This is a genomic window from Roseobacter sp. CCS2 (assembly GCF_000169435.1).
GTDB lineage: Bacteria > Pseudomonadota > Alphaproteobacteria > Rhodobacterales > Rhodobacteraceae > Yoonia.
Map to the genome: position 1 here is coordinate 111,248 of NZ_AAYB01000004.1, position 57,200 is coordinate 168,447.

Sequence of the window (57,200 nt, forward strand, 5' to 3'; positions counted from 1 at the left end):
GCTCACGCATAAGCCACGAAAGGGAACGCCATGACGATCACAGTCGGCAAAGATACCGCAAAAACCCGCAAGACCCTGACAGTCGGTGACCAATCGGTCGCCTACTACTCAATCCCGGCAGCCGAGGCTGCGGGTTTGGGCGACTTTTCAAAACTGCCTGCGGCGCTGAAGGTGGTTCTTGAAAACCTGCTGCGGTTTGAGGATGATGGGTTTTCCGTATCGGTCGATGATATCAAAGCCTTTTCGAAATGGGCAGATAATGGCGGCAAGAATCCGATTGAGATCGCCTACCGCCCTGCCCGCGTGCTGATGCAGGATTTCACCGGCGTCCCTGCCGTGGTTGACCTTGCCGCGATGCGCGACGGCATCGTCGCCTTGGGTGGTGACGCCCAGCAGATCAACCCGCTGAACCCGGTTGATCTGGTCATCGACCATTCGGTCATGATTGATGAATTCGGTAACCCCCGTGCCTTCCAGATGAACGTGGACCGCGAATATGAACGGAACATGGAGCGTTACCAGTTCCTTAAATGGGGCCAAGGTGCGTTCAACAACTTCCGCGTGGTGCCGCCGGGCACAGGTATTTGCCACCAGGTGAACCTTGAATATCTGGCCCAAACCGTCTGGACTGACAAAGACCAAAACGGTGAAGAAGTGGCCTATCCCGACACACTGGTTGGCACGGACAGCCACACCACAATGGTCAACGGCCTCGCCGTTCTGGGCTGGGGTGTTGGCGGGATCGAGGCGGAAGCGGCGATGCTGGGCCAACCCGTGTCCATGCTGATCCCCGAAGTTGTGGGTTTTGAGCTGACAGGCGAAATGATGGAAGGCACCACAGGCACCGATCTGGTGTTGAAAGTCGTGGAAATGCTGCGCGAACTGGGCGTTGTCGGCAAATTTGTCGAATTCTACGGCGCTGGTTTGGACGTGCTGCCACTGGCCGACCGCGCAACAATTGCCAATATGGCGCCTGAATATGGCGCGACTTGCGGCTTCTTCCCGATTGATGATGAAACCCTGCGCTACCTGCGCAACACAGGCCGCGACGAAGACCGCATCGCCCTGGTTGAAGCCTACGCCAAGGAAAACGGATTTTGGCGCGGTGCGGATTATGCGCCCGTCTACACCGACACCCTGCACCTTGACATGGGTACAATTGTCCCTGCAATTTCCGGGCCTAAGCGTCCGCAGGACTATATCGCGCTGACAGATGCCGCCAGCGCATTTGGCAAGTATATCGAAGGGCAGCGGCACGAAAAATCCGCACCTCAAACAGAAAAAGCAGAGATGACAGCCGAAGGCGGCGCACCTGCACCGCATCACATCCCCGGCGACGAAGGGCACCACAAGTCCCAACACGTAGAGGGTGAAGATTACAAACTACACGATGGTTCCATCGTGATCGCCTCGATCACGTCCTGCACCAATACATCAAACCCCTATGTCATGATCGGCGCGGGTCTGGTGGCACGCAAGGCTGCGGCCTTGGGTCTGAACCGCAAACCTTGGGTCAAGACATCGCTCGCCCCCGGTTCGCAGGTCGTCAGCGAATATTTGGAGGCCGCGGGCCTGCAAGAAGACCTTGATAAGATCGGGTTCAACCTTGTCGGTTACGGCTGCACCACCTGCATCGGTAACTCTGGCCCGATCCAGAAAGAATTGTCGGACGCCATCGCCGAAGGTGACCTGATTGCGACTTCGGTCCTGTCAGGCAACCGCAACTTTGAAGGGCGTATTTCGCCCGATGTGCGCGCCAATTATCTGGCCTCACCACCGCTGGTCGTGGCCTACGCGCTGGCCGGTGATATGAATATCGACATCACTAAAGACCCACTGGGTCAGGATAAAGACGGCAATGACGTCTACCTCAAAGACATTTGGCCGACCTCTGCCGAGATTAACGAGTTGGTTGAAAAGACTGTCACCCGCGAGGCGTTCATCAGCAAATACGCTGACGTCTTCAAAGGCGACGAAAAATGGCAAGCGGTCGAAACATCGACAGGCGAAACCTACGATTGGCCTGCCACCTCAACCTACGTGCAGAACCCACCCTACTTCAAAGGCATGTCCAAGGACGCAGGTGAAATCGCAGATGTGGTCGATGCCAAAGTCCTTGCTGTGCTGGGCGACATGGTCACTACAGACCACATCAGCCCGGCTGGTTCGTTCAAAGACACCACACCAGCGGGCCAATACCTGCTGGAACGTCAGGTGCCTGTGCGCGAATTCAACAGCTACGGGTCACGCCGCGGCAACCACGAGGTTATGATGCGCGGCACATTCGCCAACATCCGCATCAAAAACGAAATGCTGGACGGGGTCGAAGGCGGCTACACCAAAGGGCCCGATGGCGCACAGACCTCAATCTTCGACGCAGCCATGGCGCACCAAGAGGCGGGAACACCGCTGGTCGTCTTTGCGGGCGAACAATACGGTGCTGGATCATCCCGCGACTGGGCGGCGAAAGGGACCGCACTTTTGGGTGTAAAAGCTGTGATTGCGGAAAACTTCGAACGTATTCACCGCAGCAACCTTGTGGGCATGGGCGTGGTGCCGTTCGAATTCACCGGCGGCGACAACCGCAACAGCCTTGGTTTGACCGGTGAGGAAACGGTGACAATCGAAGGTCTGTCAGAGGTCAAACCACTGCAAGAGCTGACAGCCAAAATCAAAATGGCCGATGGTACGGTGAAAGAGATCACCGTGAAATGCCGCATCGATACAGCGGTCGAGATCGACTACATCAAAAGCGGCGGCGTGCTGCACTATGTGCTGCAGAATTTGGCGAAAGCTGCTTAAGCACTTTGTTACATAAACTAAAAAGCCCAGTCATCTGACTGGGCTTTTTTGAGTTCTTAGGTCGGTGTCTACCCCGACAACTACTCTACCGCCTTCGCCAGTTCCGGTAAGAACCGCTGCTCATAATCCGACCCCACCAACGGCCCGACAAACCGGTACAAAACCGTTCCGTCCCCATCCACGATGAACGTCTCTGGCGGCGCTGTCACGCCCCAGTCAATCGCGGTCCGCCCGCGCAAGTCAAAGGCTGTTGCAAAGAACGGATCGTCGTAATTTTCCAGATATTCCGACGCCATCGACTGCTGATCGCGAAAATTAATCCCGGCAATACGATACCCCTGCGCCTCTAAATCCAGTAGGTTCGGGTGCTCTGCCCGGCATGGCGGGCACCAGCTAGCCCAGAAATTCACCAAGGTGATGTCGCCCGACCGCAGGTCTGCGTCGGTCAGTTGCACCGTACCTTGCACCGCCTCTTGCGGCACGGGTGGGGCTTGGTTGCCGATAAATGTGGATCGCAGCTCATCTGGATTATCCCGCAGCATCCCGGCCAACGCCAGCCCTGCAAAAGCCGCGAAAATCACTGGCGGCATGATCATCAGAGGCGAGATTTTAGCCATTCTTTTCAACCTCGTCCAAAGCCGCGCGGACCTTGACATAGCGCCGCCAACTCAGCCAGACGATGGCGGCGAGCAATAGGATGCTGACGGCATAAGCAGACAACACTTCAATTCTGTAATCACCCAAATCAGGCACGGCGCGCCCTCGCTTCCAGTGCGCGGATACGGCGGGCGCGAATTTCGGTACGGGTGCGCATCAGCACCAATGCGACGAACAACAGCACGAACCCCGCGATACAAACCAAAAGCGGGAACCAGAACACGTCAGAGATATTTTCTTCCTTGTCCAGCGACAGCGTCGCGCCTTGGTGCAACCCTTGGTTCCAGAACAGCACCGCATAGCGTGACAGGATCGCAAAGACCGACCCGACCAAGCACAAGACGGACGTCAAATCCGCTGCTGTATCGGGGTCTTCGATGGCTTCCCACAAGGCGATATAGCCAAGATAGAACAAAAACAGGATCAGGAACGACGTCAAACGCGGATCCCACGCCCAATAGGTGCCCCACATCGGCTGCCCCCAGATCCCACCTGTGAACAGCGCGATTAGCGTGAAAACGACGCCTACAGGTGCCGCGGCCCTTGCTGCTAAGGCGGACACATGGTGCCGCCGGATCACCCAGATCAAAGACGCGACCAGCATCATGATCCACGCGTTAATCGCCATCAGCGCTGAAGGCACGTGCAAATAGATGATCTTGACGGTCGATCCTTGGCGAAAATCATCAGGCGTAAAGAAAAACCCCCAAACAAGGCCCACGACCAGGCAGACCCCGGCCAGCGCAAAGCTCCAGGGCAGGACTGGTTTGGTCCAGCCCATGAACAGCTTTGGATTGGCATATTCCCACATCGACATAGGCGCTATCTATCCTTCCTCATCCATCCCAACAATCCCCGATCACCGCAGATTGATGCGTAACACAGCCGCAGTGGCGAACGGCAATAAGGCAAATGATCCTGCCGTAATCCCCGCCATCAACATCAGCGCGCCGGTCGGGTCCAACCCTTCGGCACCACGGCGCACGGCCTCAGCCCCAAAGATCAAGGTCGGCACATAAAGCGGCAGCACCAAAAGCGACAGCAACAGCCCACCCCGGCGCAGGCCAACGGTCAGCGCGGCACCAAATGTTCCGATCATCGACAACGCCGGCGTGCCGATCAGAAGCGAGATCAGAAGGTAGGCGTAAGCCTCTGGCGCGAGGCTTAGCAGAAAACCCAAGGCTGGCGCGGCAAGCGTAAGCGGCAGGCCCGTCGTGATCCAATGCGCGCAGGCTTTGACCATAGCCGCGCCTTCCAGTGGCAGCGGTGAGGTCGCCAAAAGCGCGAGCGATCCATCTTCATAGTCCAGCGCAAAGATACGGTCGAGCGAAAGCAGGGCTGCCAACAAGGACGCGACCCACAAAATACCCGGTGCGATGCGCGACAACAATTCCGTTTCAGGCCCCACGCCAAAGGGCACCAGCACCACGACAATCAAAAAGAATGCAAGGCCCAGACCAAAGCCCCCCCCTGCCCGGATCGCCAGCCGCAGGTCGCGAAAAAGCAGCGCGATCACAAGAACGCCTCGTCTGATCCACCACTGGCATCATCGGCAGCTTTGAATGGCGTCAGGTCCAGTTCGGGTGCATTCAGCCCCAAATCAATATGTGTGGCAATCACGGCGACGCCACCCGCCGCTAGGTGCGTGTTTTGTAACCAATCGGCAAAAAGCTTGACCGAAAACCCATCAAGCGACACGGTTGGTTCATCCAAAAACAAAACCTTGCGCCCGATCACAGCAAGCCGCGCCAACCCAAGGCGGCGCTTTTGGCCTGCCGACAGCGTGCCGCCTAAACGGTCCCGCAAATCAGCCAAATCAAATATCTCAAGAATACTGTCAGGTAAGGGTGTGCCATGCACATCTGCCCAAAACTTGAGGTTCTCGGTTACGGTCAGCGCTGTTTTTATCCCATCCGCGTGACTGGCATATGCGCCTTCATCCTCTGGAAACGCAACTGCGCCTGCGACGGCAGGCTGCAACCCCGCCAATGTGCGCAACAGGGTCGTTTTACCAATCCCATTCGGGCCACGCAAAATCAGTGCTGTTCCCGCATCAACCACAAAACTGACGTCCGCCAGCACCGGCATGCCACCACGCGCACAGGTCAGATTTTTGACGTTAAGCATTTAGATCGGCAACAGGGCCACCGCGACGCGCCGCCCTTCTGACAATAAAACATTGTAGGTGCGGCAAGCAGCAGGAGAGGCCATCGTTTCAACCCCGATCCCTGCGTCTTCCAGCGTTGTGCGAAAACCATGCGGGGGATGCGCGATTTCGGCTCCGGTGCCCACGAACAGCACATCTATATCGGCGACATGCTCTAACACGGTGGCGGTATCGTCAAATCCGCCCCAACTGCTGACCCCGGTCGGCAAAACCAGCAACGCACCATCGTATTTTTTGCCACCAACCCGGAAAAACCCCGGGCCGTAGCCGTCAATCGGCACCGCATCGTTATAGGTAATTTCATTCAGGCGCATGGGTTCCCCCCCCGCTCAGGTCTCGATATGACCGTATTTGGTGCCCGCACTTGGGTCTTTCTTCGACCAGTCACGCTTGACCCCCAGAACCAGCAAGATAGCAGAGGCGACAAAGATCGACGAATAGGTCCCGATCAAAACGCCCCACATCATCGCAAAGACAAAACCGCGGATCACATCGCCACCAAGTGTGAACAAGGCCAGCAAGGCCAGCATTGTGGTAACCGAGGTCATCAAGGTCCGGCTAAGCGTTTCATTGATCGAAACGTTCAAAACCTCTTTGAGGTCCTTTTTCTTGTACTTGCGCAGGTTTTCCCGCACGCGGTCAAACACAATCACCGTATCGTTGATCGAATACCCCACAATGGTCAGCAACGCCGCGATAATCGCCAGATCAAACTTGATCTGCAATTCCGAGAATATCCCAATCGTGAGGATCACATCGTGCGACAGCGCCAGCACAGCGCCGACAGCAAACTGCCATTCAAAGCGCAGCCAGATATACAGCAAGATCGCAATAACCGCCAAAGCCACGGCAATAATTGATGTCTGAATCAATTCGCCCGACACTTTTGGACCCACACTTTCGACCGACGGAAAGGCCATATCAGGATCAATGGTGCGCAAGGCGGATTGAATAGCTTCGATTGTTTCAGATGCGATCCGCTCATCGCCCTCTTGCGCCTGAACACGCACAAGCGCCACATGCTGATCTTCGTCAAAAAGCACGTCGTTCACCTCGGCGATCGAAATATCGCCCAATTCCAGCGTTTCCAGCGCAGCACGATAAGCCCCCACATCAACAGGGATCGCACTATCAGTCCGGATGCTTGTCCCGCCTGTGAAATCAATACCAAAGTTCAGGCCTTGGATCAGGAAAGACGCAAAAGCGATGACCATCGCCACCATAGAAATGCCCAGCCAGATCCGCGCCCGGCTAAAGAAATCTATCGATGTATTTTCGCGAACCAGTCTTAGACGCATATCAAACCTCGATTGTCTTAGGGCGGGTGCGCGAGAACCAGATCACGATCAGTGACCGGGTAACAAAGATCGCGGTGAAAACAGATGTCATGATCCCAAACATCAGCGTCCAGGCAAAGCCCTGCACGGGGCCAGACCCCATAACAAGCAAGATCACAGCCGTGATAAACGTGGTGATGTTGGCGTCGATGATGGACGACAGCGCCTTTTCATAGCCCAGCTCAATCGCGCGCGCGGGGCCTTTGGCGGTTTTCAACTCTTCACGGATCCGTTCAAACACGATCACATTGGCGTCCACCGCCATACCGATGGTCAGCACGATCCCCGCAATACCGGGCAAAGTCAGCGTGGCACCCACAATACTAAGCAAGCCAAAGATCAGTGCCACGTTGATCACCAATGCGATATTGGCAAACACACCAAACAAACCGTAGCTCAGGATCATATACACAAGGATCGCAATACCCGCGACGATACAGGCAATCTGCCCGGCCGCGATACTATCTGCACCCAATTCCGGGCCAACGGTCCGTTCTTCAAGGAACTCCAGTTCGGCAGGCAAAGCACCCGCACGTAGCAAAACAGCAAGGTTCGTGGCTTCCTCGACTGTAAAGTTACCGGTGATAATGCCGGACCCACCCGGAATATGGCTTTGGATTGTCGGGGCGGAAATGACTTCGCTATCCAGCACAATCGCAAAGGGGCGGCCAATGTTTTCCAGCGTGTAATCACCAAACTCGCGCGCGGCTGATGTATTGAACCGGAAAGCAACCGCAGGGCGCCCGTTCTGGTCAAAATCAAGCTGGGCATTCTCAAGATCTTCGCCCGTCACAACGGGACGGCGTTGCACAATGTAATACTGCCCCGGCGTATCCAGCGACGGCAGAATGATGTTGCCCGTTCCGGGGCGTGCGTCAGGATCGGATGTCGGACTGATAACAGGATTGAACGTCAACTGCGCGGTTGTCCCCAGCAGTTCAATAATCTCGTTCGCCGATCCCACGCCGGGAACCTGCACCAGAATACGCTCTGACCCCTGCCGTTGGATAGTTGGTTCGCGCGTGCCGACTTCATCAATACGGCGGCGGATGATCTCAAGCGTTTGCATGATCGTGCGCTCGTTCATCGCGGCAATCTCTGCTTCGCTTAAGGTGATGGTCAGGACGGCACCATTCAGGCGGACATCAATATTGGTCGAAGCTGCACCAGTGAAGGATGCAACAGGCGTTGCCAGCCCGCGTACAATCTCAAACGCGCGGGCCGCACCTGCCGGTTCTGAAATACGGATACGCAATTCTGTGGGCGGGCTGTCGAGTTGCTCAAAAAAGCCGATCGTCTGGGTTTCAAGCCGCAGCGCATCGCGCACGGTCGGCCAGAAGCCGTCTATGAATGACACATGCACATCCTCAACCTGCACTTCGACCAGCAGGTGCGCACCACCGCGCAGATCAAGGCCAAGGTTCACAAGGTTGGAAGGCAAAAAGCTGGGCCACTGGGCCGCATCGGCCTCAAGCTCTGCGTTGGTGACGCCAGTTTCAATCTCTGCCATCGCATCATTATGCGTTTCGACCCGGCCATAAAAACCGTTGGGCATCGCAAAGGTCAAACCAACGATAACCGTCAGCCAGATCATCACAAGCTTGGGGAACGAAATGTTAAGCATAGAGCCTGCCTCGCCGGCGAAATGTTTAGGTTTTTGCCGGTTCGGTCTTATTGATCACGGTTGCAATCGTGGATTTGACCACGCGCACTTTCACGTCCTTGGCAATTTCGACTTCAACTTCGTTGCTGTCGTCCTCTTTGACCTTCACGATCTTACCGACAACACCGCCTTGGGTGATAATCTGATCACCGCGGCGCAGACCTTCCAGCATTGTGGCGTGTTGTTTCAGCTTTTTCTGCTGCGGGCGGATCAACAGGAAGTACATGATCGCAAAGATCAGTAGCAGCATGATTAGGTCTTCGGCTCTCATATTCCATCCCTTTTGGTCGTGCGGCGTTTGCGCCTTGGAAACTTGCGGCACATTATGTCCGGCACCCATGATTGGCAACCGCGATTGGCGCGGTTTTGATCAGGCTTTCATGCGATATGGGGGCAGCACAAAGGGAAAGCAATCGCCAACCGCGATATCAGCGCATTTCCCAGTTCACTTGGGCCCCGCAATCGGGCATATGACGCGCACCACACAACGCAAAAGGACCGATGCCATGCATGACATTCGCACAATCCGTGACAACCCCGCCGCTTTTGATGCGGCTTTGTCACGTCGTGGGAACGCACCGGTATCATCCCAAATTCTGGCACTGGACGAGGCGCGGCGCGCCAAGATTTTGGCGGCTGAAACAGCACAGGCCGAAGCCAACAAAGCCGCAAAAGAGGTCGGTGCCGCCAAAGGCCGCGGTGATGAGGACGAATTTGCACGCCTGCGCGCATTGGTGGGTGAAAAGAAAGCCGAAATCGCCGCTCTGAATGATGAGGCAAAGGCCCAAGACGCCGCCCTGACCGATATGTTGATGGGTATTCCAAACCTGCCCGATGCCAGCATTCCCGATGGCGATGATGAGGACGATAACGTCGAAATCCATCGCCATGGCACGCCCCGCACCCTTGATTTTGATCCGCTTGAGCATTTTGACATTCCCGCCATCCGCCCCGGCATGGATTTTGAAACCGCTGCCAAACTTTCTGGCAGCCGCTTTGTTTTGTTGTCCGGCGCTGTCGCCCGCCTGCACCGCGCGCTGGCGCAATTCATGTTGGATGTGCACGTCGAAGAACACGGGCTGCTTGAGACGATCACGCCCGTGCTGGTGCGCGAAGAAATGATGTATGGCACAGGCCAGCTGCCAAAGTTTGGCGAAGACAGCTATCAGACCACCAACGGATGGTGGCTGATCCCAACGGCAGAGGTCACGTTGACCAATATCGTCAATGGCTTGACCGTTGACGAAAGCTATCTGCCCCGCCGCTATGTCGCCCACACGCAATGTTTCCGGTCAGAGGCCGGGTCAGCAGGCCGCGACACATCGGGCATGCTGCGCCAACACCAGTTTGAAAAAGTCGAAATGGTCAGCGTGACAAAGCCTGAGGACAGTGCCGCGGAACACGACCGCATGACCGGCTGCGCCCAAGCGATCCTTGAAAAGCTGGAATTGCCCTACCGCACGGTTGTGCTGTGCACCGGTGATCTGGGCTTCGGCATGACAAAAACCCACGATATCGAAGTCTGGCTGCCCGGGCAGAACACCTACCGCGAGATTAGTTCCGTGTCGGTCGCGGGCGATTATCAGGCGCGCCGGATGAACGCGCGGTTCAAACCCGAAGCCGGGGGTAAACCGCAGTTTGTGCACACGCTGAACGGGTCAGGTCTGGCCGTTGGCCGCGCACTGATTGCGGTGGTGGAAAACGGGCAGCAGGCAGATGGGTCCGTCGATCTGCCAGCGGCACTGCATCCTTATTTACGTGGCAAAACCCGGATCGACGCCGACGGTCAACTGGTCTGATCATCTGACGGAAGTGCCGCATTGCGCGGCGCTTCCCACCCGCGCGGGCGCAAGGTGCTGTCAACCTCATGGGTGGGGCCTGCGTCACGCGCAATCAAGAAATCGCGCAATGCCGCAAGCTCTGACGCGGCGCGCCCTTCCAGATCATCTTTCACAAAATTCAATGATGCCGGGCGATAACCGGGGTCAGCGTTAAGCCGATCCAGTGTTGCGACCGCGATATCTTCGACCTCTTTGGGGCCATCACGATCGGTCTGCAGTCCATTCAACAGCAATCCAGACAGTCCGACAGGGCCAAATTTGTTATCCAGCGCCTCTTTGACCGGATCAAAGCGGATCGCGACACGGTCAAATTCACCCCAATCAATGCGCAAGCCAGCGTTCTCGGCGCCCTTTGTGACCCAAATCAAAGGAACCGACGACAGCCCGACCCGTGATCCACCGCCACCCACTGATCCATGGTTTCCCGGAAACCACTGCTGCATATATAATGGCGTCTCGCGGGTCTCATCCCCGTCGTTCAGCCGATCCAAATTGGCCCAGGGTGCTGCCGGAAACGTTTTGCGCCGCTCATCAATGGCAATTGCATGACGGGCCGCACTTACAGACCGGCTGAGGTCGGCATCATGGAACTGATATTGCGCATTGAACCTTTTGGCACCCGGTAAAAATGCGGGAATACCAAGCGCTTTGACCGTATCCCAAATACCAAGATAGGCAATCTTAAGATTGACCGCCCCGGTATCACCGCGATCTATGCGCCATTTGAACTCAGCATCGCTGGTCGCCGTGTAAGGCGCAAAATCCTCGCGGAACAGGTAACTTGATGGGTCATCAGGCTTGGTGTCTTTATCACGGCTAACATAGCGGGCAATCGCCTGCGGTATGCGCCCGATATGGCGACGTGGTGGGATGCCGCACGATCTGATCAAACCCGCCAAAGACCGGGCGGCAAAACCACCCCGCGAGAACCCGAAGATATAAATCTCATCCCCCGGCTCATAGGCGAACACAAGGTCGCGATACACGTCCTCGATCAGGTTCAGCACGCCCCAGCCAAGCGCGCCGCCAAAAATTGTATCCATCTTCCGGCCCAGCCAGTTATTGCCAGTACCTGACCCAACGCCGGGCGAATAAATGACTTGCTGTGTGTTACCGTCTGCATCGCTGCCAAAGATACAACGCGACATGCGCACCACATTCGTGGGGTGTTCGGCATCGGGCCTATTCCACGTTCCATCAATGAAAATCGCTATCCGTTTCATACTAATACCTTTCCGTTGAATGCCACGATGCTGACCCAAGGTCAGTCACCGGACAAGTCCGCTTTTCCCGACCTTGCGATGGAACCGGATCAAACTGCACTATGTTGATAGATATGAAACAGATTTACGCCCTCCTCACCCTTATCTTTACCGCGACTTTTGTAATCTCGCCGTTTTTGACCGCACCCTTCAGCGGCTTTCAGGCCGATCAATTGCCGATCCCGCAGGTTGATCCACCAATCCAGCCCGCAGGATATGCATTCGCGATCTGGGGTCTGATCTATGGCTGGCTGGCGGTGTCGGCGGTTTATGGTATCGTAAAACGCGCTGAAGATACCGCGTGGGACTTTGCCCGCAAGCCGCTGATCCTTAGCCTGGCAGTTGGCACAACGTGGCTTTCGGTCGCGAACGCCAGCGCTGTCTGGGCGACAGTCCTGATTTTCGTGATGGCCATCACCGCGATCATCGCTTTGCTGCGCGCGCCTGCTACTGATCTATGGTGGTTCGCAGTGTCGGTTGGCATTTACGCAGGCTGGTTGACGGCGGCTTCATTTGTGTCGCTGGGCAGCACTGCGGCAGGATACGGCATACTGACCGATGCGATGGGCTGGGCCTATATCGGGATCACCGGTGCGTTGGTTGTCACTGGCATCGTTATGATGCGGCGCGCGGCGGCACCTTATGGGCTAACTGTGATCTGGGCGCTTGTCGGTATCATCGTGGGCAACGGTCTGACCACATGGACGGTATCGGCGCTAGCAGGTATTGGCATCGTCATCCTGCTGGGTCTGATTGCGGCGACACGCGCTAGCGGTCGGTCGGTCCCTTCTTAAGGTGCTTTGACAGGCGCGACGGTTGCGAGGACTTCTTGTCCTTGTAAGGATTCTTGTCGCCTTGATCGCGCAGAAACAGACGGATTGGCGTGCCGGGCATATCAAAATCAACGCGTAAGCCGTTGACAAGATACCGCTTATAGCTTTCGGGCATCATATCAGGGTGCGAGGTCATCACCACAAACGCAGGCGGCCGCGTTTTCACTTGGGTCATATAGCGCATCTTGATGCGTTTCCCGCCCGGTGCGGGTGGCGGGTGCTGTTCCAGCATCCCCGTCAACCACCGGTTCAGATTGGCAGTGGACACACGACGGTTCCACACATCATGCGCGCGCATGATTGCTTGCTGCAAACGATCAAGGCCCTTGCCTGTCTTGGCCGACACAGTGACCAAAGGCGCGCCGCGCAATTGCGGAAGCAGGCGTTCAAAGTCCTGCCGCAACTCTTTCAGTTTGCTTTGCTTTTCAACTTCGACATCCCATTTGTTCACGGCCACAACAACGGCACGGCCTTCACGTTCAGCCAGATCAGCGATCCGCAGATCTTGCTGCTCAAACGGGATTTCAACGTCCAGCAAAACAACGACAACTTCGGCAAATTTCACGGCGCGCAGACCATCGGACACCGATAGCTTTTCCAGCTTTTCCTGCACCTTGGCCTTTTTGCGCATACCGGCGGTGTCAAAGATGCGCATCGGCACACCGCCCCAGTCCTGCTGAACCGAAATCGCATCACGGGTAATCCCGGCCTCTGGACCAGTGAGCAAACGCTCTTCGCCAATGATCTTGTTGATCAGGGTGGATTTGCCCGCATTCGGGCGGCCCACAACGGCGATTTGCAAAGGCTTGGCGCGGGTCGGAACACGCGCTGCATCTTCATCATCCTCGCCGACATCCACATCGACCTCAGGCGCGTCAGCCGCAGCCTGTTCCGCGTGCGCATCAGCGATGGGGCGCAAGACATCCATCAATTCGCCCATGCCTTCGCCATGTTCAGCAGACATGCGGATCGGTTCGCCCAGACCCAGCGCATAAGCTTCCAGGATTGATGCATCGGCGGCTTTGCCTTCGCCCTTATTGGCAGCCAAAATTACATTGGCGTTTTTCTTGCGCAGGATATCTGCAAACACCTCATCCGCTGGCAGCACCCCGGCGCGCGCGTCGATCATGAACAAGCACACATCGGCCATCTCAACCGCGCGTTCAGTCAAACGGCGCATGCGGCCTTGCAGGCTGTCGTCGGTTGCTTCTTCCAAACCGGCACTATCAATCACGGTGAAACGTAAATCGGCAATCCGCCCTTCGCCTTCGCGCAAATCACGCGTCACCCCCGGCTGGTCATCGACCAAGGCCAGTTTCTTGCCAACCAAACGGTTGAACAAGGTGGATTTGCCCACATTGGGACGACCCACAATCGCAAGGGTAAAGCTCATGTCTATGGCTCCTGACGGCGTTCGCCTGCGCAGCTACACCACTTGCAGCTTAACGGAAAGCGTGCAATTGCCCGTTTTTGCTCAGGACGTAAAGGGTCTCACCGGCCACAACAGGACCTGACGCAGCGCCACCGGGCAGATCAATCTGACCAATAAGCGCACCAGAGGCCGGGTCAAACTGACGGATCAGACCATCAGAGGATGTCACTATCAAACGACCACCCGCCAGAACGGGACCATAATGGGCGAAGACACGCTTTTGACGTTGCGTGCGTTGTTCATCGTTAAACGTGGGCATCGCGGTGCGCCAGATCGGGTCACCTGTATTGGCATCAAGCCGGACCAGTTCATTCAGATCATTGATCAAAAACACAGCGTTTCCCACAGGCCATACCGGGCTGACTGATCCTTCGGTTGCGGTCCACAGTCGTTCGCCATCATCCAGATTGATCGCAACAGTGCGACCACCAAAGTTGCCGATATAAACGCGGTTACCGACAATTACCGGATCACCTGAAATGTCGCTGATCACACCAGCCGCATTTCCCACACGGTCACCGGATATGACCGTTGACCACCGGGTCAGACCACCGCGCGGATAGGTCGTCAGCACCTCACCAGAAGGAAACGGAAAGACGACAAATTCGCCACTGACCGCAGGCGATGCGCCCCCCGCGAAATTCGCCGTTGACGGCGCGCCAGAGCGTTGCCACCGGATGCGACCGTTCGCTGTATCAAGCGCCCAAGCCGTGCTGTCACGCCCGACAACATACACCAGATCGCCACGCAGTGTTGGTGCGGCGTGGGCCGGCGCATCAAGGTCCTGTGTCCAAACTTCAGCGCCGGTCGACGCATCAAGCGCCGTGATCTCACCAAAGCCTGTCGTGACATAGACCTGACCGCCACCAACCGAAATGCCACCGCCGGATGCATCATCTGCGTTATCGCGGGTTGGGGTCAGGTCGCGCGTCCAGACATTGGCCCCGCTGACCGACGTCGCCGTCACACGCGCACGTGCATCGACGGTATAAACGATCCCATTGGCAACAACCGGATGTGACGTGATGCGCGCGCGTTTGCTATCGCCTTCGCCAATCTCGGCTACAAATACGGGGCTTAGAACAGCATCAAGTGCTGGATGCGTGATGCTATGACTTGGATTGCCATTACGGTGGCCCCAGTCCGCATTTGCACGTGCTGCGGGCAACGCCACTGGCAAGGTCTGGTTTTCAAAGACCGTTTGCGCGCGGATGTCGAACCGATCGCCTGGCAGGATCACGTCATCATCACCACAAGCCGCTAACGCAACAAGGCTCAGGGCGGCGGTGATGCTTACTCTTAAGGTCAAGGGGTCGGATCCAATCTGCGCTTTACTGGTTCACAGGATCGGGCAAAGGCTCACCCAATGCCACCATGAGTGTCTGGACACGTTCGCGCAACCCGCGCGTCACGCCTGCGTCTTCCACGATTTCGCGCATAACCGCGATCGCGCCATCAGCGTCCCCTTCGCCAAGCGTCATATAGGCAATCTGTTCTAACGCAAGCAAGCGAAAGGGCTGGCCGGGCTGGGACAACGCCTCAAGGTTCGCGCGGCGGGCCGCCACATCATCAGAAGGAAGCATCGCCGCCTTCAGCGCTGCAACATCGCGGTACATTTCAGGCACGTCAGGGTTTGTTGTCACATCATTCAAGGTCTGCGCAGCAGCGGCATTATCACCTGCCTCCTGCTCTGTCGCGGCACGCAACAACAAGGTCACAGCCGCCGCAGCACCATCCCCTTCGACCTGCGCCATGGCAGCGGCACGCACTGTCGGATCATTTTCTTCCAATGCGGACATCAATGCGTCACCGGTCGCTTCGGCGGCACTGCGCGCCTGCGCATTGCTGTATTCGTTCCATGCTGCCCCACCGACCAGCAACAGAACCGCGGCCACACCGATCCAGCCATAACGACGCAAGTAGCCATACAGCTTTTCGCGGCGCACCTCTTCGGTGACTTCATTGATAAAACTGTCGGTGTCGCTCACCTTGGTCCCCAATTTCGTATCGGTTTAAAAACGTCTTTGCGGGTACATATCGTGAAGCCAGCGCAATGAACAAGAGGTCAGCGGCAATTGCCCTCTTTAATCCTGCAATCCACACGTAAATGTGCGCTTGCCGTTAGGGCATCTTCTGTATAATCTGAACTGAATGGTTTAGTACAATTCAGTACTCTGTACTGGAAGATTACGTATAAAAAAGAAGATTGCGACAAGGGCTGCCAAAACAAAGATGCGGCCAAAAGGGACGACGATATGAAAATCATTCCAATAATCACAGCCGTTATCGTACTGGCTGGCCTTTATATGGTGGTGTTTGAACGTGACACGCTTGTGGGGTTTGCGGGCGGGACCTCTGGGAAAGGGGTCATTGCGACGGCTGAGGATACAACGACCGAAGACGTCGCAGGCGCGGACGAATCCCTTGTTGGTGTGGTTGCCATGCATTCCGTTGCCCAGACGATCGACAGCGCGGTTATTCTGCGCGGCCGGACAGAAGCGGCCCGGCAGGTCACTGTTGCCGCGGAAACCTCTGGTCTTGTGATTTCCGAACCACGCCGCAAAGGCGCGTTCATCAACGAAGATGAGTTGCTTTGCAGCCTTGACCCCGGCACACGCGAAGCCTCACTCGCCGAGGCCCGCGCCCGCTTGGCCGAAGCGCAGGGGCGTGTCCCAGAAGCGCAGGCCGGTGTGATTGAGGCGGACGCCCGTGTGCGCGAGGCGGAAATCAACCTTAACGCGGCCCAGCGCCTGTCCGAAGATGGCTTTGCCTCGGAAACACGCCTTGTCAGCGCCCAAGCTGCCATGGAAGCCGCCACCGCAGGCGTGCAGCGCGCGCAATCCGCTGTGGCATCGGCGCAGGCCGGTATTGAATCCGCGCAAGCCGGTGTTGCGATTGCCGAGCGCGAGATTGACAAGCTTGCGATCATGGCCCCTTTTTCGGGCTTGCTAGAGACAGACACCGCAGAGCTTGGATCGCTCATGCAACCCGGCACACCTTGTGCCACGATCATTCAGCTCAATGAAATCAAGCTGGTTGGCTTTGTCCCCGAGGCTGATGTGTCCAAAGTCAACGTCGGCGCAATGGCTGGCGCCCGCTTGACCAGTGGTGAACAGGTGCAAGGCCGCGTGACCTTTCTGTCGCGCAGTGCCGATGAGCTGACGCGCACCTTCCGCGTCGAAGTCACGGTCGCAAACGAAGATTTGGCAATCAGCGACGGGCAGACCGCCGAAATCCTCATTGCCTCTGACGGGCGCACAGCGCACCTGATCGCACAATCTTCGCTGACGCTTGACGATAATGGTGTATTGGGCGTGCGCACCGTGGCCGAAGACAACATCGCACAATTCATGCCTGTGACCTTGCTGCGCGATACCGCAGAAGGCGTTTGGGTGACCGATCTACCCGAAACCATCGCAATCATTACCGTTGGTCAGGAATTTGTCGTGGACGGTGTCAAAGTCGCACCGACATTTACGGAGGCCAAAGGATGACCGGTCTTGTTGATTGGGCTGCATCGCGCGCCCGGATGGTTCTGGCCTTTATTGCCCTGTCGCTTTTGGCGGGCGGCATGGCTTACGTTGGTTTGCCCAAAGAGGGCGAGCCGGACATCGAAATTCCGGCGATCTTTGTCTCTGTCCCCTTCCCCGGCATTTCCGCCGAAGACAGTGAAACGTTGCTGGTACAACCGATGGAAGCAGAACTGTCAGATCTGGACGGGCTGAAAACCATGTCTGCGACAGCGGCTGAAAACTATGCCGGTGTCGCACTCGAGTTTGAGTTTGGTTGGGACAAGACGAAAATCCTTGCCGACATCCGTTCTGCCATGAACAACGCCGAAGCGCAGTTTCCGGCCGGTGCGGATCAGTATTCGATCAATGAGATTAACTTTTCCGAGTTCCCGATTGTCATTGTGAACCTGACAGGCCAAGTGCCCGAACGCACGCTTTTGCGCGTTGCCAAAGACCTGCAAGACCGCATCGAAGGCCTTGATGCCGTGCTGGAAGCAGGGCTTGCCGGGCAACGCGACGAAATGCTTGAGGTGGTGATCGACCCGCTGCGGTTGGAAGCCTATAACGTCACCGCTGGCGAATTGATCGGCGTTGTCACCAACAACAACCTGCTGATTGCAGCAGGTGAGGTGGAAACTGCCCAAGGTACATTCGCGGTCAAAATCCCATCGTCATTCGACGAACCCCAAGACGTCTATAACCTGCCCGTCAAAACAAACGGTGACCGGGTGATCACGCTTGGCGATCTGGCCACGATCCGCCTGACGTTTGAAGACCGCCTTGGCACTGCCCGTTTCAATGGCGTCAACACGGTTGCCTTGCAGGTCGTCAAACGCAAAGGGTTTAACCTGATCGACACCGCCGCCCTGGTGAAAGAGGTGGTCGCGGACGAACGCGCCAGCTGGTCGCCTGAACTGCAATCGGCCATTCAGGTCGGAACTTCGAACGACCAATCCCGCAACGTGGCCTCAATGGTCAGCCAGTTGGAAGGGTCTGTCCTGACCGCTATCGCGCTGGTGATGATCGTCGTATTGGCCGCCCTTGGCACACGGCCCGCACTATTGGTCGGTTTCGCGATCCCCACCTCATTCTTGTTATGTTTTGCACTGCTCGCAGTCATGGAAATCACGATCTCGAACATCGTGATGTTCGGCCTGATCCTTGCGGTCGGTATGCTGGTCGATGGGGCCATCGTGGTGGTCGAATACGCCGACAAACGCATCCGCGAAGGCAGCGGCCCGATGCACGCCTACGTCGACGCCGCCAAGCGGATGTTCTGGCCCATCATCTCGTCCACTGCGACAACACTTTGCGCCTTTCTGCCAATGCTGTTCTGGCCCGGTGTGCCGGGGCAATTCATGGGCATGTTGCCGGTGACGCTGATCTTCGTTCTGTCTGCGTCACTGGTTGTTGCGTTGGTCTATCTGCCCGTCATGGGCGGTGTGACCGGTCGGATGAGCCGTTTGTTCGGCAACGCTTCTGACGCTTTGCGCGCGCGCCTGCCGTGGTTTGTCCGTGCGTTGCTGGTGTTTCCCGCCGTTATGGTGGTCTTCACGGGTGCCATGCTGACGTTAAACCCGGGCTATCTGACCGGCGAAGCGGTGCAAACCAGCGGCCTCAGCGACAGTTTGCCCGGTATGATGCTATTCCTTCTGGGCGCATTCTTGTTGTCCATCACCATCGGTGCGGCCAAGATCGAACGCGAAGCCAAAACCATCAAGGCAGGCTATAACCGCACGCCTTTTGGCCACTTCATGCATTTCATTGCAGGCAACCCGGTCATGCCATTGGTGACCGTTGGTGCAGTTGTGTTCACCGTCTTTTCGATCTTTGGCTTTTACGGGGCCAACAACAACGGCGTCGAATTCTTCGTCGAATCCGAGCCTGAGCAAGCCATCGTTTATGTCCGCGCTCGCGGCAACCTGTCTTTGCAGGAAAAAGACGATCTGGTCCGCCAGGCAGAAGAGATCGTTTTGGCCCATCCCGGTGTCATCACAGCATTCTCTTTCGCGGGTGACGGCGGGCTAAATACAGATGCCAGCGGTGCCAGCACGCCAGGCGATTCAATCGGTCAAGTGCAGCTTGAAACCATACCATGGGAAGATCGTGCCGGGATTGCCGAACTTGACGGTGACGTGGTGCTGGCAGAGCTTCAGGCACAATTGAACACGATTCCCGGCATTGAGACAGAAATCCTCGCCCAATCGCGCGGTCCTGCATCAGGCAAGCCTGTACATCTGCGGCTGAAAAGTGATGATTTCGAAGAACTGCGCGCAGCAACCAATACTGCACGTGCCCAGTTTGACCAGACCCCCGGCCTGATCACGATTGAAGACTCACTCCCCCTGCCCGGCATCGACTGGCAGATTGATGTGGATGTGGAAAAAGCGGGCCGCTACGGCGCGGACGTCGCCACCGTGGGGGCCATGGTGCAGATGGTCACGCGTGGTATTCTGCTGGACACAATGCGCGTCGAAAGCTCTGACGAAGAGATTGAGATCCGCGTGCGTCTGCCTGCACAAGACCGTGTGCTATCAACCCTCGACAGCCTTAAGGTGCGGACCAATCAGGGGCTTATCCCACTGTCAAACTTCATCAGCCGCACGCCTGTGCAAAAGCTGGCCCAGATCGACCGGATCGACCAAAAGCGGTACTTTGATGTAAAAGCGGGTGTTGAGGCCGGGCTGACGAACCTGACCGTCGACGGTGACAGCGTCGCCGTTGTGCGTGTCGTCAGCGAAGAGGCAATCGGCATGGATCGCTATGAAGTTGTCACGCTGTTGGGGGATATGACCTCTGCCAACTTGGCGGAACTTGTGAATGACTATGAAACCTCAGAGGCACCGCTGAACGCGAACGAGCGGATTGCAGTGCTGACCCAATGGCTTGACACCAACCCCCTGCCCGCGTCAATCGATTGGGAATGGACAGGCGATCAGGAAGAACAAGCCGAATCCGGTGCCTTCCTGCAAACCGCTTTTATGGGGGCCTTGGGCCTGATGTTCATCATCCTGCTGGCGCAGTTCAACAGTATCTATAACTCCATCCTTGTGCTGATGGCCGTTGTCATGTCCACCGCTGGTTCGCTGGTGGGGATGCTGGTGATGGATCAACCGTTTTCGATCATCATGACCGGCACAGGCATTGTGGCCTTGGCCGGGATTGTGGTGAACAATAACATCATCCTGATCGACACCTATCAGGAATACAGCAAATACATGCCCCGGACCGAAGCGATCACCCGCACGGCCGAGGCCCGTATCCGCCCTGTGCTGCTGACGACGATCACAACGATGGCGGGGCTCGCGCCGATGATGTTCGGCCTCAGTCTTGATTTCATGAACGGCGGCTATTCCATCGACAGCCCAACAGCGCTGTGGTGGAAACAACTGGCGACCGCGGTGGTCTTTGGCCTTGGGATCGCGACGATGCTGACCTTGGTGTTCACGCCGTCCATGCTGGCGGTCCGCGTTTGGTTTGTGACCTATGTGCAATGGTTCGCGCAACTGCTGGCCAAACTGTCGATGGGCCGCAGCAGCCGTGCAGCACGCGACTGGGCGCTGGCAAGGCAGGCCAAGCGGATCAAAGCACCAGAGTTCATCTGGGATGATGGCGCGGCAGACAAACTGCCACCGCTGGAATTGAAAACCGCGGCGCAAGCGGCAGAGTAAACCAAAAGGCCCGCAGCGATGCGGGCCTTTTTCGCATATAGGCAAACTTTTTATTTTACTATTTTTTTAATTAACGAATTGGTTTAATAATCCTTTATGGAAAGCTCAGACCAACTCGACGCTACATTCTCGGCCCTTGCCCATCCGACCCGGCGCGCAATCCTCGCGCGGCTGATGCAAGGCGAAGCGACAGTGAACACTTTGGCAGAACCGTTTGACATGAGCTTGCCTGCGATCTCAAAACATATTCGCGTTCTTGAAAACGCAGGCCTGATCAAACGAGGGCGCAATGCGCAGTTTCGCCCTTGCACGCTTGAGACCCAGCCGCTTGAGGCCGTTGCGATGTGGACCGATCAATACCGTCACATCTGGGACGCCCGGTTTGATGCGATGGATCACGTACTGAATAACATGAAGGACGCCAAAAATGACTGACCAACCAAACTGGGTACGCTTGCAGCGCACGTTTGATGCACCGATTGAGGTGATTTGGAACATGTGGACCGATCCTGATCTCTTTAAACAATGGTACGGGCCAATGGGCATGCGCGTCCCCACCGCTGAAATGGATGTCACTGTTGGCGGCACCCGCAAGATCAACATGGTCATGAAAACGCCGGAACGCGAGATGAGCATGTGGTTTATCGGCGTCTACAAGGAAGTGAACGCGCCCCATCGGTTGGTGTACACGGAAAGCATGTGCCAGCCCGATGGCACGTTGATCCCACCGCAAAGCATGGGCATGCCAGAAGGCAGCCCTGATATCACAGAAGTGATTGTCGTATTGAGCGAAGCAGACGGCAAAACCCAGATGACCATGGTGCATGTGGGCGTACCCGTTGGCACAGCTGGCGAGGGTGGCTGGAACCAAGCGCTGGATAAATTGGTAGAGCTTGCGAACAGTCAGCGTTGATCAAGCCGTTATTGTCAGCACAGTCAGATGACTACGAAATGGGTTTTAAACCGTCGGATTGACCAAAAAACAACGCAAGTGTTTTTCAACCATCCGCCTTGCGACAAACAGCAGGCAGCCCATCACGCCACCAATACGCGCCAAGCACCGGCGGTACAGTAACATCAACAGCGACATCAGTGCGCCCTGAACGCTCCATCCTGCCGACCCCGGTTGTATAATCCAGATAACAACCAGGCACACCGCTATCCGGGGTGCCGTTGCTGCGAATGACATCAACAGCCCAGCTGCCTTGATCATGGCGCAAGGTAATCGTCATTTGCAATGGGCCTGCCCCGCCGTACAGAACCGGCCTTGCGTGGCCTGCCCCATCCGGACCGCTGTCTTGGTAATTTATGGCGATCAGATCATATTGCTCTTGTGGCCAATTGGCTGGCAATACGGATCGCATAATATCCCCCGGGCCTAGACGGCCAGTATCAGATTCCGAGAAAAAAGTGATCAGGTCGACCGCATCACCTGCATCATTGATCACCATGATCAGGCGGTCATCCAAGCCATCATCGTTCCAATCATGCCCACTAGCCGCTGCGACCAAGCGGGTTAAATCAATTTGCAGTCGCTCTTGGATGCCATCGGCAAAAGACCATGCCGGGGAAAGGAATAAAGCAAGACAGATATACCGTCGCATCAGATTTGGCGCCCTTTCATTACGGCAAACAAGGGCGCGGCAAATCACGCCACGTCCAGTCGGTCAAAACGGGTTCGGGCCCGGGGTCATAACGGGTCTCAACACCATCAGGGCCGATAATAGTTGCATATGCCGGACGCGTTTGTTCAGCGACCTCAGTGTCAGGAATAAAGACAATTTCGCAAACCCGATCATGCCCGCCAGCGGCGTCCTTTTGTTGAAACGTCGCAATACGGGATATTCCAGAGCCTTCAATCCGTGGGTTGGTCGTAATCAGCAGCATTTTTTCTGTGTCCCTTGATCGATAGACGATTTCGGGTTCGTACAATGAATGCGCAGGACCAATGTCGTACGTTACATCAATACGCGTCGGATCATATGGTAGGACATCATGTGCCACCTCAGTGACATCAACAACGCTGGTTATTGGGTCAGACGTGGCAAGATACAGATCAACGCTGTCTCCGGTCTTTGAAATCGCAATAACTGCAAGATCGGCGTGATCATCCCTATTCCAGTCGTTCTCGCCATATTTGGAAATCGCGTAAACACCCAAAATACGGTCAGCCTCGATCATAAATGGTGCGGCAATTGCAGGCTGGGCCAACACCATCGCCAAGACGCCGAAAACAAAACGCATAAACCTATCCCACTCAGTTATTCATCCGCAGACGACTTGTCGAAAGCACCACAATACGCAAAACGGAAACCTTTGATAGATGCGATGTTTTGCGACTAGGCCCCACAGCGCCGTTCATCTTTCCGTTTTAGCAAACACAAACCAGCGCTGTCTCGCAACAGGGTCACCAATTGCACCCGACCGTTAAACCAGTTCCTCTTCGGATTGTCTGTTCCACAGATGCGCATAGCGTCCTTGGGCGGCCAGCAGATCATCGTGGCGACCTTCTTCGACGATGACCCCGTCTTCCAGCACCACAATCCGGTCCGCATCGGCAATCGTCGACAAACGGTGCGCAATCGTGATCACCGTGCGCCCTTCGCCCATCGCTTTCAACTCTGCCTGAATTTCCATTTCGGTTTCAGTATCCAACGCCGATGTCGCCTCGTCCAGCAACAGGATCGGCGGGTTTTTCAGCAGCGTCCGCGCGATGCCGACCCGCTGTTTTTCACCACCCGACAGCTTCAGCCCGCGTTCGCCTACCGTGGTTTGATAACCATCTGGCAAACTGGTGATAAAGTCATGGATTTTGGCAGCTTTCGCCGCTTCGACGATCTCATCCTCAGAGGCAGCCGGACGGCCATAGGCGATGTTGTAATGCACCGTGTCGTTGAATAGAACCGTATCCTGCGGCACCACCCCGATCTGCGCGTGCAGGCTTTGCTGGGTCACGTCACGCACGTCTTGCCCGTCAATCAACAAAGCACCGCCGCCCACATCATAAAACCGGAATAGCAAGCGTCCGATGGTCGATTTGCCGGACCCCGAAGAGCCGACAATCGCGATCGTCTGTCCCGGCTCTACCTCTAGGCTGACACCTTTCAGGATCGGGCGTTCCACATCATAGCCAAAGGTCACATTTTGCAACGCAACCCGGCCCCCATTGACCTGCAAATCCACCACACCCGGCTTATCATTCACTTCGGCAGGTTGTTCCAACAGGTCAAACATATCGCCCATATCAATCAGCGCCTGCCGGATTTCGCGGTAAACGGTGCCAAGGAAATTCAGCGGCATGGTGATCTGGATCATATAGGCGTTCACCATGACAAAATCACCGACAGTCAGATCACCGCGCTGCACGCCGATGGCCGCCATGACCATCACCACGACAAGACCGGTGGTGATCAGCAGCGATTGACCAAAATTCAGAAAGGCGAGCGAATAATTGGTGCGGATCGCCGCATCCTCGTAATTCTCCATCGCGACATCATAGCGGTCCGCCTCCCACCGCTCGGCGCCAAAGTATTTGACGGTTTCGAAATTCAGCAGGCTGTCGATGGCCTTTTGGTTGGCGTCTGTGTCCTGATCATTCATTTCCTTGCGGATTTTCACGCGCCATTCGGTGACCTTGAATGTAAACCAGACATAAAGCGCAATGGTCACAACAACGGCTGCCAAGTACCAGACATCAAACAGGAAAAACAGGATCGCGCCGATCATCAACAGTTCCAGCACCAGCGGCCCAATTGAGAACAACAAAAAGCGCAGTAGAAAATCAACACCCTTAACCCCCCGTTCAATGATCCTCGACAGACCACCGGTTTTTCGGGTGATGTGATAGCGCATCGACAGGCGGTGAATATGGGTGAACGTCTCAAGCGCCAGTTGGCGCAGGGCGCGCTGACCAACCTTGGTAAAGACCACGTCGCGCAACTGCTGAAAGCCCACTGTCATCAGGCGCGCTATGCCGTATGCAATGGTCAGGCCAACGGCACCCAGCCCCATCATGGTGGCCGCATCCATATCCTCTGGTGCCAGCGCATCCACTGCCTCGCGGTAAAAAAGCGGGGTTGTCACCGCGATCAACTTTGACAGAAAAAGCACCGCCAGCGCGATCACAACGCGGCGTTTCACCCAAGGGTGTGCATCGGGCCACAGGTAAGGGGCAACGCGGCGGATCACGCTCCACCCTTGGATCTGGGCGTCGTTCAGATTGGCATCAGTTTTCGCGAGACCACGCATAGAAACTCCAAAGCAGCGAAAGTCCTACCTAAAGTCCCATAAGGCGGAACACCAGAGGCAGGTCACCTATTGCGTGACCTCTGGCATGCGAAAAATCTGTCCGGGGTAAATCAGATCTGGATCGCGGATAAGATCGCTGTTGGCCTCAAAGACTTCGACATAAAATATACCGTTTCCCAGGTTCTCTTCGGCAATCGCCCATAGCGTGGCACCGGGTTGCACGGTACGCACCGCCACCTCAAACCCCGCCACGGATGTTTCTTCGGCCAGCACGGCGGCCACATCGGCGGGTTCTTCGCGTTTGAAAGGTGTTTCAAGCCGCGAAACAACGTCACCTGCTTCATCAACCTCATCAATGCGCAGGGTGTAGACGCCCGTATCAATATCGGGCAGATCAATGCGCCAATCACCGCCTTCGGTGACAACGGACCCGGTCACCGGTTCATTATCGATATAGACCTGCACGGCACCATCCCCGGTCGCGCGGCCAGACAGTTGTACTTCGCCTTCGGGGTCATAGGTGATGGCATCCAGCGCCACATTGGCATCAACCTGCGGGTTATCCAGTGTGGGTGTACCTTGCACCACGCGCACACCACCCGCATCAGCCTGTAAAACCACGGGCGGCGGGGCTTCGACAGGCGCATCGACCACAGGGGCAACAGGCGCCTCCGGCGTCACCGAGGCTGTGCTGTTATCTGGCAGCTCCGGCGAGGCCACAGGGGCGGTGGCCACAACCACGGGCGCCGCAATCGGCGCTACGATGTAGCTGGTTGTCGATGCAACAGCTTCGCCCTCTGGATCAGCAAGCAATGACAGGCGGCGCGGCTGATCGGACGGGCCCGCGACAGGCAGGGACACAAAGCTGCCTGTGCTGTCCGCTTGCACCCGGTCAATCGCCTGACCCGCCAACATCACATCAACCGTTTGTCCCGGGGGGGCACGGCCCGCGATCACAATGCTGCCGTCAGGTTCCACCCTGAAGGTATCAAACGTCGGCACCTGCTGGGATTGTTGCGGTTCTGGCGCGTCTGCACCCGCTGCAATGTCAGGCGCGATAGCCGCATCCTGTGCTTCACTGATCGGAGCTTCGCCGATATCAGGTTGCGGCATCAGCGCGAAAATGGCCAATCCGATGACCGCCGCGGCAATGCCACCCAGCACAACAGGCTTTGCGCCCGATTTAGCGTCTTCTGTCACATCTTATCCCTTTTGCAGTGCCAATTCATGGCGGCCCCATCCCCGATGGTTGAGCCACCTTAACAACGCCGCTATGACCGGTCAAAGCGAAGCTGGACCAAAGGGATCACGATGTCTGGAAATCAAAAATCAGTTTGCGTCTACTGCGGGTCGCGCGATGGCACTATGCCAGAATACGCGCAGGCGGCAACAGACACCGGGCAGATGCTGGCGGCGAACGGCTGGCGGCTGGTTTACGGTGCGGGCGACGTGGGGCTGATGGGGCGCGTGGCCAATGCCGTGCAAGATGCAGGTGGCGCGACCTTTGGTGTGATCCCGACCCATTTGCTGGCGTGGGAAGTTGGCAAACGCGACCTTGATCAGTTTGTGATTACTGAAACGATGCACGAACGCAAAAAGGTCATGTTCATGAACGCTGATGCAGTGGTTGTGCTGCCCGGTGGCGCCGGATCATTGGATGAGTTTTTCGAGGCGCTGACATGGCGGCAACTGAAACTGCACGACAAACCGCTGATCTTGCTGAATATTGACGGGTTTTGGGACCCTTTGTGCGATCTGCTGCAACACGTGGTTGATAGCGGTTTTGCAGGCGATGACATTCTTGGCTTTGTTCAGGTGGCCGAAGATGTCGCAGACCTCGCAACACTGCTTAAAGCCGCGTTATAGTTCTTTCATCAACGCTGCATAGCGGGCGAGTGAGATATTCGATCCGCACGCGATAATCCCCACCTGACGCCCCGCCAAATCATCCTTGAGCGGACCAAGGACCGCCGCGAGCGACGCAGCACAAGCCGGCTCTGCCGTGACGCGCAGGACGTTTTGGTAGATATCCATCGCGGCCAGCATCTCGTGATCTTCAATCTTGACGATACGGTCCACATACGCCTTTGCGACCGCATAAGTCAGTGGCATCGCCAATGGCGCACCAAGGCTGTCAGCAATCGTGGCGACTTTTTCAATGCGCACCGCCTGCCCCGCAGCAAAGCTTTGTGACATGCTATCCGCGCCATAGGGTTCCACCCCGATCACCATCGCGTCAGGGTTCACTTGCTTAATCGCGCAAGCCATCCCGCTGATCATCCCACCGCCACCGATGGGAATGACGAAAGTATCAATCTGGGGTGCCTGTCTTGCGTATTCATAGCCGCAAGTGGCCGACCCCAGGATCATATGCGCGGCCTCAAACGGATGCAGCAATGCACGCCCATTCTCTGCGGCTTTGTTCATCGCGGCAAAAGCCGCCGCCATGTCGTCGTGTAGCGTGACCGTCGCACCCAGCACCTGACAGCCCGCGATACGGGCCGGATCGGTCGCCTTGGGCATTGTGATCAGCGCGTCCACACCAGCCGCCTTTGCCGCCCATGACACGGCCAGCGCATGGTTGCCGCCGCTGGCCGCGACAACACCCGCCGCGCGCTGTGCAGCATCCAGCCGACGGATACCCAGCAAAGCACCCCGCGCCTTGAACGATCCGGCCTGTTGAAACAGCTCCAGCTTGACGGTCACGCCTGCGCAATCTGGAAGGATGCCTTGCCAACGCGACGACGACAGCGGCAAAATTGGTGTTTCGATCAGTTCTGCCTGCACCTCTGCTTTGGCCGCAATAATCTTGTCTAGTGTCGGTCCGATCATCACGTTCTCCCAAGCAAAAGGCCCGCGGAACGATGTCCCACGGGCCTTGCAGATTGTCCAGATGGAGCGGAATTACATGCGCGAGGCCACGTTTTCCCAGTTCACAAGGTTATCAAGGAAATTGGTCAGATAGGCCGGACGCTTGTTGCGGAAATCGATGTAGTAGGAGTGTTCCCACACATCGCAACCCAGCAGCGCGATTTGACCAAAGCACAGCGGGTTCACGCCATTTTCGGTCTTCGTGACCGCCAAGGACCCATCAGCGTTCTTGACCAACCAGCACCAGCCAGAGCCGAACTGACCTGCACCTGCGGCGCTCAACTGCGACTTGAATTCATCAACCGAACCAAAGCTGTCAACCAGCGCTTTCTCAAGCTCACCCGGCATCGCACTGTCGCCCGGCCCCATCATTTCCCAAAACTGGTTGTGGTTCCAAAGCTGGCTGATGTTGTTGAAGATACCGTTCTGGGCGACAGACGATTTGTCGTATGTGCCGACGATGATCTCTTCAAGGGATTTACCCTCCCACTCGGTCCCTTCAATCGCCTTGTTGCCATTAGTGACATAAGCGTTGTGGTGTAGGTCGTGGTGGTACTCGAGCGTTTCAGCGGACATGCCGTTGGACGCCAGCGCGTCATGGGCATAAGGAAGATCGGGTAGCGAAAATGCCATATCGGGTATCTTTCTGAATTGAGGAAAGGGATGTGATGATAGATGTCACAAGGGCGGCGAAGGTCAAGGGGTGGTTAGTTTCGGCTTTGGGCCTCTGCTTTCGTCAGCAACACCGAAATAGCTTGAACGCAGATCATAGGGCGTTGCTAGCTCCCTAGCAAAACACCTAATCTAAACATATATCTTAAACCATGAGTTCGTCACAATGTTCAAGAATATAGCTCTAGGAATTTCATTATTACTTAATTCACTAGTCATTTTCTGGGTGTTCTTTCCTGTACAATCAGACGCTTTGAGAATGACCTGCGAAGAGGCACGGTCTGAAATCTTAAACAAGCAAGCGACCATTGATTTTGCATCGAACAAAAATGGCTCAATCATTATGTTGCACGACTTTCTGGATGCGAGTGATTACACACTTCGCAGTATGACAAGTTCGGATGAGCAAATCACTTTGGTATATGTTGCGAATACTTACCCAAAAACCTGCGGTATTCATCTACCCGGATTTGACGGTAATATTATCCGTGTCCAAACAGATATTTCAGGTACTTCAAGGGTCATAGCTGTAAACTGAGGGTGCTGCACAGCAGCTGCGTTTGTCGTCAAATCCACTTTTCACAAATACCCAACCGCCCCCGCCTTCGCAGATGCCGCCAACACATCAAACGTATACCCGGCCACGGACCGGAAACAGATCACTGCGAATGTGTCCTCATCGCGCATCCAGAAGGCCGCCGCGACCTGCCCTAACCGCGTCCGCCGAAAATCGCCTGGCTTAAAACTATCGGGATGTAAATCCACGGGTGCGAGTTTCGCGATCACTTCGCGGCAAAACGCCCCCTCGACCAAGATGACCGCGCGGGCGTCAGATACGTTTTCGGCCAGATAATGCGTGCCTGCCAGCTTGGCGTCGATTTGCGCGACAGCGTCTGCCGCCGCTTCGTAGGGCACCAACACCAGCAATTCATCCGGCGACATCCAGCAAAGACCCTTGTCGCCGTCGCAGTTGGCTTGGCCTTGTTCGGGGAACTTCACGCCCGTTACGTCGGCACTTACTTTGCGCAGCTTTTTGTCTGACAAATCACCGCGCAGGATGATCATGCCCCGCAAGCCCGCCTCGCGGATTGTAACTTCGCCGGGGGTAACCTTGCCTTGTAATGCGCTGACAGTATTAGACATTCTGCTTCTCCCCTTCTTTGTCATAGAATACCGGATCAACGATTTTTGTGGGCACAGTGCCACCATCAACGGTGTTGAACTCAATCACCTCGCCCATCCGGTCCGGTCCATTCAGAACCAACCCCATCGCGATACCGCGTTCAAGGTTGGCCGAATAATAGGTCGAGGTCACACGACCTTGCGTATTCCGCTGCCCGTTCGCGTTATCGCCGTCGGCAATCGCATAAGCACCGTCAGGCAGAACCGATCCATCAACCGTTTCCAAGCCCACCAGTTTCCAGCGGTTCGGATCGGCCATATGGCTGCGCAGATGCGCGCGCTTGCCAAGATAATCTTCTTTCTTTTTGGAAAGCGCCCATTGCAGGTTGAGATCCTGTGGGATCACCGTCCCATCCGTTTCATCCCCGATCATGATAAAGCCCTTTTCGGCGCGCAGGATGTGCAGGGTTTCGGTGCCATATGGCATAATCCCGAACTCTTCACCGGCCTCCATCAGCGCATCCCAGAACGCAGCACCCTGACCTGCAGGAACCGCAATTTCATAAGACAGCTCACCCGAGAACGAGATGCGGAAGACCCTTGCATCAAAGTCGCCAATCTTGCCTTCCCGCCATTGCATGAACGGCAGCGCCTCGGCGCTCACATCCATCCCGCCCAGTTTTCGTAGCAATTTGCGCGCGTTCGGACCAACAACAGCGATCTGCGCATATTGCTCAGTCACGTTGGCGACATAGACTTTCCAGTCCCACCATTCGCATTGCAGCCAGTCTTCCATATGCGCATGGATGGTTTCCGCACCGCCCGTCGTGGTATGGCACAACCACGAGTCCTCGGCCATGCGCACAACAACACCGTCGTCCATCAGGAACCCGTTTTCGGTGCACATCAGACCATATCGGCATTTGCCCACTGGTAGCGTGGACATCATGTTGGTGTACATCATATCAAGGAATTTGCCCGCGTCCGGCCCTTTGACGATCAGCTTGCCAAGGGTGGATGCATCCAACAGGCCAAGGTTCTCGCGCGTGTTCTTGACCTCGCGGTTGACTGCATCATGCACGCTTTCACCGGGACGGACATAAGCGAAAGGCCTGCGCCATTGGCCCACCGGTTCGTTGTCGGCACCATTGGCGTTGGACCAATCCGAGATCGGGGTCATGCGGATTGGTTGGAACAGCGCATTGCGGGCGACACCTGCGATCGAGGCCATTGAGATCGGCGTGTAGGGCGGACGGAATGTCGTTGTACCGACGTTCGGGATATCAGCATTCAAAGATTGAGAAAGGATCGCCAGACCATTGATATTGCTTAGCTTCCCCTGATCTGTTGCCATGCCCAGCGTCGTATAGCGCTTGGTATGCTCCACACTTTCAAAACCCTCTTGCGCGGCCAGTTGCACGTCCGAGACCTTCACATCGTTCTGGAAATCCAGCCACGCTTTGGACCGCAGCGCATGGCTCGCCCCTTGCGGCATCAACCACACCGCAGAGATCGGACCTTCCGCCGCATCCTCGCCCATCGGTGCTTGCGCCCCGCGTTTGGTATGGCCCGCCGCCTTCGCCGCGGCGCGCCCTGCGGCCCAGCCATCACTAATGGCCTCTGCGGTGAACAGATGCCCGTTGGCGATGCCTGCGGTGATCACAAACGCCTCACCATCAGCACCGGTTGGCGCGCGCTCGGGATCGGGGCGGAACATCACTTGGTCGGCATCCCAGTTCAGCTTGCCGCCGCAATGCGACCATAGGTGCACGACGGGGGACCAACCGCCAGACATCGCCACACAATCGCACTCAATCTCTTCCAGCACAGCACCTTCGCCTGCCTGCGCGCAAAGCGCGACACCCGTGACACGCTTGCCGCCTTTGACTTTGGCGATGCCTTTGCCCATCTCAACACGAATGCCCATCGCGCGGGCTTGGTCGATCAGATCACCTTCAGCCTCGGCGCGTGCATCCACAATCACTGGCACATCAAGGCCCGCTGATTTCAGGATAATGGCGGTGCGATAAGCATCATCATTGTTGGTCACAACAACCGTGCGATCCCCGACCGACACCCCGAAATTCACCACATAATCACGCACCGCAGAGGCGAGCATAACACCGGGCAGGTCATTTGCGGCGAAAGACAAAGGCCGCTCAATCGCGCCTGTGGCGGTGATGATTTGCTTGGCACGGATGCGCCAAAGTCGGTGGCGCGGGCCGTCTGTGTCGGGCGCATGATCCGTCAGCCGTTCATAGGCCAGCGTATAGCCGTGATCGTAAACGCCCGCCCCCATACAACGCAGACGCATGTCAACATTTTGCATGTTTTCAAGCGCTTCCACGGTGGCATTAATCCACTCTTGCGCAGCCATGCCATCAATCTGGGGGGTATCCACGACGGCGCGGCCACCCCAATCGGCGGTTTGTTCGACAAGCAGAACACGCGCGCCACGCTCACCTGCGGCTTTCGCGGCAGCAAGACCCGCGATCCCGCCGCCGACGACCAGAACATCCACATGGCAATGGAAATGCTCATAGGTGTCCTGATCGCGATCCTTGGGGGCTTTGCCAAGACCAGCAGATTTGCGGATGATCGGTTCATAAACGTGCTTCCAAAAGGCGCGCGGGTACATGAACATTTTATAGTAAAAGCCCGCCGGCAGAAACCGTGACAGATGCGTGTTGATCGCACCGACGTCAAATTCCAGCGATGGCCAGTGGTTTTGTGACTGTGCTGTCAGGCCGTCAAACAGTTCGGTCGTCGTGACACGGGCATTGGGTTCAAACCCAGCGCCCTTGCCCAGATTGACCAGGCCATTAGGCTCTTCCGCGCCGGACGCCACAACGCCGCGCGGGCGGTGGTATTTGAACGAACGGCCCATCAAAATCTGATCATTGGCCAACAAGGCCGAGGCCAGCGTATCGCCTTCAAAACCGCGCAAATGTTTGCCGTTAAAGGTGAAAGAGACCGCCTTGTCCTTGTTGATCAAACGGCCTTGCCCTACCAAACGGGTGCTCATTGGACATTCCCCCATGACCAGCCGGGACGCTTGGCTGATATCTTGTCTTTGATCTCTTGCGGTGGTTCGAGGGTTTGGGCGGAATACGTACCGAACACCTCTAACGTATGGGTGCAGCGGGCGGCCAAGAACCATTTGCCGCAGCCATAGGCGTGGCGCCAACGTTCAAAGTGCACGCCTTTGGGGTTTTCACGCATAAAGAGGTAATCCTCAAAATCATCGTCCGAAGAACCAGGGCCTTCGCGCTTTAAATGGGCTTGGCCGCCTGCGTGCAGGTCGGTTTCATCGGCATCGACGCCGCAGCAAGGGCAATGCAGGATCAGCATGGGGCACCTTTGATTTGAGGGGTATGCAATGCGTACACAACGCGTACACAACCTGTGCACACGATTGTCATCAACACACCAAAGGCGGATGCATCGCTGCACCCGCCTTTGGCCGAGGGTTCGTGAGTAGTGTTGGTCTTATTCGCCCACAGCTGGGGCGACCGGTTGTGTGGGTGCTGTTTCTTCAAGTGCTGGCGCGCCCTGGTCGGTTGTGCCGACTGTCGCCGGGTCAACGGGTGTACCGCCGCCGCCTGCGAAAAGCGCATAGAGCAGAACAAGAACGACGATAACAGCAGCGACAAGGAAACCGATGCCGCTTCCGCTGGAGGTATTTGTCTTGGTGTGGCTGAATTCATCCATTTTGTGTCCTCCTTTTGAGACAACATCAACATGGCAGCCCTTTCCAGCAAAGAAACATAGGCGGAAATCCCCGGCTGATTTGAGCAATCAGTAGCCATTTCCGCCGATCGCAGTCGGCCAACCGTTGCCGGGGTCGCCCCAGCCAATACGTCTGTTACATATGTGTCATGGAACTTTTGCTCATAGTTATAGGCGGCATTCTTTCGACAGCCATCATCTTTGTGGTGATCGACGGCGTGCGCGGTGGTGTGTCTGACGAGGATGATGACGGGTTGGAGTAGTTGCCGCACTAGCCATCTCGCAATCTCTTCATGCTTAGAACCAAACTGCAAAGTCATGACTCGTTTCTCAACTAACATGTCCAAGCCCCACAGATCACTAAACGACTAGCAACAAGATCACCAAACCCCCATTGTAACGTTCCAATCCCAATGACCGACACTTCGGTAAGAAAAACGGATTTAGATCGAACGTGTTCCCCATAGCTATTAATTTGATCGGTGAATTGCTTAGTGGGTGAAGGCGGTAAGGCAGCCTTCTTTATCGTGGCCTCAAATACCTTATCGTTTGGCTGCAAGTCGCCAAATCGCCATCTCATAAGAACTAGCAGCAACAAACCATAAACGACGCAAAGGCATCCAAATCTTGCCGACCAATCAGCATCATAAGTCAACGAGCTAACAAGATACCCCATCGACAAAATTATGAATGCTCCGAGCAGTCCGCAAAGTACGGTCTCGTTTGGCCCAAGGAACTGGTTGATACGCTTGAATAGCATCAGTGCGCCACCCCGGCCGCGACGCTTTCATCAATGAATTTCCCTTCGCGAAAGCGGAACATGCTGAATTCATCCGTGAGCGGTGATTGTCCCTTCGCCATCAGTTCTGCCATCGCCCAGCCTGAGCCGGGGATCGCCTTAAACCCGCCAGTCCCCCAGCCACAGTTGACAAAGACGCCATCGACCGGCGTTTTCGACAGGATGGGTGAACGGTCGCCGGTTACATCCACGATCCCGCCCCATTGCCGCAGCATCTTAAGCCGCGCCAGCATGGGGAAAGTTTCGACCAAGGCGCGTACCGTTTCTTCGATATGGTGGAACGACCCGCGCTGTGTGTAATTGTTGTAACCGTCGGTGCCGCCGCCGATGACCATCTCGCCTTTGTCGGATTGCGACAGATAGCCGTGCACCGTGTTCGCCATCACCACGATATCCATGGCAGGCTTGATCGGTTCCGACACCAACGCCTGCAAGGCCACGCTTTCAATCGGCAAACGGAAACCCGCCATCTGCGCCATTACACCGGAATGGCCTGCCGTGATCATCCCCAGCTTATCGCAATCAATCGGCCCTTTCGTCGTATCGACACCGACAACCTTGCCGCCCTGCTGACGAACCGCCGTCACTTCGCATTGCTGGATCACATCCATACCCATGTCAGAGCAGGCGCGGGCATAGCCCCAAGCCACCGCATCGTGCCGCGCTGTGCCGCCGCGGGCCTGCCAGAGCCCCCCAAGGACCGGGTAGCGCGGCCCATCAATGTTCATGATCGGACACAGTTCTTTCACCCGCGCAGGATCAATCCATTCGGTGGTCACGCCCTGCAGGGCGTTGGCGTGCGCTGTTCGCTTATAGCCGCGCACCTCGTGCTGGGTTTGGGCGAGCATGATCACGCCACGCGGGCTGAACATGACGTTATAGTTCAGGTCCTGGCTCATCGTTTCGTAAAGCGAGCGGGACTTTTCATAGATCGCCGCTGACGGATCTTGCAGATAGTTGGAGCGGATGATCGTCGTGTTGCGCCCGGTGTTCCCGCCGCCAAGCCAGCCTTTTTCCAAAATCGCCACATTGGTGATCCCGAAATTCTTGCCCAGAAAATACGCCGTTGCCAATCCGTGCCCGCCAGCGCCCACGATAATCACATCGTATTTTGTCTTCGGCTCTCGTTTCGCCCACGCCCGGTCCCAGCCGGTGTGTTGGCGCATGGCTTCTTTGGCGATTGCAAAAGCGGAATAGCGTTTCATCGGGGTCTAGAATCCTTGTGATCAGCGGGTGACGCCTTGGCATCTTATCTGGACCTTCGCTGGGTCCAAGAGGTTCCTCTCAGCGGCGTATACTTCGCCTTTTACGACATGCTGGCGATGTCGTGAATTGTCATCGCGTCGCAGGCCCTTTTCATAGGGGCATTGGGGGGTTATGTGATCGCCCAATAGAGGACGCGAAACTGATGATTTTCTGGCTTGTTTGTGCGGTAATGACGCTCGCGGTGACAGCGTTGATAGTGACACCTTTATTACGGCCAAAAGATATTGGCGATGACAACCCCGATATTGCCATTTACCGCGCGCAACTGGCCGAAATTGACCGTGATCTGGAACGTGATCTGCTGGCCCCTGACGAAGCAGAACGCGCGCGCACCGAAGTGGCCCGCCGTTTGCTGGCCGCTGACAAGGCGGCAACGGCACCCGCCGGGGTTTCGCCCCCAACCCGCTGGCTGTCTGCCGCAATTGCCGTGATCATGCTGGGGCTGGGGTTTGGCACCTACTGGATGCTTGGCGCCCCCGGCTATCCTGACCTGCCCTTGCAGGCGCGTCTGGCCGCCAGCGAAGACATGCGCGCGAACCGCCCGTCACAAGCCGCGCTTGAGGCCGCAGCCCCCGCCCCGCCCCCTGTCGAAGTGCCCGCTGAGTATCGCGAAGCGATTGAACAGTTGCGCATCATCGCCCCAACACGCCCCGATGATCTTGAGGCTTGGTCCCGCCTTGCCTTTCATGAGGTTGAATTGCGCAACTATGCCGGTGCCGCCGGCGCGCAGCGCCAAGTCAATGTGATCAAAGGCGACGCGACCGACATTGCCGATTTGCAGCGCCTGCTTGACCTCAAAGTCGTGGCCGCCGGTGGCCTGGTCTCACCCGAGGCCGAAGAGGTGATCCGCCAGATCTTTGACCGGGACGAACAGAATACGGCGGCGCGTTACTATCTGGGGGCGCTTTATAATCAAACCGATCGTCCTGATCTGGCACTGCGCCTGTGGCGCGATATCATTGAAACCGGCGACCCCAATAACTTTCACATCGCCAGTGCCCGTTCGCAAGTCAGCGATGCGGCCTTCCGTGCCGGCGTTGAATATGCGGTGCCAGAGGCACGCGGTCCGTCCTTTGAACAAATGGATGCCGCATCTGATCTGTCGATTGAAGACCGCCAAGCCATGATCGGCGGTATGGTTTCCGGTCTTGCCAGTCGCCTAGCCAACGAAGGCGGCCCCGCACAGGACTGGGCGCGCCTGATCCGGGCCTACGGTGTGCTGGATGATCAAGAGGCTGCGCGCACCGTCTGGACCGAGGCACAACAGGTGTTTGTCAGCAGCATGCGCGGCATGGAAATTCTGACCAACGCGGCCCGTGATGCAGGCGTGCTTGAGGAATGATCTGCGACACACCCGAAACTTTTGTCGCTGCAATCCCAGACCGGGGCGCACTTGCGGGCCTGGACCTTGGGACCGTCACGATTGGGGTCGCTGTGTCTGATGTGTTGCGGTCAGTCGCCACCCCATTGGAAACGATCAAACGCAAGAAATTTGGCGTTGACGCGGCCAAGCTGCTGGAGCTGACAACCCACCGTTTGGTGACTGGCCTTGTGCTGGGGCTGCCCCGCAACATGGACGGGTCCGAAGGCCCGCGCTGCCAAGCCACGCGCGCCTTTGCGCGTAATTTGGAAAAGCTGACACCCCTGCCGATCACCTTCTGGGATGAACGCCTATCAACCGTCGCCGCCGAACGCGCGCTGCTCGAGGCGGATACGTCACGCAAACGTCGCGCAGAGGTCATTGACCACGTCGCAGCCGGTTATATCTTGCAAGGCATGCTGGACCGCATGGCACATTTAAAGGCAACGTCGTGAACATTCCTGAAAACACCGACGGTATCTGGAAACGGGCCGAAATCGACAGCCCTTGCGTCAAAGTCTGCGTGATCGAACCCAATAGCCGTTTGTGCACCGGGTGCTTGCGGTCGATAGATGAGATCGGCGCGTGGTCGGGCATGACGATAGAGGCGCGCAAAGCGGTAATGGCAGAACTGCCAGCGCGGGCAGGTCAGATTGCCAAAAGACGCGGCGGGCGTGCGGGACGGATGAAGTAGCGGTTAAACGCTCAGAGCCGTTGTGCGGACAAAACCGACATTCACGATCACGATAGTAATGTCTGCAATTCAAATACGACCAGCCATCATGACTGGTCGTATTGGGTTCTACTTTCGATTGGGCGCTTAAGGCGTAATCTGCTGAAAGAGCGACATCAGTTCTTCGACGTGCCACTGCTCGACAAATTGACCATCCGCAACGCGAAAAATGTCTACCCCGTTAATAGAGACTCCATTTCCGCTAGCGGGTGCGCCGAAGAAGGGGCCGGAGTTCGTGCCCTCAAAAGTCCAATACACCATGGCCATATCATCACCGATTGGGTGGAGCATATCGAGACGGTGACTGGCATCAGGGAAGCCAATTTTCAGTTCCGTGAACAAGTTTAGTGCAACTCCGCGATCTGGAACGCCATCAGGTGCGACGACGGGGCGGTTGTTATCCACGAAGCTGTCGGCAAAGAACTTCGACAGATCTTCGGCGGGTTTCGTTGTGGTATCCGCAGCTTCGTAGAATGCAGCGATGAGATCGGCAGCGTCATTCGCGATAGCAGGTGTTCCCGATGTAAGCGAGAGTGCCGCAGCCGTAGCAGCAGCTTTAGATTTAAGAGACATATCAGAACCTTTTGTTTTTCCGGTGCTGCCGAGGTATGGATTTACAGAACTGCATGCTACCTGCGGAAAAGGAAGTAACTTACATGAATGTGCGTGAAGGTGTTCCGGATACACCAAAGAAGTGCTCCGTTGAGGCGACGGTCGCTGTGATCGGAGGCAAATGGAAACCCATATTGATGTTTCATCTCGTATCCGGCGAAAAGCGTTTCTCCGAGTTGAAGCGGTTGCTGCCACAAACCTCTGATCGGATGCTGACACGGTCTTTGCGAGAACTTGAAGACGATGAACTCGTCAAACGAGAGGTCGTTGCAGAAGTCCCTGTGCGCGTGACCTATTCGCTCACTAAAGATGGCAGGTCTTTGATACCCGTTCTCAACGCAATGAGCGATTGGGGTGCGACACGAGAGTTTCTTTGATCTCAAAAGCAATTCGTCAAACTAGATTATCAGAGCGGCCGTTGGTTCAGGCCGCAGCATCATGCACTTCGGGCTCAAAGCGCACCTTAGCGCTTCACGTCATTATCTATCCGCAAACACAAAACATCGGTCCCGTCGGATCATCAGCCACAATGGCATGCCGGGCTTGGGCAGGAACACCGATGGCACCACGGCTTTCAAAATTGACCCGTCGAAATCCATGCGGAATTCCACCAGGCTTGACGCCCCCATAAACCTTGCCCGTTCGACCACACCCCTTGCGGCTGTGCCTTCGGCGGGTGTTGGGCTGGGGCCGCGACCGGCGCGGTCAAATTCGATTTTGATGTGCTGTGGGCGGATCACGATATTGACATCTGTTCCATCGGGGACGCCAGGGGCAAGGAACTGACCAAAGGGCGTATCGGTCAATGCCCCCTCAACCTTGCCTTTGATCACATTGATATCACTAAAGAAAGCGGCGGCATCAATATCTGTGGGCGCGTTGTAGATGTTGTAAGGCGCACCGCGTTGTACGATCTTGCCGTTGCGCATCAGCGCGATCTCATCGGCCATGCGCATCGCCTCGCCCGGTTCATGCGTGACCAGCAAAACAGCGGTGCCTTCGCTTTTCAGCACCTCAAGTGTTTCATCGCGGATATCATCGCGCAGGCGATCATCAAGGCCCGAAAATGGTTCATCCATCAACATGATCTGCGGGCGCGGGGCCAGCGCGCGGGCCAATGCAACACGTTGCTGTTCGCCACCCGACAATTGATGGGGGTAATCATCAATGTGGGATGACATACCGACCTTGCCCAGCAATTGATGCACCCGGTCCGTCACCTTGCGGCCTGCCAACCCAAAAGCCACATTCTGGCCCACGGTCAGATGCGGAAACAGCGCAAAATCCTGAAACATCAGCCCGATATTGCGTTGCTCAGGCGGCAGCGACATGCCGTTGTCGCAGACCAGCCTGCCATCAACGTGGATCGACCCGGTATCTTGGCTTTCAACCCCGGCGATGATGCGCAAAGTTGTTGATTTTCCACAGCCTGACGGCCCCAAAAGGCACGTCACCTGCCCCGGCATGACCGTGAGATTAACGTCATCAACCACCCGGCGGCCGCCAAAATCTTTGACGATATTCCTGATCTCAAGGCGGGGGGTGTTCATGGGGGCGGGCGTATCCCTGACGAAAACATTAAGGTATAGCGCACCTAACAACAGTTGGACGGCGGGGCAAGGTCAGGTCAGCACGAAAGGCAGGCGCGCCATGACCCGCCCGTTCACTTGGGCATGAAGCTGGTGCGGCCCGGGATAAAGCCGAAAGGTCGTCGCATTATCCTTGAAGACATGGCGCTTGGTCAGGACAAGTGGCACCCCGGCCTTGGCATCGACCACTTTCAATTTAAAGACTTTTGGGGCCTGCGCGCCATTGGCCTTCATGAAATCAATCACGTAATCAATAATCAATGGCGCGTCAGTTTCCGGCGTGATTGTCATACGAATTTCGGCCGTATCGCCGCGCGTAACTGTGTCCGGCGTGATCGCGAAATTCGTCAAGCTGAGTTTGACATTATGGTCATACCCCAAATGCGCCATCGCCCCCGCATGTCCGGCTTTGATCAGGCCGCGCAGCGCGTGTTTGCGCATCCATGTCAGTTCCTTGCCATCCTGCACCCCTGCCTTTTGCCAAGCAGACAGGCGATCAATCACCAGATCTGGGTCTTTTTTCGTAATATCGTTCAAATGGTTGGCGACTGATCGGGTGACAAATCTTGTCCGGTCCCCATGCAATGCATCCAGCAAAGGAAGGGTCTGCGCAGGTGTAAGTCCGACGGCCTGTCCCCAAGGCAGTTTCGGCCGCGTCCCTTCACTGACCAGCCTGCGCACATGATAGCTGTCATGGCAGGCCCAATCGTCCCGCATCCGCGCCAAAGTTTCATCCGGCCAACGGTTCAGGAACGCCCGAACCGAAAACTCCATCGAAAAGCGCTGTGTGATCGCGGTAAGCATGTCCAGCGAACGTGACAAATGCGCGTCCAGCCCGTGCTTTTCCACGTAAACGCCCAAGGGCGCATAGATGAAATGGCCAAAATCATCATCGCTGAGGCTTGGGTCCAGTGGTGGCGGCAATGCCCGCAGGATTGCGTCGCTGGCGCTTGGAAAATCGTCTGGCAGATAATCTGCCAAAACCTGCGCGATCAGATTGATCCGCTCTTTCAAAGCCAAAGGGCCCATTTGCGAAACGACGTCTTGCACGAAAGGGGCGGACGCGAACACGCCCGCCTTTTCGAAATGTTGCCCCAACTGCCCCACTGTTGTTGGATTGAATAGCTGATCGTTGAGGCTGAAACCCTGTGCCATCAGATGGTTGCGTTGATCGCGCCGCCGTCCAGCACGATGTTCTGGCCCACGATAAAGCCTGCATGCTGTGAACACAGGAAAGCACACATCGCGCCGAATTCTTCCTTGGTGCCATAGCGGCGGGCGGGAATTGTCGCCTCGCGGTTTGCTTTGGCCTGCGCCATGTCGATGCCTTGTGCCTTGGACACGCCCGTATCAAGGCTGATCGCGCGGTCAGTGGCATGGATGCCCGGCAGCATGTTGTTCACGTTCACGCCAAACTGCGCCACCTGACGGGCGGTGCCTGCAGCATAGCCGGTCAGTCCCGCGCGCGCGGAATTCGACAGGCCCAGTTGCGGGATTGGCGCTTTTACTGACCCGGATGTGATGTTCACCACCCGGCCCCAACCTTTGTCAATCATGCCTGGCATCAGTGCTTTCATCAGCGCGATGGGCGCCAGCATATTGGCGTCCAGTGCGGCGATGAAATCATCCCGGTCCCAGTCAGACCACAGGCCCGGCGGCGGGCCACCGGCGTTATTTACCAAAATATCGACGCCTTTGGCGGCGTCCAGCAAGGTCGCTTGCCCGTCTGAGCTTGAAACATCTGCGGCCACCGCAACCACATCAACGCCATAGGTATCGCGGATATGTGTCGCTGTCTCTTCCAGCGCCTCGGCTCCGCGGGCGTTCAGCACCAGATCAACGCCCGCCGCGGCCAACGCCTCGGCGCAGCCACGTCCCAGACCCTTTGACGATGCACACACAAGTGCGCGTTTTCCCTTAATCCCAAGATCCATATCGGCCGTCCTTTCTGTATTGCTTGATCTGGACCTAGCATCCGACATTGCCTTGAGCAAACCCATCAGGACAGAATTCTGTGGCTTGGCCTGACGGGCGCAGCAGTGTAACCCCTTTTGCCATGCCCCAACGCCCCATCACTATTGATGTCCTGCATGCCACACAGATTACCGTCAGCGGTGGTGTGATGCGCGGTGAACCCCTGTCATTCGCCGATGAGCTGGTGATGGACGATATCTTTGAGATGGCGAGCGGGGCATCAACCACCGAACTTGATCTGCTTGCAGACGAAACAGGGCTGCGTCTGGCCAGCGGACCACAAAATACGGTGCATCTGGACAGTTGCCTGACCATGATGGCCCCCGATGGCAGCACCCATGAGGCGCTGATCTTGGTTGAAATCGACGATAACACTGCGGCGGACATCTTTTTGCTGCCATTGGGGGAACTTTTGCCCTTGGTTGATTATCGCCTTGTCGGGATTGAGCGCCACACCGCCACCCGCCGCTTTGCCGAAGCAGCCAGCGGGTCTTTTGCGTTGGGTACGCGCATTACCATGGGTGATGGTCGTATGCGCCCGATTGAGGCCCTGGCAGCGGGTGATATGGTGCTGACGCGCGACGCAGGCCGCCAACCGATCCGCCATATCGGCCAAGCGACGTTGCGCGCCACCGGACGCTTTGCGCCAGTCGTGATCACCAAAGGCACGCTTCATAATGATCGCGATCTGGTGGTGCGCCCCGACCACCGCTTGTTCATTTATCAGCGCGAGGATCATCTGGGGGCGGGCCGTCCCGAGGTGTTGATCAAAGCGCGCCATTTGGTCGACCACAGCACGGTCTTGCGCCGCCGTGGCGGTTTTGTGGATTATTATCAACTGATCTTTGATCAGCATCATATCATCTATGCTGAAGGCATTGGTGCCGAATCCCACCTGATCGGCCCGCACACACGCCATGCATTGCCTGCTGGTGTGGCTTCACCCGATCATGCCCACAGGCCGCACCTTGACTATGAGGTGAACACCAGCCTGATCCCGAATGAAACTGCCGCATCGCTGTTGCGCAAGGCGTCATCCCGCTAGGGTGTATCAGTTTCCTCCATTGTGATGACCAGCGTGCCGCTGCGCATGACACCGTTTTGATCAATCTCAGCCTCAAGATCTGCGCCTGACAACGCTGCGGTCGGATTACCCAGCAGAACAGCAGTAAGCGTACCATCAAATCCCAAGGTTTGATCGCCCTCGCTCAGTGTACCTGCATAGTTTAACGGCATATTTTGCCCTACCGTATTGCCTTGCAGGGAAATACGGCCGTCATAATCGACCACATCATCAGTTCTGTTTGTTCCAAAGGTGTTTTCAATGGCACCCGTCGCGTTACCGTTGTCAAAATCAACCCGCAGCGATGCATCGCCGAAAATAACCAGTGGCGCGGTCCCCGTCTCAACCCGGATCGTGCCAGAGCCGGAAAAATCCAGCGCCCCCGCAGTTGGGACGTTTGCATCATTTGTCGTTGGCATTCCCATCACGCCAGCCCCCGGATCCCCCAGAACCCGCAACTTTTGCGCTTCATACACATCCAATCGGGCAAGGCGCGGATCGACGCCGCTGCCACCACCACCACCGCCCCCGCCACCACAGGCGGCAAGGTTCAACAGGAAGAATAAGGTTATTGTCGCACGTTGCATGGCACCCCTCCATCGCGAGGTTTAACAACAACTCCCAAATCTTCGGTTAAGCCCGTCGCGAAGATTGCCCTTTGCGCCCCAACCGCATAAAGCGTGGCTCATGACAAATCGCCCCGACCTGCCCCCTGAAATCGCCCGTCGCCGGACCTTTGCGATCATCTCGCACCCGGACGCGGGCAAGACGACGCTGACTGAAAAGTTTTTGCTTTATGGTGGCGCGATCCAGATGGCAGGACAGGTGCGCGCCAAGGGCGAGGCGCGGCGCACGCGGTCGGACTTTATGCAGATGGAAAAGGACCGGGGGATTTCTGTTTCGGCCTCTGCCATGTCATTTGATTTTGAAAAATACCGCTTCAATCTGGTGGATACGCCCGGACACTCGGATTTTTCCGAAGATACGTACCGCACGCTGACGGCTGTTGATGCCGCTGTCATGGTGATTGACGGGGCTAAGGGCGTGGAAAGCCAGACGCAAAAGCTGTTTGAGGTTTGCCGCCTGCGCGACCTGCCGATCCTGACGTTTTGTAACAAGATGGATCGCGAAAGCCGCGATACGTTTGAGATTATTGATGAAATTCAGGAAAACCTTGCGATTGATGTGACCCCTGCGTCCTGGCCCATCGGCGTGGGGCGCGAGTTTATGGGATGTTATGACATCCTGCGTGATAAGCTGGAAATCATGGATCGTGCTGACCGTAACAAGGTCGCCGAAAGTATCCAGATCAGTGGTTTGGATGATCCCAAACTGGCAGAGCATGTACCTGCGCATCTGCTGGAAAAATTCCTTGAAGAGATTGAGATGGCAAAAGAACTGCTGCCAACGCTTGATCCCGAGGCACTGCTCAACGGGTCGATGACGCCAATCTGGTTTGGCTCTGCGATGAACTCGTTCGGAGTAAAGGAACTGATGGATGGCCTGGCCACCTACGGCCCTGAACCACAGGTGCAAACCGCACAGCCGCGCAATATTGCGCCCGAGGAAAAGAAAGTTGCGGGCTTTGTGTTTAAGGTGCAGGCCAACATGGATCCCAAACACCGCGACCGGGTGGCGTTCCTGCGTTTGGCGTCAGGTCACTTTGAACGTGGAATGAAGTTGACGCACGTGCGCAGCAAAAAGCAAATGGCGATCACAAACCCTGTGCTATTCCTTGCAGCGGACCGTGAGTTGGCGGAAGAGGCATGGGCGGGCGATATCATCGGCATCCCCAACCACGGCCAATTGCGCATCGGCGATACACTGACCGAGGGTGAGGCGCTGCGTGTGTCCGGCATCCCGTCATTTGCACCCGAACTGCTGCAAACCTGCCGCGCGGGTGATCCGATGAAAGCCAAGCACCTTGAAAAGGCACTGATGCAGTTTGCCGAAGAAGGGGCCGCAAAAGTGTTCAAACCCACCTTCGGGTCCGGTTTCATCGTGGGCGTCGTGGGGGCCTTGCAATTCGAGGTGCTCGCCAGCCGGATTGAGATGGAGTACGGGCTGCCGGTCCGGTTTGAAGTGTCCCAGTTCACCTCGGCCCGTTGGGTGACCGGTGACAAAGACGCCGTGGATAAATTCGCCGATGCCAACAAACAACACATCGCGACCGACAATGACGGGGACACTGTGTTCCTGACGCGGCTGCAATGGGACATCGACCGGGTCGGACGGGATTACCCGGATGTGACGCTGACAGCGACGAAAGAGATGATGGTTTAGGGAGAGACGTTTGAGCGAAAAGCCTGAAACCTTCCCCGGTGGCATCGCATCCTTGCTGCCGCAGTATCAAAAGCGCCGCGCCTTGCTGACGGGCGCGGATTTACCGTCGCAGGATGTGGATTTCAAAGCGCTGGCCGCGATGCCCCTGCCCCCGCAGGTGATGCCGCGCCCCGATGGCCTGAGCCGCACGGACAAGAAGCGTCATATGCTTTTGGGTGAACTGGCAGGTCATAGTGAACTGGCCTTGTTACACGGCCTTCTGATTTCACATCTGCGCAAGCACAGCTACCCTGATCGCGCACCGGCCCTGTTCCTGCGGCTGTGGGCCGAAGAAGAGGCATGGTTGCTGGAAAACCTACCGACACGCTGGTTAATCTCGGCCGTCATTACATTTGCTGAACATGGAACAACAGAGGCTGACCGCAACCTCGCCGCCCGCATGAACATGCTGTTTTCGCTGATGAAAATCTATGAGGCCGAGCGCTGTTTTTCGGGTAATGCCGCGCAAGAGCCGTTTCGCACTCAAAACCGCAATAAATCGCCCTTGCCGATGGGGATGAGGGATTTCTCAGTCCTGCAAGGTGATCTAGAAGCACATCTGCTGGCCCCCCTTTGGCGGGACGCCGAAAGAGCACCCAATATTGGCAACCTCACCCGCCACCTGCTTAACACGCTGAACACAGACGACGGCACCGTCTTTCGCCGCTTTGCCATCATGCGCGCGCGGGCTGCGAAAAACCAATGAACGTGGGGGCATAACGGGGCTCATCTTGACGCACAGCGCCTTATCCGGTATCGGCACCTACGGCTTGAAAAGGCCCACGACGCGGGACGCTTGGCACAATGCGTCCTTTCACTTAAATGCGGACCGATCCGCATGTATAGGACGTATATGACTAAGTTTTCTGATTTGAACCTTGCCCCCAAGGTTCTCAAGGCCGTTACTGAAACCGGCTATGACACCCCGACACCCATTCAGGCGGGCGCAATCGCCCCTGCCCTTGAAGGCCGTGATGTTCTGGGGATTGCCCAGACCGGCACCGGCAAAACCGCCGCCTTTACGCTACCGATGATCACCCTTTTGGGCCGTGGTCGTGCGCGGGCGCGGATGCCGCGTTCACTGGTGCTGGCCCCGACACGCGAACTGGCCGCCCAGGTGGCCGAGAATTTCGATGCTTATGCGAAATACACCAAACTGTCGCGCGCCCTGCTGATTGGTGGCACCAGCTTTAAGGATCAGGACAAGATCATCGACAAAGGCGTCGATGTGCTGATCGCGACCCCCGGCCGTTTGCTGGACCATCTGGAGCGGGGTAAGCTGATCCTGACGGATGTGAAAATCATGGTGGTGGATGAGGCTGACCGGATGCTTGATATGGGGTTCATCCCGGATATCGAGGAAATCTTCAAACGCACGCCGTTCACCCGCCAGACACTGTTCTTCAGCGCCACGATGGCGCCCGAGATTGAGCGTATCACCAATACATTCCTGTCAAACCCTGCCAAGATCGAAGTGGCCCGTGCGGCCACCACAAACACCAACATCAAGCAAGGTGTTGTGATGTTCAAAGGCTCTGCCAAGCCCAAAGAACCCTCTGAAAAGCGCGAATTGCTGCGTAAACTGATCGATGCCGAAGGCGAGGCCTGCACAAACGCGATCATCTTCTGCAACCGCAAGTCGGACGTGGATATCGTGGCCAAGTCATTGAATAAATACGGCTATCAGGCGGCCCCGATCCATGGCGATCTGGATCAGTCACATCGGACCAAAACACTGGACAAATTCCGCGACAACGAATTGCGCATCCTTGTCGCCTCTGACGTGGCTGCGCGTGGTCTGGATATTCCCGCAGTGACCCATGTCTTTAACTTCGACGTGCCCAGCCATGCCGAAGACTATGTGCACCGTATCGGTCGCACGGGTCGCGCAGGCCGATCCGGCACCGCGATCATGATTTGCGTACCGCGCGATGAAAAGAACCTCGAAGATGTGGAACGCCTGGTGAAAGAGACGATCCCACGTTTGGACGCGCCGGGTGGCAAAGCAGCCCCCGCAACTGCTGAGCCTGAGAAGGCTGAAGAAAAACCCAAACGGACCCGCAGCCGTCGCAAAAAAGACGATGCACCAGAGGCGAAAGCGGACGCTCCGAAAGCCGAAGAAGCCCAGCCCGCCGAGGCAGCCAAGCCAGAGCCGAAAACAGACGAAAAGCCACGCCAAGAGCGGGGCCGCGGTGGACGTGGTCGCGGCAACAACGAGCGCCGGGACAATGGCCACAAGGTTGTTGGTATGGGCGACGAGCCGCCAGCGTTTATCGCGATGAGCTTTGCGGAGCGAGCGAAGGGGTAGCGCCACCCTTTTTGTTTTCAATACACGGGGATTGGCTGCCTGACAGCCGGTCCCGTTCTTCACTTTTTTGATTGCGCAGGACTTGATGGACTGCGGTGGCTATATTTAGGCCGGACAAGAAATCCGAATAACATTCTCTGACAGCTGTCGCACACCCGCCTGCGTGATCTTTACGCCTTTGCGTTCGTCAATGATGCGATACCCTTGGGGGCACAGCCGGCTCGCAAAGTTATCCCGTTGCGGAACATAGGATTTCGCCCCTACAGGATCGGCATAGTTGGTGACGCTGAATTCATAGACGTTATTGCCGCCCTGAGTGCCCACAAGATGGGTGGAGCCGTCGGTCATCATGCAGCCCGACAGCGTCAGTGCTGCAAAAACGAATGGTGCGGATTTACAGATCATCTTCATTCACCTCAGTCATATGCTTATCTGAGATGATGATAGGCAAAGCATATCGGCAAAACTGTGACGATAGGGTGTTTGTTTTTACCGGCTCAAACCGGGTGCATCGGCAAAGGCGTTCCTTGGCTCACCCCAACCGCGATACAATCACTGTCACCTCTGGCTTCTTCCCGATCTCACCCTGCGCGCTGCGTCGTGCGATCGACTTAAGCTCTTTTTCAAGCTTCACATCGTCGCGCAATGTCTTTGCATTGGCGCGATTCACAAATTGGCTCAGGTCTTCTTCGACCACTTCGACCAAGGCTGCATTGTTGCGCCCAGTCTCGGCCAGCCCGCTGGCTTCGACCCAAGGATCACCCAGCGGTTCATCGTTTTCATCGATGATCAGCGTCACGATCAGATGCCCGTTCAGCGCCATGCGAATACGGTCGCGCACCACGCCATCCAAGGCGCCAATCTGGACCGAACCGTCCAAATAAGTGCGCCCGGTTTCGATATATTCGGCCACCGTCGGCTGATTGCCCGACAGGTCAATCATCATGCCATTCACGGCAACGATCCCGGACAGTCCAGCGGATTTGCCCACCTTTACATGCTCGCGCAGATGCCGGTGTTCGCCGTGCATGGGGATCAGGGTTTGCGGTTTGGTGATCTGATGCAGACGCTCTAGATCTGGCCGGTTGGCGTGACCTGATACATGGTATTTGCCGCCTGCGTCGTCGATCACGTCCACGCCCAGTTCGGACAATTGGTTCATGATCCGGATCACGCCCCGTTCATTGCCGGGAATGGTTTTGGATGAAAACAGGAACGTATCCCCGTCCTTCAGCTTGATCCCCATATAGTTGCCCTGCGCCAGTTGGGCGCTGGCCGCGCGCCGTTCGCCTTGGCTGCCCGTGACCAGCAACATTACGTTTTCACGCGGCATTTGCAGCGCATCTTCGGGGGACACGACAGATGGAAATCCTTTGAGGATACCCACCTCAGTGGCCGCTTCGACCATGCGCCGCATGGCACGGCCCAGCAGCACGACCGACCGGTCGGCCTTTTGTGCGGCAATCGCCAGTGTTTTCAAACGCGCGATGTTAGAGGCGAATGTGGTCGCCACGACCATGCCTTGCGCCTCTTTCATCATGTCGGTGATCGCGTCGCCGATAGTCGCCTCGGATCGTCCCGGTTCGCGCGAGAACACATTCGTGCTGTCGCAGATCAGCGCCTTGACGCCATCCTTGGACACCTCTTCCCAAAGTGCTTCGTTCCAGGGGTCGCCCACGACGGGGGTTTCGTCGATTTTGAAGTCACCAGAGTGCAGCACGCGGCCCTCAGGTGTATCAATCAGCAGGCCCGCGCTTTCGGGGATTGAGTGGCTGATGGGCAGGTAAGACACCGTCAAAGGGCCACATTTGATCATCTCGGGATAAACACCGACGACTTTGACCACGCTTTCGGGATGTCCGTGTTCGTCCAACTTGCGCCGCGCGATGTTGGCCGTAAAAGGCCGGGCATAGACCGGTGCACCCAGTTGTTCCCAATAGTGGCCGATGGCGCCAACATGGTCTTCGTGGGCATGGGTGATAAAAATACCTTCAATCTGTGCCTTGCGCGCGCGCAGCCAGGCGATATCGGGCAGGATCAGATCGACCCCCGGTGTGCCGTCCATATCGGGGAAGGTCACGCCCAGATCGACCACGATCAGCCGCTCTTTGCCCGGTTCACCATAGCCGTAGACATAGGCGTTCATGCCGATTTCACCGGCACCTCCAAGAGGCAGATAGATTAGGCGGTCGCTCATGCGGTGTCCTTGTTATATTGGTGGATGACGGTCAGGCCGTGCATCGTCAGATCATCTTCAAAAGCATCAAACAGCGGTTCAGACTGTTGGAACAACGGGGCCAGACCGCCGGTGGATATCACCTGCATTGGCACGCCACGTTCGGCCTTGATCCGCGCGCATATCTCACGCACGAGGCCGATGTAACCCCAAAAGACACCGGACTGCATGCAGGCGACCGTATTGGTGCCGATCACGGCTTGTGGTTTGGTGATATCAACGTGCGGCAGGGCCGCAGCGGCGCTATGCAAGGCCTCTAGCGACAGGTTCACGCCGGGGGCAATGACACCGCCCACATAGGCGCCGTCTTCGGCCACCACATCAAAGGTGGTGGCTGTGCCGAAATCGACAACGATCAGGTTACCGCCAAAACGGTCATAAGCCCCTGCGGTGTTTACCAACCGGTCCGGGCCCACTTGCGTGCCTGTATCAACACGCGGCTCTGCTGGCAGACGGCAATCGGATTTACCCACGACCATGGGGCGGCAGTTGTAATACCGATCCGCCAAAACGCGCAGGTTAAAGACGACGCGCGGCACGGTTGAGCTGACGATCACTTCGTCGATGGCTACGTCCATGTTTTCCAACCGTATCAGCGTGGACAGCCAGACATAATACTGATCAGCCGTGCGCTGCCATTCGGTGCTGGTGCGCCATGTGGCAATAAAGTCTTTGCCGTCCCAAATGGAAAACACGGTGTTGGTGTTGCCGCAGTCGATGGCAAGAAGCATAGGGTCGCCTCCTTCGTTCTAGAAAAACACATCCGCGGCCGGGATCGCCCGGGGGCCGGTGCCCGTGATCAGCACAAGGTTGCCGTCGTGGTCTATACTATCGAAGATGCCCGTGATTTCTTCGCGGGTTGTGCGCGCTGTAATGACCTCGCCCAATCGCGCGGCACTCGCCAGCCAATCATCGCGGATCCGGTCAAAGCCAAGGCGCAACAGCTTGGCCTCTTGCGTGGCATAGGCATCAGCAAGCGTAAACAGGAAATCCTGTGGATCAACCGTACCACCACCGCCATCAGCAAGGCTTGTTGGCGGGAACAGCGTGTCGGTCACACCTTCGGGCGTGTGTTGTAGGTTCACGCCAATCCCGATCGACAGCCAATCAACAAAGGGGCCCTGCCCGCTGCTTTCCAGCAGGATGCCCGCAACTTTGCCGCCTGACAGCAACACATCATTGGGCCACTTCAGCGCCAACTTATCGACATTCACATAAATCGCCAGCGCCTGATAAAGCGCGTTTGCCGCGAGGAATGACCGCTTTGCGGCCTCTGCCGCTGTCGCCTCGGGTCGGAAAATCAATGTGGCGTTCAGATTACCCTCTGGCACCACCCATTCACGCCCGCGCCGTCCGCGCGCATCTGTCTGGGTTTTCGCCATGATCCACGTGGGACGTTCAAGGTTCTTTGCCCTTCGCGCAGCCTCGGCCATGGTGCTGTCGACTGTGTCCAGCACGACGCGCGCATAGCCTTCCGGCCACGGCCCTTGGTCATGGAACTCAGTTGACAAGCGTTGCCGCCGCTGCCGCTGCCGCGGGCTCAATCCCGAACAGGTTCACGACACCCAGCAACATCACCGCGGCAGACCCCATCAGGAAGGTCCAAAGGACCGGGTTCATCTTGCCGTCCAACTGCTCGCCCTCTTCGCCAAAGTACATGAAGTAGACGATGCGAATGTAATAGAAGGCCCCGATGACCGATGCGATCACACCGGCAACCGCCAGCCATGCCAGCCCACCATCATAGGCGGCGCGCAGCACGTAGAACTTGCCGAAAAAGCCAACCATGGGCGGCACACCAGCCAGACTGAAAAGCAGCACCAGCATCGCCAGCGCACGCAGCGGTTGGCGCTTGGAATACATCTTGAGGCTGTCGATATCGGTCACAGGCCGCCCGTCACGTTCCATCGACAGGATGAAAGCGAAGGTACCGATATTCATCGTCACATAGATGGCCATATAGATCAGCATCGCCTGTACGCCGAAGGCCGTGCCAGCGGCCAGCCCCATCAGCGCAAACCCCATATGCGCGATGGAGGAATAGGCCATCAGACGCTTGATGTTGCGCTGCCCGATGGCGGCAATCGCACCGAGAAACATGGAGACGACGGACAGGAACGCCACAATCTGCTGCCAATCCCCGACGATCCCCCCGAATGCGTCATGCACAACGCGGGCGAACAGCGCCATGGCCGCGACTTTGGGCGCCGTTGCGAAGAAGGCTGTGACCGGCGTGGGCGAGCCTTCGTAGACGTCCGGCGTCCACATATGAAATGGCGCGGCAGAGACTTTGAACGCAAAGCCCGCGATCAGGAAGACGAGGCCAAAGAGCAGGCCCAGCGAAGGCTCATTTGCAGTGGCTTCAATAATGCCTGCGAAGAGGGTCGTGCCTGCAAAGCCGTAGGTCAGCGATGCACCGTAGAGCAGAAGGCCAGACGACAGCGCGCCAAGGACAAAGTATTTCAGGCCCGCTTCGGTTGATTTCACACTATCGCGGCGCAAGGATGCGACCACATAAAGCGCCAGCGACTGCAATTCGAGGCCCATATAAAGCGCCATCAGATCGCCCGCCGACACCATGACCATCATACCCACCACGGCCAAGGCCACAAGGATCGGGTATTCAAACCGCAACAACCCGCGTTGCTGCATATAGCTTTCCGACATCAGCAGGACCGCCGCCGCCGACAGCAGGATCACGATCTTGGCAAAGCGCGCGAACCCGTCATCCACGAACATACCGCCAAAGGCGATGTTCGTGCCCTGCCCGTTGATCCCGATCCAAACTGCCAGCAACACGAACAGACCCGATGTCGCCCATGTCAACAGCGGCGCCATGCCGTCTTTGGTTGTGTACACGGCCACCATCAACGCGCCCATGGCATAGACCGCCAGCACAAGCTCGGGCATCAGGATTTGGATATCAGCGCCAATCATAACGGGCTTTCCTTAATTCGAAGCAAACTGCGTGGCGGCCTCAAAGGTCGCCAGCGCGGTTTCATAGTTGCCGACCAGCGCGTTCACGCTTGGGCCGATAATGTCGAGGACAAGAGCGGGGTAGACGCCCAATAGCAGGGTCATCGCGACCAGCGGCGCAAAGATTACCCGCTCGCGCGTGCCCATATCTGTGATGGTTTTTAGGCTTTCCTTGATCAGGTCGCCAAACACGACCCGACGGTAAAGCCACAGGGCGTAAGCCGCTGACAAGATCACACCGGAGGTCGCAAACAGCGCGATCCATGTGTTCACCTGGAAGATGCCCATGAGCACCAGGAATTCACCGACAAAACCCGATGTCCCCGGCAGACCCACGTTTGCCATCGTGAAGAACATAAAGATCAGCGCATAGGCGGGCATCCGGTTCACCAGACCGCCGTAAGCGTCGATTTCACGCGTGTGCATTCGGTCGTAGATCACGCCGACACATAAGAACAACGCGCCAGAGATAAAGCCGTGGCTGATCATCTGGAAAATCGCACCGTCAATACCTTGTTGGTTCACCGCAAAGATGCCCATCGTCACGTAACCCATGTGGGCGACGGACGAGTAAGCGATCAGTTTTTTCATGTCGTCTTGGACGAGAGCCACCAGCGACGTGTAAACAATCGCGATAGCCGAGAGGGTTAGGACCAGTGGTCCCATGACTTCGGACCCGACAGGGAACATCGGCAAACTGAAGCGCAAGAAACCGTAGCCGCCCATTTTCAACAGGATGGCCGCCAATACCACAGACCCTGCCGTTGGCGCTTGGACGTGCGCGTCGGGCAACCATGTGTGGACCGGCCACATCGGCATTTTAACAGCAAAGCTGGCGAAGAACGCCAACCACAACAGCGTTTGCATGCCACCGATGATCTGCACACCAAGGATGCTGAAGTTTTCAGTCTCGAACGTGAAGGCCATCAATGTCGGGATGTCCGTCGTGCCCGCGGCAGAGAACATCGCGACCATCGCCACCAGCATCAGAACCGAGCCGAGGAAGGTGTAGAGGAAGAACTTGAAGGATGCATAAATCCGGTTCTTGCCGCCCCAGATGCCGATGATCAGGAACATCGGGATCAAACCAGCCTCAAAGAACAGGTAGAACAGCACCAGATCAAGGGCGAGGAAGACGCCCAGCATAAGTGTCTCAAGGATCAAAAAGGCGATCATGTATTCTTTGACGCGCGCCTTCACATCCCAGCAGGACGCGATCACCAGTGGCATCAAGAATGTGGTCAGCATCACGAAGAGAATCGAAATGCCATCAACGCCCATCTTATATTGCAAACCCAGCAACCATTCACGGGTTTCCACCATTTGGAACCCCGTGTCAGCGGGGTTGAAGTTTGCCAGAATGAACAGCGAACAAATGAACGTCACTGCCGTTGTGACCAGCGCCACCCATTTGGCGTTGCGCTGTGCGGCCTCATCATCGCCACGCAGGAACAGCGCCAGAATGACCGCGCCCAACAGGGGCAGGAACGTTGTGAGTGAAAGCAAGTTACCCATTAGTTCGCTCCCCCAAACAGCGTCATCCAGGTGAGAAGTACAGCGATCCCAAGGACCATCGCAAAGACATAGCTAAAGATGTACCCAGACTGCGCACGGCTTGCGAGCCGCGTTAGGAACGGCACGATCCCCATGGCCACACCGTTGATGCCACCGTCGATTGTTTTGGTGTCGCCCTGTTTCCACAGGATGCGGCCCAAAGCGAACGCGGGGCGGACGAAGATGAAGTTATAAATCTCGTCAAAGTACCATTTGTTCAGCAGGAACTGGTACAGCGGCGCTTGCTGCGCGGCCAGCTTTGCGGGCCAATCGGGACGGCGGATATACATCTGATAGGCCAGACCAAGGCCCGCGAGCATCGCAAAGAACGGTGCCAGCTTAACCCAGACAGGCACCTCATGCGCGTCGTTCAAAACGTGGTTGTCAGGGCTGTTGTGGATGGCCCCTTCGCCCGGTGCGCCGACAAGGTTGTAGTGGGCTTTGCCGTGACCGCCCTCTTCGCTTGCATGGTCATCATCACCATGGCCGGCTTCTTCGCCATGCTCGGACGCCTCCGCGTATGGCACACCAAAGAATTTGCCGACCTTGTCGTTGGACCCAAAGAAAGACCCATACCAAACCATGCCAGAGAAGACCGCGCCAATCGCGAGGATATAAAGCGGGAACAGCATCGAATTCGGCGCTTCATGCGCGTGCTCATGCGTATGCGCATCACCGCGCGGCGTGCCGTAGAAGGTCAGGAACATCAGACGCCAGCTATAGAAGCTGGTCATAAGTGCCGCCACAACGAGCATCCAGAAGGCGTAGCCGCCAGCGGTGCCTGCATAGGCGCTTTCGATGATCGCGTCCTTCGATACGAACCCGGCAAAGCCAATCGGGAAGCCGACATAGAGCAGCGGGATACCGACGCCCGTAATCGCCAGCGTACCAATCATCATCATCCAGAACGTCTTGGGGATTTTATGGCGCAAACCACCATAGTTTCGCATGTCCTGTTCATGGTGCATCGCGTGAATGACTGAGCCCGCCCCAAGGAACAACATCGCCTTGAAGAACGCGTGCGTCAGCAGGTGGAACATCGCGACCGAATACACACCCAGACCAGCAGCCACGAACATATAGCCCAGCTGCGAACAGGTTGAGTATGCAATAACGCGCTTGATATCGTTCTGCACCAGACCAACGGTGGCGGCGAAGAACGCGGTTGTCGCACCCAGGAACACGATAAAGGTCGTGGTCGCCTCGGCATATTCCATTAGTGGCGACATGCGGCAGACAAGGAACACACCGGCGGTCACCATGGTGGCGGCGTGGATCAAGGCCGATACTGGTGTCGGGCCTTCCATCGCGTCGGGCAACCATGTGTGCAGGAACAGTTGCGCGGATTTCCCCATCGCGCCGATAAACAGCAAGAAGGCGATTAGGTTCAGCGTATTCCAGTCGCGCCACAGGAAAGTGATGGTCGCGTCTTGCAAATCAGGGATGGCGGCGAAGATGTCATCAAACTTGATGCTGTCGGTGACCATGTAGAGGGCGAAGATACCCAATGCGAAACCAAAGTCACCCACACGGTTGACCACGAAGGCCTTGATCGCAGCAGCACCGGCAGACGGCTTGCGATAATAGAAACCAATCAGAAGATATGAGGCAACGCCCACACCTTCCCAGCCAAAGAACATCTGCACAAGGTTGTCGGCTGTGACCAGCATCAACATCGAGAAAGTGAAGAACGACAAGTACGCGAAGAAGCGGGGGCGATAGCTTTCACCCTCTTTAAAGTTCTCGTCATGGGCCATGTAGCCGAATGAATACAGGTGGACGAGGGCCGAAACCGTGTTGATTACGATCAGCATGATCGCAGTCAGACGGTCCATCTTGATGGCCCAGTCGGTGGACAGCGTGCCGCTTTCGATCCAGCGCAGGATGTTGACGGTGTAAGCGCCGTTCGGATGCGCGGAGGGATCAAACGTCAGGAACACAACCCAAGACAGGATCGCCGCCAGGAAAAGCAGACTTGTCGCGGTCCACTGCGCGGCGGTTTCACCGATCAGTTTCCAGCCAAATCCACACAGGATGGCGCCAACCAGCGGGGCAAAGAGGATAATGGTTTCCATCAGATCAGCCCTTCATCACGTTGACGTCTTCAACGTCGATGGTCCCGCGGTTGCGGAAGAAACACACAAGGATCGCAAGGCCAATCGCGGCCTCGGCAGCGGCGACGGTCAGCACAAACAGGGTAAAGACCTGGCCCACCAAATCGCCCAAGTAGCTGGAGAAGGCCACCAGGTTGATGTTCACCGCCAGCAGCATCAATTCGATGCTCATCAGCAGGATGATCACGTTCTTACGGTTCAGGAATAATCCGAAGATCCCGATGACAAACAGGGCCGCGGCCACCGTGAGATAATGTTCCAGTCCGATCATACGTATCTTCCTTTTGAGGCGTTTCGCCCCGGTCTTCTTGTCTGTCGCAGCGGGTTAGCCCGCCAGCATAAATTCTGTCTTGTCACCACGCAGGGCGGGGTAAGCCGCGGCACATGCGCAGTTTTCTGTTGTCTCTGTCGTGATGGCGATATCGCGGGCAATGAATTTCAGATCATGCGCAATCCGCTCAAACGTCGCGAACAC

The 57,200-nt window shown here is 56.6% G+C and carries 55 protein-coding genes (1 of these 55 cut by a window edge); 17 read left to right on the forward strand and 38 right to left on the reverse strand.

Annotated features, from left to right (window positions below; translation table 11 throughout):
• Window positions 1-30 precede the first annotated feature (30 nt).
• The gene (gene acnA, locus RCCS2_RS13830; protein WP_008235274.1) at window positions 31-2,802 is read left to right on the forward strand and encodes an aconitate hydratase AcnA; all 2,772 of its coding nucleotides are present in this window, start codon (window positions 31-33) and stop codon (window positions 2,800-2,802) included.
• A gap of 80 nt (window positions 2,803-2,882) precedes the next feature.
• On the opposite strand, the gene RCCS2_RS13835 is transcribed toward acnA, so the two are convergent.
• Genes RCCS2_RS13835 through yajC form a run of 9 tightly spaced genes read right to left on the reverse strand, consistent with a single transcriptional unit; the run spans window position 2,883 to window position 8,897 of the window.
• Window positions 2,883-3,419, reverse strand: coding sequence for a DsbE family thiol:disulfide interchange protein (locus RCCS2_RS13835; RefSeq protein WP_037294228.1), 537 nt, complete (start codon window positions 3,417-3,419; stop codon window positions 2,883-2,885).
• On the reverse strand, window positions 3,412-3,555 hold the full coding sequence (gene ccmD / locus RCCS2_RS13840) for a heme exporter protein CcmD (protein WP_008235276.1): 144 nt from the start codon (window positions 3,553-3,555) through the stop codon (window positions 3,412-3,414). The genes RCCS2_RS13835 and ccmD overlap by 8 nt, the downstream gene beginning before the upstream one ends.
• Window positions 3,548-4,276 (reverse strand): heme ABC transporter permease, encoded by a 729-nt coding sequence (locus RCCS2_RS13845; RefSeq protein WP_037294229.1) that lies wholly within the window; start codon window positions 4,274-4,276, stop codon window positions 3,548-3,550. Before RCCS2_RS13845 ends, ccmD begins: the two co-directional genes overlap by 8 nt.
• Window positions 4,277-4,318: 42 nt before the next feature.
• A complete protein-coding gene (gene ccmB / locus RCCS2_RS13850) occupies window positions 4,319-4,975 on the reverse strand; it encodes a heme exporter protein CcmB (RefSeq protein ID WP_008235278.1) in 657 nt (218 codons plus the stop codon).
• Entirely contained in the window at window positions 4,972-5,586 is a 615-nt protein-coding gene (gene ccmA, locus RCCS2_RS13855; protein ID WP_008235279.1) for a heme ABC exporter ATP-binding protein CcmA, read from the reverse strand. Before ccmA ends, ccmB begins: the two co-directional genes overlap by 4 nt.
• The gene (locus RCCS2_RS13860; RefSeq protein WP_008235280.1) at window positions 5,587-5,940 is read right to left on the reverse strand and encodes an Mth938-like domain-containing protein; all 354 of its coding nucleotides are present in this window, start codon (window positions 5,938-5,940) and stop codon (window positions 5,587-5,589) included.
• A gap of 15 nt (window positions 5,941-5,955) precedes the next feature.
• A complete protein-coding gene (gene secF / locus RCCS2_RS13865) occupies window positions 5,956-6,924 on the reverse strand; it encodes a protein translocase subunit SecF (RefSeq protein WP_037294230.1) in 969 nt (322 codons plus the stop codon).
• 1 nt (window position 6,925) lies between these two features.
• The gene (gene secD, locus RCCS2_RS13870) at window positions 6,926-8,587 is read right to left on the reverse strand and encodes a protein translocase subunit SecD (RefSeq protein WP_008235284.1); all 1,662 of its coding nucleotides are present in this window, start codon (window positions 8,585-8,587) and stop codon (window positions 6,926-6,928) included.
• A gap of 25 nt (window positions 8,588-8,612) precedes the next feature.
• Entirely contained in the window at window positions 8,613-8,897 is a 285-nt protein-coding gene (gene yajC / locus RCCS2_RS13875) for a preprotein translocase subunit YajC (protein ID WP_037294253.1), read from the reverse strand.
• Between the two features lie 235 nt (window positions 8,898-9,132).
• Between yajC and serS the strand changes: the two genes are divergently transcribed.
• On the forward strand, window positions 9,133-10,425 hold the full coding sequence (gene serS, locus RCCS2_RS13880; protein WP_037294254.1) for a serine--tRNA ligase: 1,293 nt from the start codon (window positions 9,133-9,135) through the stop codon (window positions 10,423-10,425).
• Here the strand turns inward: serS and RCCS2_RS13885 are convergent.
• Window positions 10,413-11,690 (reverse strand): DUF2235 domain-containing protein, encoded by a 1,278-nt coding sequence (locus RCCS2_RS13885; protein ID WP_008235289.1) that lies wholly within the window; start codon window positions 11,688-11,690, stop codon window positions 10,413-10,415. The genes serS and RCCS2_RS13885 overlap by 13 nt on opposite strands.
• 113 nt (window positions 11,691-11,803) lie before the next feature.
• Here RCCS2_RS13885 and RCCS2_RS13890 point away from each other — a divergent pair, with 113 nt between their 5' ends.
• Window positions 11,804-12,523, forward strand: coding sequence for a hypothetical protein (locus tag RCCS2_RS13890; protein WP_037294256.1), 720 nt, complete (start codon window positions 11,804-11,806; stop codon window positions 12,521-12,523).
• Here RCCS2_RS13890 and der read toward each other — a convergent pair.
• Genes der through RCCS2_RS13905 form a run of 3 tightly spaced genes read right to left on the reverse strand, consistent with a single transcriptional unit; the run spans window position 12,498 to window position 15,982 of the window.
• A complete protein-coding gene (der, locus tag RCCS2_RS13895) occupies window positions 12,498-13,955 on the reverse strand; it encodes a ribosome biogenesis GTPase Der (RefSeq protein ID WP_008235291.1) in 1,458 nt (485 codons plus the stop codon). The two genes, RCCS2_RS13890 and der, sit on opposite strands and share 26 nt — an antisense overlap.
• A gap of 49 nt (window positions 13,956-14,004) precedes the next feature.
• Complete coding sequence (locus RCCS2_RS13900; RefSeq protein ID WP_008235292.1) at window positions 14,005-15,303, reverse strand: PQQ-like beta-propeller repeat protein; 1,299 nt, start codon at window positions 15,301-15,303, stop codon at window positions 14,005-14,007.
• A gap of 22 nt (window positions 15,304-15,325) precedes the next feature.
• Window positions 15,326-15,982 (reverse strand): tetratricopeptide repeat protein, encoded by a 657-nt coding sequence (locus RCCS2_RS13905; RefSeq protein ID WP_008235293.1) that lies wholly within the window; start codon window positions 15,980-15,982, stop codon window positions 15,326-15,328.
• A 267-nt stretch (window positions 15,983-16,249) separates the two neighbouring features.
• On the opposite strand from RCCS2_RS13905, the gene RCCS2_RS13910 reads away from it, so the two are divergent.
• The 4 genes from RCCS2_RS13910 to RCCS2_RS13925 all read left to right on the forward strand — a co-directional run bounded on the left by RCCS2_RS13910 (window position 16,250) and on the right by RCCS2_RS13925 (window position 22,090).
• The gene (locus tag RCCS2_RS13910; RefSeq protein ID WP_008235294.1) at window positions 16,250-17,488 is read left to right on the forward strand and encodes an efflux RND transporter periplasmic adaptor subunit; all 1,239 of its coding nucleotides are present in this window, start codon (window positions 16,250-16,252) and stop codon (window positions 17,486-17,488) included.
• A complete protein-coding gene (locus RCCS2_RS13915; protein ID WP_008235295.1) occupies window positions 17,485-21,177 on the forward strand; it encodes an efflux RND transporter permease subunit in 3,693 nt (1,230 codons plus the stop codon). Before RCCS2_RS13910 ends, RCCS2_RS13915 begins: the two co-directional genes overlap by 4 nt.
• A 96-nt stretch (window positions 21,178-21,273) precedes the next feature.
• Window positions 21,274-21,612, forward strand: a complete 339-nt coding sequence (locus RCCS2_RS13920) for an ArsR/SmtB family transcription factor (RefSeq protein WP_008235302.1) — start codon at window positions 21,274-21,276, stop codon at window positions 21,610-21,612.
• Window positions 21,605-22,090: an SRPBCC family protein gene (locus tag RCCS2_RS13925; protein WP_008235304.1), complete on the forward strand. Its 486-nt coding sequence runs from the start codon at window positions 21,605-21,607 to the stop codon at window positions 22,088-22,090. Before RCCS2_RS13920 ends, RCCS2_RS13925 begins: the two co-directional genes overlap by 8 nt.
• Before the next feature lie 85 nt (window positions 22,091-22,175).
• Here RCCS2_RS13925 and RCCS2_RS13930 read toward each other — a convergent pair whose 3' ends face one another.
• From RCCS2_RS13930 to RCCS2_RS13945, 4 genes are all read right to left on the reverse strand, one after another.
• A complete protein-coding gene (locus RCCS2_RS13930) occupies window positions 22,176-22,781 on the reverse strand; it encodes a hypothetical protein (RefSeq protein WP_008235306.1) in 606 nt (201 codons plus the stop codon).
• A 19-nt stretch (window positions 22,782-22,800) separates the two neighbouring features.
• A complete protein-coding gene (locus RCCS2_RS13935; protein WP_008235314.1) occupies window positions 22,801-23,421 on the reverse strand; it encodes a hypothetical protein in 621 nt (206 codons plus the stop codon).
• Between the two features lie 183 nt (window positions 23,422-23,604).
• Window positions 23,605-25,425, reverse strand: coding sequence for an ABCB family ABC transporter ATP-binding protein/permease (locus RCCS2_RS13940; RefSeq protein ID WP_008235315.1), 1,821 nt, complete (start codon window positions 25,423-25,425; stop codon window positions 23,605-23,607).
• 66 nt (window positions 25,426-25,491) lie between these two features.
• The gene (locus tag RCCS2_RS13945) at window positions 25,492-26,625 is read right to left on the reverse strand and encodes a LysM peptidoglycan-binding domain-containing protein (RefSeq protein ID WP_008235323.1); all 1,134 of its coding nucleotides are present in this window, start codon (window positions 26,623-26,625) and stop codon (window positions 25,492-25,494) included.
• 111 nt (window positions 26,626-26,736) lie between these two features.
• On the opposite strand from RCCS2_RS13945, the gene RCCS2_RS13950 reads away from it, so the two are divergent.
• A complete protein-coding gene (locus RCCS2_RS13950; RefSeq protein WP_083791204.1) occupies window positions 26,737-27,291 on the forward strand; it encodes a TIGR00730 family Rossman fold protein in 555 nt (184 codons plus the stop codon).
• On the opposite strand, the gene RCCS2_RS13955 is transcribed toward RCCS2_RS13950, so the two are convergent.
• On the reverse strand, window positions 27,286-28,257 hold the full coding sequence (locus RCCS2_RS13955) for a threonine ammonia-lyase (protein ID WP_008235327.1): 972 nt from the start codon (window positions 28,255-28,257) through the stop codon (window positions 27,286-27,288). The two genes, RCCS2_RS13950 and RCCS2_RS13955, sit on opposite strands and share 6 nt — an antisense overlap.
• Before the next feature lie 72 nt (window positions 28,258-28,329).
• Complete coding sequence (locus RCCS2_RS13960; RefSeq protein ID WP_008235329.1) at window positions 28,330-28,929, reverse strand: superoxide dismutase; 600 nt, start codon at window positions 28,927-28,929, stop codon at window positions 28,330-28,332.
• A gap of 205 nt (window positions 28,930-29,134) precedes the next feature.
• Here RCCS2_RS13960 and RCCS2_RS13965 point away from each other — a divergent pair, with 205 nt between their 5' ends.
• Window positions 29,135-29,506: a hypothetical protein gene (locus RCCS2_RS13965; protein WP_156788559.1), complete on the forward strand. Its 372-nt coding sequence runs from the start codon at window positions 29,135-29,137 to the stop codon at window positions 29,504-29,506.
• A gap of 41 nt (window positions 29,507-29,547) precedes the next feature.
• Here RCCS2_RS13965 and RCCS2_RS13970 read toward each other — a convergent pair whose 3' ends face one another.
• The 5 genes from RCCS2_RS13970 to RCCS2_RS13995 all read right to left on the reverse strand — a co-directional run bounded on the left by RCCS2_RS13970 (window position 29,548) and on the right by RCCS2_RS13995 (window position 35,823).
• Window positions 29,548-30,111, reverse strand: coding sequence for a sarcosine oxidase subunit gamma (locus RCCS2_RS13970; protein WP_008235332.1), 564 nt, complete (start codon window positions 30,109-30,111; stop codon window positions 29,548-29,550).
• Window positions 30,104-33,115, reverse strand: coding sequence for a sarcosine oxidase subunit alpha family protein (locus tag RCCS2_RS13975; protein ID WP_008235334.1), 3,012 nt, complete (start codon window positions 33,113-33,115; stop codon window positions 30,104-30,106). The genes RCCS2_RS13970 and RCCS2_RS13975 overlap by 8 nt, the downstream gene beginning before the upstream one ends.
• Window positions 33,112-33,441: a sarcosine oxidase subunit delta gene (locus RCCS2_RS13980; protein ID WP_008235336.1), complete on the reverse strand. Its 330-nt coding sequence runs from the start codon at window positions 33,439-33,441 to the stop codon at window positions 33,112-33,114. Before RCCS2_RS13980 ends, RCCS2_RS13975 begins: the two co-directional genes overlap by 4 nt.
• Window positions 33,442-33,579: 138 nt before the next feature.
• A complete protein-coding gene (locus tag RCCS2_RS13985; protein ID WP_008235338.1) occupies window positions 33,580-33,801 on the reverse strand; it encodes a hypothetical protein in 222 nt (73 codons plus the stop codon).
• Between the two features lie 777 nt (window positions 33,802-34,578).
• Window positions 34,579-35,823, reverse strand: coding sequence for a sarcosine oxidase subunit beta family protein (locus RCCS2_RS13995; protein WP_008235343.1), 1,245 nt, complete (start codon window positions 35,821-35,823; stop codon window positions 34,579-34,581).
• Window positions 35,824-36,026: 203 nt separating this feature from the next.
• Between RCCS2_RS13995 and ccmI the strand changes: the two genes are divergently transcribed.
• The 3 genes from ccmI to RCCS2_RS14010 are packed head-to-tail and all read left to right on the forward strand — an operon-like array spanning window position 36,027 to window position 37,938.
• Window positions 36,027-37,226: a c-type cytochrome biogenesis protein CcmI gene (ccmI, locus tag RCCS2_RS14000; protein ID WP_008235344.1), complete on the forward strand. Its 1,200-nt coding sequence runs from the start codon at window positions 36,027-36,029 to the stop codon at window positions 37,224-37,226.
• Entirely contained in the window at window positions 37,223-37,699 is a 477-nt protein-coding gene (gene ruvX, locus RCCS2_RS14005) for a Holliday junction resolvase RuvX (protein WP_008235345.1), read from the forward strand. Before ccmI ends, ruvX begins: the two co-directional genes overlap by 4 nt.
• Window positions 37,696-37,938, forward strand: a complete 243-nt coding sequence (locus RCCS2_RS14010) for a DUF1289 domain-containing protein (protein ID WP_008235346.1) — start codon at window positions 37,696-37,698, stop codon at window positions 37,936-37,938. The genes ruvX and RCCS2_RS14010 overlap by 4 nt, the downstream gene beginning before the upstream one ends.
• Before the next feature lie 126 nt (window positions 37,939-38,064).
• Here RCCS2_RS14010 and RCCS2_RS14015 read toward each other — a convergent pair whose 3' ends face one another.
• A complete protein-coding gene (locus RCCS2_RS14015; RefSeq protein WP_008235347.1) occupies window positions 38,065-38,550 on the reverse strand; it encodes an ester cyclase in 486 nt (161 codons plus the stop codon).
• 53 nt (window positions 38,551-38,603) lie between these two features.
• Between RCCS2_RS14015 and RCCS2_RS14020 the strand changes: the two genes are divergently transcribed.
• A complete protein-coding gene (locus RCCS2_RS14020; RefSeq protein ID WP_232204279.1) occupies window positions 38,604-38,966 on the forward strand; it encodes a winged helix-turn-helix transcriptional regulator in 363 nt (120 codons plus the stop codon).
• 102 nt (window positions 38,967-39,068) lie between these two features.
• Here the strand turns inward: RCCS2_RS14020 and RCCS2_RS14025 are convergent, their stop codons facing one another.
• The 3 genes from RCCS2_RS14025 to RCCS2_RS14035 all read right to left on the reverse strand — a co-directional run bounded on the left by RCCS2_RS14025 (window position 39,069) and on the right by RCCS2_RS14035 (window position 42,112).
• Complete coding sequence (locus tag RCCS2_RS14025; protein WP_008235351.1) at window positions 39,069-40,139, reverse strand: ABC transporter ATP-binding protein; 1,071 nt, start codon at window positions 40,137-40,139, stop codon at window positions 39,069-39,071.
• Window positions 40,140-40,211: 72 nt separating this feature from the next.
• Window positions 40,212-41,333, reverse strand: a complete 1,122-nt coding sequence (locus RCCS2_RS14030; protein ID WP_008235353.1) for a hypothetical protein — start codon at window positions 41,331-41,333, stop codon at window positions 40,212-40,214.
• On the reverse strand, window positions 41,333-42,112 hold the full coding sequence (locus tag RCCS2_RS14035; protein ID WP_008235357.1) for an SDR family oxidoreductase: 780 nt from the start codon (window positions 42,110-42,112) through the stop codon (window positions 41,333-41,335). The genes RCCS2_RS14030 and RCCS2_RS14035 overlap by 1 nt, the downstream gene beginning before the upstream one ends.
• Before the next feature lie 122 nt (window positions 42,113-42,234).
• Between RCCS2_RS14035 and RCCS2_RS14040 the strand changes: the two genes are divergently transcribed.
• Window positions 42,235-43,197, forward strand: a complete 963-nt coding sequence (locus tag RCCS2_RS14040) for a Hint domain-containing protein (protein ID WP_008235358.1) — start codon at window positions 42,235-42,237, stop codon at window positions 43,195-43,197.
• Here RCCS2_RS14040 and RCCS2_RS14045 read toward each other — a convergent pair.
• Window positions 43,194-43,802: a hypothetical protein gene (locus tag RCCS2_RS14045; protein ID WP_008235359.1), complete on the reverse strand. Its 609-nt coding sequence runs from the start codon at window positions 43,800-43,802 to the stop codon at window positions 43,194-43,196. The two genes, RCCS2_RS14040 and RCCS2_RS14045, sit on opposite strands and share 4 nt — an antisense overlap.
• Before the next feature lie 100 nt (window positions 43,803-43,902).
• Between RCCS2_RS14045 and RCCS2_RS14050 the strand changes: the two genes are divergently transcribed.
• The 3 genes from RCCS2_RS14050 to RCCS2_RS14060 all read left to right on the forward strand — a co-directional run bounded on the left by RCCS2_RS14050 (window position 43,903) and on the right by RCCS2_RS14060 (window position 47,845).
• Window positions 43,903-45,498 carry a peptide chain release factor 3 gene (locus RCCS2_RS14050; RefSeq protein ID WP_008235360.1) on the forward strand — a complete coding sequence of 532 codons (1,596 nt, stop codon included), beginning with the start codon at window positions 43,903-43,905 and terminating at the stop codon, window positions 45,496-45,498.
• A gap of 10 nt (window positions 45,499-45,508) precedes the next feature.
• Window positions 45,509-46,243: a hypothetical protein gene (locus tag RCCS2_RS14055; RefSeq protein ID WP_008235361.1), complete on the forward strand. Its 735-nt coding sequence runs from the start codon at window positions 45,509-45,511 to the stop codon at window positions 46,241-46,243.
• Window positions 46,244-46,390: 147 nt separating this feature from the next.
• On the forward strand, window positions 46,391-47,845 hold the full coding sequence (locus tag RCCS2_RS14060) for a DEAD/DEAH box helicase (protein WP_008235362.1): 1,455 nt from the start codon (window positions 46,391-46,393) through the stop codon (window positions 47,843-47,845).
• A gap of 105 nt (window positions 47,846-47,950) precedes the next feature.
• Here RCCS2_RS14060 and RCCS2_RS14065 read toward each other — a convergent pair whose 3' ends face one another.
• The 9 genes from RCCS2_RS14065 to RCCS2_RS14105 form a co-directional block, all read right to left on the reverse strand.
• Entirely contained in the window at window positions 47,951-48,250 is a 300-nt protein-coding gene (locus RCCS2_RS14065; RefSeq protein WP_156788560.1) for a hypothetical protein, read from the reverse strand.
• 127 nt (window positions 48,251-48,377) lie between these two features.
• Window positions 48,378-50,042 carry a ribonuclease J gene (locus RCCS2_RS14070; RefSeq protein WP_008235364.1) on the reverse strand — a complete coding sequence of 555 codons (1,665 nt, stop codon included), beginning with the start codon at window positions 50,040-50,042 and terminating at the stop codon, window positions 48,378-48,380.
• Entirely contained in the window at window positions 50,039-50,812 is a 774-nt protein-coding gene (locus tag RCCS2_RS14075; protein WP_008235365.1) for a type III pantothenate kinase, read from the reverse strand. Before RCCS2_RS14075 ends, RCCS2_RS14070 begins: the two co-directional genes overlap by 4 nt.
• A gap of 18 nt (window positions 50,813-50,830) precedes the next feature.
• Window positions 50,831-51,592, reverse strand: a complete 762-nt coding sequence (locus RCCS2_RS14080; RefSeq protein ID WP_037294231.1) for a biotin--[acetyl-CoA-carboxylase] ligase — start codon at window positions 51,590-51,592, stop codon at window positions 50,831-50,833.
• Window positions 51,582-53,018, reverse strand: coding sequence for an NADH-quinone oxidoreductase subunit NuoN (nuoN, locus tag RCCS2_RS14085; protein ID WP_008235367.1), 1,437 nt, complete (start codon window positions 53,016-53,018; stop codon window positions 51,582-51,584). Before nuoN ends, RCCS2_RS14080 begins: the two co-directional genes overlap by 11 nt.
• Before the next feature lie 12 nt (window positions 53,019-53,030).
• Window positions 53,031-54,572 carry an NADH-quinone oxidoreductase subunit M gene (locus tag RCCS2_RS14090; RefSeq protein ID WP_008235368.1) on the reverse strand — a complete coding sequence of 514 codons (1,542 nt, stop codon included), beginning with the start codon at window positions 54,570-54,572 and terminating at the stop codon, window positions 53,031-53,033.
• Window positions 54,572-56,686, reverse strand: a complete 2,115-nt coding sequence (gene nuoL / locus RCCS2_RS14095) for an NADH-quinone oxidoreductase subunit L (RefSeq protein WP_008235369.1) — start codon at window positions 56,684-56,686, stop codon at window positions 54,572-54,574. The genes RCCS2_RS14090 and nuoL overlap by 1 nt, the downstream gene beginning before the upstream one ends.
• 4 nt (window positions 56,687-56,690) lie before the next feature.
• Entirely contained in the window at window positions 56,691-56,996 is a 306-nt protein-coding gene (gene nuoK, locus RCCS2_RS14100; protein WP_008235370.1) for an NADH-quinone oxidoreductase subunit NuoK, read from the reverse strand.
• Window positions 56,997-57,050: 54 nt separating this feature from the next.
• A protein-coding gene (locus tag RCCS2_RS14105; RefSeq protein WP_008235371.1) for a hypothetical protein crosses the window boundary here: on the reverse strand, window positions 57,051-57,200 show its 3' end. It continues 321 nt past the right edge of the window; 150 of the gene's 471 nt are visible here — the last part of the coding sequence; its start codon lies off the right edge, out of view; it ends in the stop codon at window positions 57,051-57,053.

What these genes read in the sequence shown, in the direction of transcription:
- der (WP_008235291.1), bottom strand. Translation starts at nt 13,955, where the DNA reads ATGAGCTTTACCCTTGCGATTGTGGGTCGTCCCAATGTGGGCAAATCC.
- secF (WP_037294230.1), bottom strand. Translation starts at nt 6,924, where the DNA reads ATGCGTCTAAGACTGGTTCGCGAAAATACATCGATAGATTTCTTTAGC.
- RCCS2_RS13885 (WP_008235289.1), bottom strand. Translation starts at nt 11,690, where the DNA reads ATGAAACGGATAGCGATTTTCATTGATGGAACGTGGAATAGGCCCGAT.
- serS (WP_037294254.1), top strand. Translation starts at nt 9,133, where the DNA reads ATGCATGACATTCGCACAATCCGTGACAACCCCGCCGCTTTTGATGCG.
- RCCS2_RS13980 (WP_008235336.1), bottom strand. Translation starts at nt 33,441, where the DNA reads ATGCTGATCCTGCATTGCCCTTGCTGCGGCGTCGATGCCGATGAAACC.
- RCCS2_RS14070 (WP_008235364.1), bottom strand. Translation starts at nt 50,042, where the DNA reads ATGAGCGACCGCCTAATCTATCTGCCTCTTGGAGGTGCCGGTGAAATC.
- RCCS2_RS14065 (WP_156788560.1), bottom strand. Translation starts at nt 48,250, where the DNA reads ATGATCTGTAAATCCGCACCATTCGTTTTTGCAGCACTGACGCTGTCG.
- RCCS2_RS14050 (WP_008235360.1), top strand. Translation starts at nt 43,903, where the DNA reads ATGACAAATCGCCCCGACCTGCCCCCTGAAATCGCCCGTCGCCGGACC.
- ccmI (WP_008235344.1), top strand. Translation starts at nt 36,027, where the DNA reads ATGATTTTCTGGCTTGTTTGTGCGGTAATGACGCTCGCGGTGACAGCG.
- RCCS2_RS13940 (WP_008235315.1), bottom strand. Translation starts at nt 25,425, where the DNA reads ATGCGTGGTCTCGCGAAAACTGATGCCAATCTGAACGACGCCCAGATC.
- acnA (WP_008235274.1), top strand. Translation starts at nt 31, where the DNA reads ATGACGATCACAGTCGGCAAAGATACCGCAAAAACCCGCAAGACCCTG.
- RCCS2_RS14060 (WP_008235362.1), top strand. Translation starts at nt 46,391, where the DNA reads ATGACTAAGTTTTCTGATTTGAACCTTGCCCCCAAGGTTCTCAAGGCC.
- RCCS2_RS14045 (WP_008235359.1), bottom strand. Translation starts at nt 43,802, where the DNA reads ATGCAACGTGCGACAATAACCTTATTCTTCCTGTTGAACCTTGCCGCC.
- RCCS2_RS13890 (WP_037294256.1), top strand. Translation starts at nt 11,804, where the DNA reads ATGAAACAGATTTACGCCCTCCTCACCCTTATCTTTACCGCGACTTTT.
- RCCS2_RS13975 (WP_008235334.1), bottom strand. Translation starts at nt 33,115, where the DNA reads ATGAGCACCCGTTTGGTAGGGCAAGGCCGTTTGATCAACAAGGACAAG.
- nuoL (WP_008235369.1), bottom strand. Translation starts at nt 56,686, where the DNA reads ATGGAAACCATTATCCTCTTTGCCCCGCTGGTTGGCGCCATCCTGTGT.
- RCCS2_RS14090 (WP_008235368.1), bottom strand. Translation starts at nt 54,572, where the DNA reads ATGGGTAACTTGCTTTCACTCACAACGTTCCTGCCCCTGTTGGGCGCG.
- RCCS2_RS13930 (WP_008235306.1), bottom strand. Translation starts at nt 22,781, where the DNA reads ATGCGACGGTATATCTGTCTTGCTTTATTCCTTTCCCCGGCATGGTCT.
- RCCS2_RS14030 (WP_008235353.1), bottom strand. Translation starts at nt 41,333, where the DNA reads ATGGCACAGGGTTTCAGCCTCAACGATCAGCTATTCAATCCAACAACA.
- RCCS2_RS14025 (WP_008235351.1), bottom strand. Translation starts at nt 40,139, where the DNA reads ATGAACACCCCCCGCCTTGAGATCAGGAATATCGTCAAAGATTTTGGC.
- ccmA (WP_008235279.1), bottom strand. Translation starts at nt 5,586, where the DNA reads ATGCTTAACGTCAAAAATCTGACCTGTGCGCGTGGTGGCATGCCGGTG.
- RCCS2_RS13960 (WP_008235329.1), bottom strand. Translation starts at nt 28,929, where the DNA reads ATGGCATTTTCGCTACCCGATCTTCCTTATGCCCATGACGCGCTGGCG.
- RCCS2_RS13935 (WP_008235314.1), bottom strand. Translation starts at nt 23,421, where the DNA reads ATGCGTTTTGTTTTCGGCGTCTTGGCGATGGTGTTGGCCCAGCCTGCA.
- RCCS2_RS13915 (WP_008235295.1), top strand. Translation starts at nt 17,485, where the DNA reads ATGACCGGTCTTGTTGATTGGGCTGCATCGCGCGCCCGGATGGTTCTG.
- RCCS2_RS13835 (WP_037294228.1), bottom strand. Translation starts at nt 3,419, where the DNA reads ATGGCTAAAATCTCGCCTCTGATGATCATGCCGCCAGTGATTTTCGCG.
- RCCS2_RS14040 (WP_008235358.1), top strand. Translation starts at nt 42,235, where the DNA reads ATGCCCCAACGCCCCATCACTATTGATGTCCTGCATGCCACACAGATT.
- RCCS2_RS13970 (WP_008235332.1), bottom strand. Translation starts at nt 30,111, where the DNA reads ATGTCTAATACTGTCAGCGCATTACAAGGCAAGGTTACCCCCGGCGAA.
- RCCS2_RS14015 (WP_008235347.1), bottom strand. Translation starts at nt 38,550, where the DNA reads ATGTCTCTTAAATCTAAAGCTGCTGCTACGGCTGCGGCACTCTCGCTT.
- secD (WP_008235284.1), bottom strand. Translation starts at nt 8,587, where the DNA reads ATGCTTAACATTTCGTTCCCCAAGCTTGTGATGATCTGGCTGACGGTT.
- RCCS2_RS13920 (WP_008235302.1), top strand. Translation starts at nt 21,274, where the DNA reads ATGGAAAGCTCAGACCAACTCGACGCTACATTCTCGGCCCTTGCCCAT.
- RCCS2_RS13985 (WP_008235338.1), bottom strand. Translation starts at nt 33,801, where the DNA reads ATGGATGAATTCAGCCACACCAAGACAAATACCTCCAGCGGAAGCGGC.
- nuoN (WP_008235367.1), bottom strand. Translation starts at nt 53,018, where the DNA reads ATGATTGGCGCTGATATCCAAATCCTGATGCCCGAGCTTGTGCTGGCG.
- ruvX (WP_008235345.1), top strand. Translation starts at nt 37,223, where the DNA reads ATGATCTGCGACACACCCGAAACTTTTGTCGCTGCAATCCCAGACCGG.
- RCCS2_RS13910 (WP_008235294.1), top strand. Translation starts at nt 16,250, where the DNA reads ATGAAAATCATTCCAATAATCACAGCCGTTATCGTACTGGCTGGCCTT.
- RCCS2_RS13950 (WP_083791204.1), top strand. Translation starts at nt 26,737, where the DNA reads ATGTCTGGAAATCAAAAATCAGTTTGCGTCTACTGCGGGTCGCGCGAT.
- RCCS2_RS13955 (WP_008235327.1), bottom strand. Translation starts at nt 28,257, where the DNA reads ATGATCGGACCGACACTAGACAAGATTATTGCGGCCAAAGCAGAGGTG.
- RCCS2_RS14075 (WP_008235365.1), bottom strand. Translation starts at nt 50,812, where the DNA reads ATGCTTCTTGCCATCGACTGCGGCAACACCAACACCGTGTTTTCCATT.
- RCCS2_RS13965 (WP_156788559.1), top strand. Translation starts at nt 29,135, where the DNA reads ATGTTCAAGAATATAGCTCTAGGAATTTCATTATTACTTAATTCACTA.
- RCCS2_RS14035 (WP_008235357.1), bottom strand. Translation starts at nt 42,112, where the DNA reads ATGGATCTTGGGATTAAGGGAAAACGCGCACTTGTGTGTGCATCGTCA.
- RCCS2_RS13860 (WP_008235280.1), bottom strand. Translation starts at nt 5,940, where the DNA reads ATGCGCCTGAATGAAATTACCTATAACGATGCGGTGCCGATTGACGGC.
- RCCS2_RS13925 (WP_008235304.1), top strand. Translation starts at nt 21,605, where the DNA reads ATGACTGACCAACCAAACTGGGTACGCTTGCAGCGCACGTTTGATGCA.
- RCCS2_RS13995 (WP_008235343.1), bottom strand. Translation starts at nt 35,823, where the DNA reads ATGAAACGCTATTCCGCTTTTGCAATCGCCAAAGAAGCCATGCGCCAA.
- RCCS2_RS14020 (WP_232204279.1), top strand. Translation starts at nt 38,604, where the DNA reads ATGCTACCTGCGGAAAAGGAAGTAACTTACATGAATGTGCGTGAAGGT.
- nuoK (WP_008235370.1), bottom strand. Translation starts at nt 56,996, where the DNA reads ATGATCGGACTGGAACATTATCTCACGGTGGCCGCGGCCCTGTTTGTC.
- RCCS2_RS13845 (WP_037294229.1), bottom strand. Translation starts at nt 4,276, where the DNA reads ATGTCGATGTGGGAATATGCCAATCCAAAGCTGTTCATGGGCTGGACC.
- yajC (WP_037294253.1), bottom strand. Translation starts at nt 8,897, where the DNA reads ATGAGAGCCGAAGACCTAATCATGCTGCTACTGATCTTTGCGATCATG.